Annotated in this window: 50 protein-coding genes, 1 tRNA gene and 2 other RNA genes (1 of these 53 running past the window's edge); 27 read left to right on the top strand and 26 right to left on the bottom strand. The window is 59.0% G+C overall.

Annotated features, from left to right (window positions below; genetic code table 11):
• Window positions 1-2,391, top strand: partial view of an Rne/Rng family ribonuclease gene (locus M3P21_RS12210; RefSeq protein WP_249710300.1) — the 3' portion only. Its footprint begins 507 nt before the window's first position; only the last 2,391 of its 2,898 coding nucleotides appear in the window; its start codon lies off the left edge, out of view; it ends in the stop codon at window positions 2,389-2,391.
• Window positions 2,392-2,428: 37 nt separating this feature from the next.
• Here M3P21_RS12210 and M3P21_RS12205 read toward each other — a convergent pair whose 3' ends face one another.
• On the bottom strand, window positions 2,429-2,662 hold the full coding sequence (locus tag M3P21_RS12205) for a sulfurtransferase TusA family protein (RefSeq protein WP_249710299.1): 234 nt from the start codon (window positions 2,660-2,662) through the stop codon (window positions 2,429-2,431).
• A gap of 104 nt (window positions 2,663-2,766) precedes the next feature.
• Here M3P21_RS12205 and M3P21_RS12200 point away from each other — a divergent pair, with 104 nt between their 5' ends.
• From M3P21_RS12200 to M3P21_RS12185, 4 genes are all read left to right on the top strand, one after another.
• Complete coding sequence (locus M3P21_RS12200; RefSeq protein ID WP_249710297.1) at window positions 2,767-3,519, top strand: cytochrome c biogenesis CcdA family protein; 753 nt, start codon at window positions 2,767-2,769, stop codon at window positions 3,517-3,519.
• A 76-nt stretch (window positions 3,520-3,595) separates the two neighbouring features.
• Window positions 3,596-4,822, top strand: a complete 1,227-nt coding sequence (locus tag M3P21_RS12195) for a hypothetical protein (protein ID WP_249710295.1) — start codon at window positions 3,596-3,598, stop codon at window positions 4,820-4,822.
• Window positions 4,819-6,171 carry a cytochrome P450 gene (locus M3P21_RS12190; protein WP_249710293.1) on the top strand — a complete coding sequence of 451 codons (1,353 nt, stop codon included), beginning with the start codon at window positions 4,819-4,821 and terminating at the stop codon, window positions 6,169-6,171. Before M3P21_RS12195 ends, M3P21_RS12190 begins: the two co-directional genes overlap by 4 nt.
• Before the next feature lie 69 nt (window positions 6,172-6,240).
• A complete protein-coding gene (locus tag M3P21_RS12185) occupies window positions 6,241-7,128 on the top strand; it encodes a fructose bisphosphate aldolase (RefSeq protein WP_249710292.1) in 888 nt (295 codons plus the stop codon).
• An 81-nt stretch (window positions 7,129-7,209) separates the two neighbouring features.
• Here M3P21_RS12185 and M3P21_RS12180 read toward each other — a convergent pair whose 3' ends face one another.
• From M3P21_RS12180 to fumC, 5 genes are all read right to left on the bottom strand, one after another.
• On the bottom strand, window positions 7,210-7,818 hold the full coding sequence (locus M3P21_RS12180; protein ID WP_249710291.1) for a DNA-3-methyladenine glycosylase I: 609 nt from the start codon (window positions 7,816-7,818) through the stop codon (window positions 7,210-7,212).
• Window positions 7,819-7,897: 79 nt separating this feature from the next.
• Complete coding sequence (locus M3P21_RS12175) at window positions 7,898-8,119, bottom strand: ribbon-helix-helix domain-containing protein (RefSeq protein ID WP_249710290.1); 222 nt, start codon at window positions 8,117-8,119, stop codon at window positions 7,898-7,900.
• Window positions 8,116-8,292 carry a DUF4169 family protein gene (locus M3P21_RS12170; protein WP_249710289.1) on the bottom strand — a complete coding sequence of 59 codons (177 nt, stop codon included), beginning with the start codon at window positions 8,290-8,292 and terminating at the stop codon, window positions 8,116-8,118. The genes M3P21_RS12175 and M3P21_RS12170 overlap by 4 nt, the downstream gene beginning before the upstream one ends.
• A 29-nt stretch (window positions 8,293-8,321) precedes the next feature.
• A complete protein-coding gene (locus M3P21_RS12165) occupies window positions 8,322-9,395 on the bottom strand; it encodes a Hint domain-containing protein (RefSeq protein ID WP_249710288.1) in 1,074 nt (357 codons plus the stop codon).
• Window positions 9,396-9,602: 207 nt separating this feature from the next.
• Window positions 9,603-10,997 carry a class II fumarate hydratase gene (gene fumC / locus M3P21_RS12160; RefSeq protein WP_249710287.1) on the bottom strand — a complete coding sequence of 465 codons (1,395 nt, stop codon included), beginning with the start codon at window positions 10,995-10,997 and terminating at the stop codon, window positions 9,603-9,605.
• A 205-nt stretch (window positions 10,998-11,202) separates the two neighbouring features.
• Between fumC and M3P21_RS12155 the strand changes: the two genes are divergently transcribed.
• Window positions 11,203-11,757, top strand: a complete 555-nt coding sequence (locus M3P21_RS12155; protein ID WP_249710286.1) for a hypothetical protein — start codon at window positions 11,203-11,205, stop codon at window positions 11,755-11,757.
• 12 nt (window positions 11,758-11,769) lie between these two features.
• Here M3P21_RS12155 and M3P21_RS12150 read toward each other — a convergent pair whose 3' ends face one another.
• From M3P21_RS12150 to M3P21_RS12075, 16 genes are all read right to left on the bottom strand, one after another.
• Window positions 11,770-12,246: an SspB family protein gene (locus tag M3P21_RS12150; RefSeq protein WP_249710285.1), complete on the bottom strand. Its 477-nt coding sequence runs from the start codon at window positions 12,244-12,246 to the stop codon at window positions 11,770-11,772.
• A 77-nt stretch (window positions 12,247-12,323) separates the two neighbouring features.
• Window positions 12,324-13,574, bottom strand: a complete 1,251-nt coding sequence (gene chrA / locus M3P21_RS12145; RefSeq protein WP_249710283.1) for a chromate efflux transporter — start codon at window positions 13,572-13,574, stop codon at window positions 12,324-12,326.
• Window positions 13,571-14,386: a chromate resistance protein ChrB domain-containing protein gene (locus tag M3P21_RS12140; RefSeq protein WP_249710282.1), complete on the bottom strand. Its 816-nt coding sequence runs from the start codon at window positions 14,384-14,386 to the stop codon at window positions 13,571-13,573. Before M3P21_RS12140 ends, chrA begins: the two co-directional genes overlap by 4 nt.
• 135 nt (window positions 14,387-14,521) lie before the next feature.
• Window positions 14,522-14,953, bottom strand: a complete 432-nt coding sequence (locus tag M3P21_RS12135; protein WP_249710281.1) for an ester cyclase — start codon at window positions 14,951-14,953, stop codon at window positions 14,522-14,524.
• Between the two features lie 96 nt (window positions 14,954-15,049).
• Window positions 15,050-15,392, bottom strand: a transfer-messenger RNA (tmRNA) gene (ssrA, locus tag M3P21_RS12130).
• Between the two features lie 60 nt (window positions 15,393-15,452).
• The gene (locus tag M3P21_RS12125) at window positions 15,453-18,284 is read right to left on the bottom strand and encodes a type I restriction endonuclease subunit R (protein WP_249710280.1); all 2,832 of its coding nucleotides are present in this window, start codon (window positions 18,282-18,284) and stop codon (window positions 15,453-15,455) included.
• A complete protein-coding gene (locus tag M3P21_RS12120) occupies window positions 18,281-18,931 on the bottom strand; it encodes an abortive infection family protein (RefSeq protein WP_249710279.1) in 651 nt (216 codons plus the stop codon). The genes M3P21_RS12125 and M3P21_RS12120 overlap by 4 nt, the downstream gene beginning before the upstream one ends.
• Before the next feature lie 26 nt (window positions 18,932-18,957).
• On the bottom strand, window positions 18,958-21,201 hold the full coding sequence (locus tag M3P21_RS12115; protein ID WP_249710278.1) for a type I restriction-modification system subunit M: 2,244 nt from the start codon (window positions 21,199-21,201) through the stop codon (window positions 18,958-18,960).
• Window positions 21,202-21,444: 243 nt separating this feature from the next.
• Window positions 21,445-21,797: a transfer-messenger RNA gene (gene ssrA, locus M3P21_RS12110) on the bottom strand.
• 4 nt (window positions 21,798-21,801) lie between these two features.
• On the bottom strand, window positions 21,802-22,482 hold the full coding sequence (gene gmtX / locus M3P21_RS12105) for a gamma-mobile-trio protein GmtX (protein WP_249710277.1): 681 nt from the start codon (window positions 22,480-22,482) through the stop codon (window positions 21,802-21,804).
• Window positions 22,475-24,403 (bottom strand): AAA family ATPase, encoded by a 1,929-nt coding sequence (locus M3P21_RS12100; protein WP_249710276.1) that lies wholly within the window; start codon window positions 24,401-24,403, stop codon window positions 22,475-22,477. Before M3P21_RS12100 ends, gmtX begins: the two co-directional genes overlap by 8 nt.
• A 167-nt stretch (window positions 24,404-24,570) precedes the next feature.
• On the bottom strand, window positions 24,571-24,999 hold the full coding sequence (locus M3P21_RS12095) for a VPA1267 family protein (RefSeq protein ID WP_249710275.1): 429 nt from the start codon (window positions 24,997-24,999) through the stop codon (window positions 24,571-24,573).
• Window positions 25,000-25,012: 13 nt separating this feature from the next.
• Window positions 25,013-28,123 carry a VPA1269 family protein gene (locus M3P21_RS12090; protein ID WP_249710274.1) on the bottom strand — a complete coding sequence of 1,037 codons (3,111 nt, stop codon included), beginning with the start codon at window positions 28,121-28,123 and terminating at the stop codon, window positions 25,013-25,015.
• A complete protein-coding gene (locus M3P21_RS12085) occupies window positions 28,116-29,516 on the bottom strand; it encodes a tyrosine-type recombinase/integrase (RefSeq protein ID WP_249710273.1) in 1,401 nt (466 codons plus the stop codon). Before M3P21_RS12085 ends, M3P21_RS12090 begins: the two co-directional genes overlap by 8 nt.
• Window positions 29,517-30,285: 769 nt before the next feature.
• A complete protein-coding gene (locus M3P21_RS12080; protein WP_249710272.1) occupies window positions 30,286-30,924 on the bottom strand; it encodes a TenA family protein in 639 nt (212 codons plus the stop codon).
• Between the two features lie 57 nt (window positions 30,925-30,981).
• Window positions 30,982-31,719, bottom strand: a complete 738-nt coding sequence (locus M3P21_RS12075) for a FadR/GntR family transcriptional regulator (RefSeq protein WP_249710271.1) — start codon at window positions 31,717-31,719, stop codon at window positions 30,982-30,984.
• 79 nt (window positions 31,720-31,798) lie between these two features.
• Here M3P21_RS12075 and M3P21_RS12070 point away from each other — a divergent pair, with 79 nt between their 5' ends.
• The 5 genes from M3P21_RS12070 (at window position 31,799) to acuI (ending at window position 36,005) form a co-directional block, all read left to right on the top strand.
• Window positions 31,799-32,590 carry a DUF2182 domain-containing protein gene (locus M3P21_RS12070; protein ID WP_249710269.1) on the top strand — a complete coding sequence of 264 codons (792 nt, stop codon included), beginning with the start codon at window positions 31,799-31,801 and terminating at the stop codon, window positions 32,588-32,590.
• A 4-nt stretch (window positions 32,591-32,594) separates the two neighbouring features.
• Complete coding sequence (locus M3P21_RS12065; RefSeq protein WP_249710267.1) at window positions 32,595-33,299, top strand: DUF1326 domain-containing protein; 705 nt, start codon at window positions 32,595-32,597, stop codon at window positions 33,297-33,299.
• Window positions 33,299-33,805, top strand: coding sequence for a DinB family protein (locus M3P21_RS12060; RefSeq protein WP_249710265.1), 507 nt, complete (start codon window positions 33,299-33,301; stop codon window positions 33,803-33,805). Before M3P21_RS12065 ends, M3P21_RS12060 begins: the two co-directional genes overlap by 1 nt.
• Window positions 33,806-34,909 carry a dimethylsulfoniopropionate demethylase gene (locus tag M3P21_RS12055; RefSeq protein WP_249710263.1) on the top strand — a complete coding sequence of 368 codons (1,104 nt, stop codon included), beginning with the start codon at window positions 33,806-33,808 and terminating at the stop codon, window positions 34,907-34,909.
• Window positions 34,910-35,009: 100 nt separating this feature from the next.
• Entirely contained in the window at window positions 35,010-36,005 is a 996-nt protein-coding gene (gene acuI / locus M3P21_RS12050) for an acryloyl-CoA reductase (RefSeq protein WP_249710262.1), read from the top strand.
• A 13-nt stretch (window positions 36,006-36,018) separates the two neighbouring features.
• Here the strand turns inward: acuI and M3P21_RS12045 are convergent, their stop codons facing one another.
• A complete protein-coding gene (locus M3P21_RS12045) occupies window positions 36,019-36,402 on the bottom strand; it encodes a VOC family protein (RefSeq protein ID WP_249710261.1) in 384 nt (127 codons plus the stop codon).
• A 132-nt stretch (window positions 36,403-36,534) separates the two neighbouring features.
• On the opposite strand from M3P21_RS12045, the gene M3P21_RS12040 reads away from it, so the two are divergent.
• The 10 genes from M3P21_RS12040 to M3P21_RS11995 all read left to right on the top strand — a co-directional run bounded on the left by M3P21_RS12040 (window position 36,535) and on the right by M3P21_RS11995 (window position 47,295).
• On the top strand, window positions 36,535-37,758 hold the full coding sequence (locus M3P21_RS12040) for an aminotransferase class V-fold PLP-dependent enzyme (protein ID WP_249710260.1): 1,224 nt from the start codon (window positions 36,535-36,537) through the stop codon (window positions 37,756-37,758).
• Window positions 37,759-37,804: 46 nt separating this feature from the next.
• Window positions 37,805-39,232: a cryptochrome/photolyase family protein gene (locus M3P21_RS12035; RefSeq protein WP_249710259.1), complete on the top strand. Its 1,428-nt coding sequence runs from the start codon at window positions 37,805-37,807 to the stop codon at window positions 39,230-39,232.
• 74 nt (window positions 39,233-39,306) lie between these two features.
• Window positions 39,307-40,515, top strand: a complete 1,209-nt coding sequence (locus M3P21_RS12030) for an SAM-dependent methyltransferase (protein ID WP_249710258.1) — start codon at window positions 39,307-39,309, stop codon at window positions 40,513-40,515.
• 17 nt (window positions 40,516-40,532) lie between these two features.
• Complete coding sequence (locus M3P21_RS12025; protein WP_249710257.1) at window positions 40,533-40,973, top strand: TrgA family protein; 441 nt, start codon at window positions 40,533-40,535, stop codon at window positions 40,971-40,973.
• A gap of 25 nt (window positions 40,974-40,998) precedes the next feature.
• Window positions 40,999-42,111: an NUDIX domain-containing protein gene (locus M3P21_RS12020; protein WP_249710256.1), complete on the top strand. Its 1,113-nt coding sequence runs from the start codon at window positions 40,999-41,001 to the stop codon at window positions 42,109-42,111.
• 165 nt (window positions 42,112-42,276) lie between these two features.
• The gene (locus tag M3P21_RS12015; protein ID WP_249710255.1) at window positions 42,277-42,696 is read left to right on the top strand and encodes a GNAT family N-acetyltransferase; all 420 of its coding nucleotides are present in this window, start codon (window positions 42,277-42,279) and stop codon (window positions 42,694-42,696) included.
• 279 nt (window positions 42,697-42,975) lie between these two features.
• Complete coding sequence (locus M3P21_RS12010) at window positions 42,976-44,010, top strand: cysteine synthase A (RefSeq protein WP_249710253.1); 1,035 nt, start codon at window positions 42,976-42,978, stop codon at window positions 44,008-44,010.
• Window position 44,011: 1 nt separating this feature from the next.
• Window positions 44,012-46,438, top strand: a complete 2,427-nt coding sequence (locus tag M3P21_RS12005) for a DUF3772 domain-containing protein (protein ID WP_249710251.1) — start codon at window positions 44,012-44,014, stop codon at window positions 46,436-46,438.
• Window positions 46,428-47,150 carry an alanyl-tRNA editing protein gene (locus M3P21_RS12000; RefSeq protein ID WP_249710250.1) on the top strand — a complete coding sequence of 241 codons (723 nt, stop codon included), beginning with the start codon at window positions 46,428-46,430 and terminating at the stop codon, window positions 47,148-47,150. The genes M3P21_RS12005 and M3P21_RS12000 overlap by 11 nt, the downstream gene beginning before the upstream one ends.
• Before the next feature lie 55 nt (window positions 47,151-47,205).
• A tRNA-Ser gene (locus tag M3P21_RS11995) sits at window positions 47,206-47,295 on the top strand.
• Window positions 47,296-47,362: 67 nt separating this feature from the next.
• Here M3P21_RS11995 and arsJ read toward each other — a convergent pair.
• From arsJ to M3P21_RS11980, 3 genes are read right to left on the bottom strand one after another with little or no spacing between them, the layout of a single operon-like run.
• The gene (arsJ, locus tag M3P21_RS11990; RefSeq protein WP_249710249.1) at window positions 47,363-48,637 is read right to left on the bottom strand and encodes an organoarsenical effux MFS transporter ArsJ; all 1,275 of its coding nucleotides are present in this window, start codon (window positions 48,635-48,637) and stop codon (window positions 47,363-47,365) included.
• Window positions 48,634-49,632, bottom strand: a complete 999-nt coding sequence (locus M3P21_RS11985) for an ArsJ-associated glyceraldehyde-3-phosphate dehydrogenase (RefSeq protein WP_249710248.1) — start codon at window positions 49,630-49,632, stop codon at window positions 48,634-48,636. The genes arsJ and M3P21_RS11985 overlap by 4 nt, the downstream gene beginning before the upstream one ends.
• Complete coding sequence (locus tag M3P21_RS11980) at window positions 49,629-50,468, bottom strand: arsenate reductase/protein-tyrosine-phosphatase family protein (protein ID WP_249710247.1); 840 nt, start codon at window positions 50,466-50,468, stop codon at window positions 49,629-49,631. The genes M3P21_RS11985 and M3P21_RS11980 overlap by 4 nt, the downstream gene beginning before the upstream one ends.
• A gap of 129 nt (window positions 50,469-50,597) precedes the next feature.
• Here M3P21_RS11980 and M3P21_RS11975 point away from each other — a divergent pair, with 129 nt between their 5' ends.
• The 6 genes from M3P21_RS11975 to M3P21_RS11950 all read left to right on the top strand — a co-directional run bounded on the left by M3P21_RS11975 (window position 50,598) and on the right by M3P21_RS11950 (window position 57,374).
• Window positions 50,598-51,944 carry an MFS transporter gene (locus M3P21_RS11975; protein WP_249710246.1) on the top strand — a complete coding sequence of 449 codons (1,347 nt, stop codon included), beginning with the start codon at window positions 50,598-50,600 and terminating at the stop codon, window positions 51,942-51,944.
• A gap of 258 nt (window positions 51,945-52,202) precedes the next feature.
• Window positions 52,203-52,577: a DUF3302 domain-containing protein gene (locus M3P21_RS11970; protein WP_249710245.1), complete on the top strand. Its 375-nt coding sequence runs from the start codon at window positions 52,203-52,205 to the stop codon at window positions 52,575-52,577.
• Between the two features lie 16 nt (window positions 52,578-52,593).
• Window positions 52,594-53,739 carry an HlyD family secretion protein gene (locus tag M3P21_RS11965; protein ID WP_249710244.1) on the top strand — a complete coding sequence of 382 codons (1,146 nt, stop codon included), beginning with the start codon at window positions 52,594-52,596 and terminating at the stop codon, window positions 53,737-53,739.
• Between the two features lie 27 nt (window positions 53,740-53,766).
• The gene (locus M3P21_RS11960) at window positions 53,767-55,335 is read left to right on the top strand and encodes an efflux transporter outer membrane subunit (protein ID WP_249710243.1); all 1,569 of its coding nucleotides are present in this window, start codon (window positions 53,767-53,769) and stop codon (window positions 55,333-55,335) included.
• A 16-nt stretch (window positions 55,336-55,351) separates the two neighbouring features.
• A complete protein-coding gene (locus M3P21_RS11955; protein ID WP_249710242.1) occupies window positions 55,352-56,431 on the top strand; it encodes a class I SAM-dependent methyltransferase in 1,080 nt (359 codons plus the stop codon).
• Window positions 56,432-56,771: 340 nt separating this feature from the next.
• Window positions 56,772-57,374 carry an HAD family hydrolase gene (locus M3P21_RS11950; RefSeq protein WP_249710240.1) on the top strand — a complete coding sequence of 201 codons (603 nt, stop codon included), beginning with the start codon at window positions 56,772-56,774 and terminating at the stop codon, window positions 57,372-57,374.
• The last annotated feature ends 297 nt before the right edge of the window (window positions 57,375-57,671 follow it).

Below are 57,671 nucleotides of genomic sequence, written 5' to 3'. Positions count from 1 at the left end.
GTTTCCGAGACCCCGGTCGAAGAACCTGCCGCCGAAGCTGAAGCTGAAGCTGAGGCTGGCGAAGTCGAAAGCAGCGACGCTGCCGAGTCCGACAGTGCCGAGACCGATGCAGTTGCGACAGCGACAGAAGCGGAAGAGGTCGCAGAGGCTGAGGCAGACACTGGAGACGAGAGCGAAGACGAATCCGAGGACACACCAAAGGCCAAAGGCTCGGACGCGTCCAAGAAGGACGAAAACATCGAATCCGTTGCGGATGACGATGACAGCGAGGATATCCGCCCGCCGCGCAAACCGCGCCCGCGCCGCTACAAGATTCAGGAAGTGGTCAAGGTGCGCCAGGTCATGCTGGTGCAGGTGGTCAAGGAAGAGCGCGGCAACAAGGGTGCCGCCCTGACGACCTATCTGTCTCTGGCGGGCCGCTATTGCGTTCTGATGCCCAACACCGCGCGTGGCGGCGGCATCAGCCGTAAAATCACCAACGCCACGGACCGCAAGAAACTCAAAGACATAGCCGCCGAAATTGATGTGCCGTCGGGCGCCGGTCTGATCGTGCGCACGGCAGGCGCCAAACGCACCAAGGCCGAGATCAAGCGCGACTATGAATATCTGCAGCGCTTGTGGGAACAGATCCGCGAGTTGACCCTGAAATCCATCGCGCCCGCGAAAATCTACGAAGAGGGCGATCTGATCAAACGCTCGATCCGCGACCTCTACAATCGCGATATCGACGAGGTTCTGGTCGAAGGCGAGGCGGGCTATCGCATTGCCAAGGACTTCATGAAGATGATCATGCCGAGCCACGCCAAGAACGTGCAGCGGTATGAGGACACGCTGCCGCTCTTTGCCCGGTATCAGGTGGAAACCTATCTGGGGGGCATGTTCAACCCGGTGGTGCAGCTGAAATCCGGCGGCTACATCGTGATCGGCGTGACCGAGGCTCTGGTGGCGATCGACGTGAACTCTGGCCGGGCCACCAAAGAGGCCTCGATCGAGGAAACCGCGCTCAAGACCAACCTGGAGGCTGCGGAAGAGGTGGCACGCCAGCTGCGTCTGCGCGATCTGGCCGGTCTGATCGTGATCGACTTTATCGACATGGACGAGCGCAAGAACAACTCGGCCGTCGAAAAGCGCATGAAAGATAAGCTGAAGACCGACCGCGCGCGCATTCAGGTGGGCCGCATCTCGGGCTTTGGTCTGATGGAGATGAGCCGTCAGCGCCTGCGCCCCGGTATGCTCGAGGCGACAACCCAGCCATGCCCGTCCTGCCACGGCACCGGTCTGATCCGTTCGGACGACAACATGGCGCTGGCCATACTGCGCCAGGTCGAGGAAGAGGGCACGCGCCGCCGCACCCGCGAGGTTCTGGTGCGCTGCCCGGTCAATATCGCCAACTTCCTGATGAACCAGAAGCGCGAACATATCGCCCAGATTGAGGCTCGCTACGGGCTGTCGGTCCGGGTCGAAGGGGACACGCATCTGGTCAGCCCGGATTTCTCGATCGAGAAATTCAAGACCGCGACGCGGATCGTGGCCGAAGTGGCCGCGCCTGTTGTGTCGGTGGACACCTCGCTGATGGATCAGATCGACGCGGATGAGGCCGAGGCACCGGAGGAAGACGAACTGCCCTCCGAGGTCGAGAGCGTTGATGCCGAGAGCGAGGCCAAGCCCAAGCGCAAGCGTCGGCGTCGGCGCAAGCGGAAGGGCAACCGGTCCGAGGACGGTGCGGAAAACGCCGAGGCGCAGGATTCGGGCGCTGAGTCGGATGCCGAGACGGCAGATGCGGCGCAGGACGCCGAAGCGCCCGCCGAGGCTGCCGATGCCGAGGAAACCGCCAAGCCGAAGCGGACCCGCAGGTCGCGCAGCCGGAAGAAAAAGACTGAGGATGACGTGCAGGAGGCCTCGGAGGCCCCCGAGATCAGCGCGGATACTGATGCGCCTGAGGCTGCTGGCGAAGACCCCGCAGCTGAGGTCGCACCGGCTGAAGCGGCCGAAAGCGACAGCGCTGAAGTCGAGAAGCCCAAGCGCCGGACCCGCAAACGCGCCACCAAGAAAGTCGATGTCGAAGCAGAGGTGACACCGGAAGCGACCGGGGTGGAATCACCTGCGGCAGAGGTTGCTGAAGCACCTGCTGGCGAGACGGTCACCGAAGATGTTGTAGCAGCGCCCGAGGTGGTGTCCGAAGCCGCCACCGAGACTGCGATTGAGACCGTATCTGAACCAGTCGCTGCGCCCGAGCCGGCAGCTGCACCTGCGCCCGTCGCGGAAGAGGTCGCCGAACCGGCACCCGAACCTGAGGCGGAGCCGGTGTTGGAATCGGTGGCGGAAACGCCCGCGCCCGAGCCGAAACCGGCCAAGCCCAAGCGGCGTGGCTGGTGGTCGCTGGGAAGCTGACAAGTGCAAAAGGCGGGTTCCGGGAACCCGCCTTTTTTCATCCGCCCTTGCGGATCACGTAAATCTGATGGTCAGGTGCTTCGCTTTGCGAAATCAGCGCATGCCCGGCCTCGGCGCAGAAATGCGGCACGTCCACCACGGCGGCAGGATCATCCGCCAGCAGGCGCAGCATGGCCCCCTGGGGCAGGGACTTAAGCCGTTTGCGGGCCTTCAGGACGGGCAAAGGGCAGAGCAGCCCCAGCGCGTCCAGCGTATCTGTGTCTTCGCTCATGAGGGGCACTTATTGCGCCGCGCGGCCCGTGTCCAGAATATCACCACAAGGATGTGACCCATTGGCGCCGTGACCTTGCCGCAAAGATCGCCTATGTGACTGCTATGTTCGACTTTTCCATCATAGACGCCAGCCTGATTCCGGCGATGACCATTGCCCTTGTTGCAGGGGTGATCAGCTTTCTGTCGCCCTGCGTGCTGCCCATTGTGCCACCCTATCTGGCTTACATGAGCGGTGTGTCGGTCACCGATTTGAGCGAAGAGAGCGCAGGGCGCAACAAGGTGATGCTGCCGGCATTGTTCTTTGTGCTGGGGCTGTCGACCGTCTTCCTGTTTCTGGGCTTCACGGCCTCGGCGATCGGAACCGTGTTTCTGCAGCATCAGGATACGCTGAACCTGATCGCGGGCCTGATCGTGATGGCCTTTGGCGCGCATTTCGTCGGTGTCTACCGGATCGGGTTTCTTGATCGCGAGGCGCGAATCGATGTGGGTGACCGGGGCGGCAGTTCCTTTGGGGCCTATGTGCTGGGGCTGGCCTTTGCCTTTGGCTGGACGCCCTGCATCGGACCGCAGCTGGGCGCGATCCTGTCCATGGCGGCCTCGGAAGGGTCGCTGACGCGCGGTACGGTGCTGCTGGCGATCTATGCGCTGGGGCTGGGTATTCCGTTTCTGCTGGTGGCGGCCTTCCTGCCGCGGCTGAAAGGCGTGATGGGCTGGATGAAACGGCACATGGACCGGATCGAGCGGATCATGGGGCTGCTTCTGTGGACCATCGGGTTGTTGATGCTGACCGGTGGCTTCTCGGATTTCTCCTATTGGTTGCTCGAGGCGTTCCCGGGACTCGCCCTGCTGGGCTGAACCGCAAAAGCGGGTGCCGTTTCAGGGCCTTACTCTTGCCCGTTCGCTGCGCTAGGTTGATCCCAAGAGGTCAGGAATGAGCAGCAACAGGCCAGATGAGATCTTCCGCCGCCGGGTGTTCTATATCCCCGGCTATGACCCCATTCATCCGCGCCGCTACCGCGAACTGTATCGTAAGGAAGGCGCCGCGCAGGCCGTGATCTCGGGCTATGAGATCGACCTGAGCGCAAAGACCGGGACCGGGCCCTATGGCTGGCATGTGCGCTCGGTGCAGGACGGTCGGCAGGTCGAGACAGAGGTCGAGGTGCTGGTCTGGTCCGATATCGTGCGTGACAGCATGTCGAACTCGATCCCTGCCGCCTATCTGCAGATGCTGCGGACGGCGTGGATCTATATTTCTTCAGGCGCGCTCTGGCGGCTGATGCGGCTGCGCAAGGGACCGGTGATCGCGGCGCTGTACCCGGTGGCGATGTTGCTGGGGCAATTGCTGCTGGCGGTGGGTCTGGGCTGGCTGGTGTTTCGCGCCATGGCATTGCTGCCGCTGGGGGTTGCCTCGCTGGTCGGCGCTGTTGCAGGGCTGCTGGCGGGCGTTGCCCTGTTGCACTGGTTCCGGGCGCGGGATGGCCGGTTCTTTGCCTATTACCTGATGCATGATTATGCCTATTCGGCGCAGCTGCACGGGGCCACCCCGCCAGCGCTGGAGGCGCGGATGGGTGAGTTTCGGGAACGCGTCGGCGCGGCGCTGCGCAGCGATGTGGATGAGGTTCTGGTGGTCGGCCACTCTTCGGGTGCGCATCTGGGCGTGTCGGTTCTGGCCGATCTGATCCGGCAGGATGATCTGCCCAAGAACAGCCCGGCGCTGGGGTTCCTGTCGCTGGGGCAGGTGGTGCCGATGGTGTCCTTTCTGCCGCGCGCGCAGCGGCTGCGCCGTGATCTGCACGCGCTCAGCACCAGCGAGGCTCTGGCCTGGGTCGATGTCTCGGCCCCCGGTGATGGCTGCGCCTTTGCGCTTTGCGATCCGGTGACGGTGAGCGGCGTGGCCCCGGCTGGCAAACGCTGGCCGCTGGTCTTTTCGGCGGCCTTCACCCAGACGCTCAGCCCCGAGCGCTGGCGGGCGCTGCGCTGGCGCTTTTTCCGGTTGCATTTCCAGTATCTCTGCGCCTTCGACCGCCCCGGCGATTACGATTATTTTCGCATCACCGCCGGGCCGCTGACGCTGGCCAACCGCTATGCGACACGCGCGCCCTCAAAGTCGCGCATTGATGTGGCCGTGTCCAAATACACTTCGATGGACGCCGCATGATTCCGCCGAAACCACCCTCACGCCCGGACCGGGTGTCATTGCTGCGCTACCTGCGGCTGTTTCGCCGGGACATCCTGTCGGCGCAGCCGGAGCGGCTTTATCGCGCGTGGATGGCCGAGTTCCGCACGCCATTCTTCCGGTCTTTTCTGATCAACCAGCCCGAACTGGTGAGCCGGGTGCTGAAGGAGTGCCCCGAGGCGTTCCCAAAATCCGACCGTATCGGCGAGGGGCTGCGCCCGCTCTTGGGCAATTCGGTCTTTCTCACCAATGGCGAGACCTGGAAGCGGCAGCGCCGGATCATCGACCCGGCCTTCGAGGGCGGACGCCTGCGCGACACTTTCCCGGCGATGCAGGCGGCGGCGCGGGCGGCGGTGGACCGGTTGGAAGGGCAGGTCGGTCAGGTGAGTGAGATCGAAGCACTGACCAGCCATGCGGCGGCGGATGTCATTTTTCGCACCCTGTTTTCCATCCCCATCGAAAACGAGGTGGCGGCAGAGGTATTCACCCGCTTCCGCGCCTATCAGCGGGCGCAGCCGATATTGAATCTGGCGGCTTTTGTCCCATTGCCGCGCTGGCTGCCCCGGTTCCATTCCCGCGCCACGCGGCGCAACGCAGCACGCATCCGGGCGCTGATCACTCAGCTTACGTCAGAGCGGATGCGCGCGATCGAGGCGGGCAGCGCGCCGGACGATCTGGCCACCAAGATCATGACCACGCGCGACCCGCAGACCGGTGACCGGTTCGATACCGACGAGATGGTGGATCAGGTGGCGATCTTTTTCCTTGCCGGGCACGAGACCAGCGCCTCGGCTTTGGCCTGGGCGCTGTACTTGCTGGCGCTCTACCCGGATTGGCAGGACAAGGTGGCGGACGAGGCGCAGGCGCTGGAGCCCGACGCCGATTTCAGTGCCCTGTCGCGGCTGAAGATCAGTCGGGACGTCTTTCGCGAGGCGCTGCGGCTCTACCCACCTGTGCCCATGATGGTGCGCGAGGCGACATGTCCGCATCAGTTTCGCAACCGCGCCGTGCCAACGGGGGCGCAAGTGGTGATCAGCCCCTGGCATCTGCATCGCCAAAGCCGCCTCTGGGACGATCCCGACGGGTTCGACCCGTCCCGCTGGGTGACCGAGAACGGCAAGGCCTGTCAGCGCACTGCCTATATTCCGTTCTCTGCCGGGCCACGCGTGTGCCCGGGGGCCGGGTTCGCGATGGTCGAGGGGCCGCTGCTGTTGTCGACGCTCCTGCGGGACTACCGGTTTGAATGTGTGGCGGGGCGGGCGCCGGTTCCGGTCGCGCATCTGACCGTGCGGGCAAAAGATGGGATCTGGTTGCGGGTTGTCCGACGCTAACAACCTACCATCGCGGCATATCATCGGGTATGCGGTTTGTAAGTGGAATCAAGTTGACGGGTAAGTGACATGTCCAATCAAGCGCAGCGCGAACAGATGACCAAAGGGGCCGGTTTCATTGCGGCGCTGGACCAGAGCGGGGGATCGACCCCGAAGGCGCTGGCGCTTTATGGTGTGGACGCCGCGCAATACGGTTCGGAAGAAGAGATGTTCGACGAGATTCAGCAGATGCGTGCGCGGATCATCCTCGCCAATGACTTTACCCGCGAAAAGGTGATCGGCGCGATCCTGTTCGAACGCACTCTGGGCGAAGAGATCGATGGCCGCCAGGTTGCGGAATACATGTGGTCCGAACGCGGGGTGGTGCCGTTTCTGAAGATCGACAAGGGGCTGGAGGATCAAATCAACGGCGTTCAGATGATGAAACCGATCCCCGGTCTGGCCGACACACTGGCAAAGGCCGCGCCTCTGGGCGTGTTCGGCACCAAGGAACGCTCGGTGATCCACGAGGCAAATGCCGAGGGTATCGCCGCCGTGGTGGCGCAGCAATTCGAGGTCGGGCGCACGGTGCTGGGTGCCGGGATGGTGCCGATCATCGAGCCCGAGGTGAACATCCACTCTGAGAGCAAGGCCGAGGCCGAGGAAATTCTGAAGGCGGAACTGCTGAAAAACCTCGATGCGCTGGGTGAAGGTCAGGACGTGATGCTCAAGCTGACCCTGCCGAGCAAGGCCAACCTCTTTGCCGAGGTGGCGGCGCATCCCCGCGTGCTGCGGGTGGTGGCGCTGTCGGGCGGGTATTCGACCGACGAAGCCTGTGCGTTGCTGGACCAGAATGACAACATGATCGCGTCCTTTTCGCGCGCGCTGGCCGAAGGCCTGTCCAAGCAGATGTCGGATGACGACTTCAACGCCGCGCTTGGCAGCAATATCGACAAGATCTACCGCGCCTCGGTCTGAGCCGGGGCAAAGGGCTTCGAAACGCCTTAAGCGGATTGCAAACCGCTTTGACCGCGCCCATCAGGCGCGGTTTTTTGGTGCTCAGGTTGGTTTGAGGAAAGACAGCCGTTCCGAGGCGGCTTTTTCGCGCAACACGCAGCCCTCTGCGTGATCGTTGACCAGACCCATCGCCTGCATGAACGCATAGACCGTGGTGGGGCCGACAAATTTCCATCCCCGTTTGCGCAGATCCTTCGACAAGGCATGCGACTCGGGCGAGGTCGAGACGGTTTGCGGCTCGGGCAACGAGGCCGCGTCGGGCTCGAAGCTCCAGACATGGGCAGCGATGGAGCCCTTTTCGGCGACCAATTCCTGCGCGCGGGCGGCATTGTTGATCACCGCCTCGATCTTGCCGCGATGGCGCACGATTCCCTTGTCACCGAGCAGACGCGCGACATCACCCTCATTAAATGCAGCCACCGCATCGAAATCGAACCCGGCAAAAGCGGCGCGAAAATTCTCGCGCTTGGCCAGGATGGTGCGCCAGCTCAGCCCCGACTGGAAGCTTTCAAGGCAGAGCTTTTCAAACAGGCGCTGATCATCTGCCACCGGATAGCCCCATTCGTGATCGTGATAGTCAAAGAATTCCGGTGCGGACTGGCACCATTTGCAGCGGGGCTGGCCATCGGGGCCGGCGATCGTCTGTGTCATATGCGGTGCTCAATTTCTTGAGAAAGGGCAGGCCGTCGACCTTCCGGTGCGGCATGCGCTTGTGGGGGTTTTTTCGGGCTTACTGCCGATCACGGTACCAGGCCAGAATATAAAGGCGGATGGCTGACGCCAGACCGGTTTCAGGGTCTCTACCTGCATCAATTTCAGACGCCAATGCATTGATCGGAATACCTTTTTCTTGTGCGATATCACGAAAATCCCGCCAAAACGCATCCTCCAGCGAGACCGAGGTGCGATGGCCTTGCAGGGTCAGCGACCGCTTGACGGGGCGCGGGTTCATTCCTCGATCTCGTGACCATCCAGATCGCGGCGGGCCTTGTCCTGACGGGCCCGGGCAAGGTCTTTTTCAGCCTTGCTGCGACCGTGACGGGCGGCGTTGACTTCGGCGCGCGACTTTTTCGCCGTACGTTCGGCGGTTTTGCGGGCGCGGCGCAGATTGATCACTTTGGCCATGTTGATACCGGAGGCGGGTCTGGGTTTTCCTAGACCCTATGCGAGGCCGACTGGTCTGTACAGCGTGCGCGAGGCTCCAGAAGAGCGGCCTCGCGGACGCTGATCGCCGGGTAAGCGCTGTAATTGTCCGGTGCGCCATCCAGGCTGAACTGCGGGAAAAGCGCGTTGAATTCTTCTCTTGCGGCTTGCGGCAATACACGCAGCGCCCATGCACCGGGCACGAAACTTTCGGCCTCGAGCCCGTCGGCGAAAATGATCTGGTGGTCATCAAACATCAGATGAATGTATTCGACCTCTTCCGCTGTCTCATCGACGCGAATGGTGGTGCCGTTGGTCAGACCCTTGGCCGGGGCCAGAACCGTTCCGGTCCCGAACAGCAGCTCATTTGCGGCGGTGTTCACCAACACGCGGTGCTGCGGCGACAGGCGCATCTTTCGCTCGGGTTGCAGCGGGCCCAGCGCGTGCGGTTCAAACAGGATCGGGCGCAGCGCGGGGGCTTGTTCGAGGTCGCAGCAATCCAGCTTGCGGCGGGCTATCCAGCGCAGCGGCTGATATCCGTTGTCGCGGGTCCTGATCATCGTGCCAGGCGTCAGGGCACCGGCGCGGCAGGGGCCAGCCTCGGTATCAATCATGCTTTCTGCAGTGAAACAGATCGCGCCATCAATCGTGGGGTAGTCCGGCGCGTTGGTGGCTACCGTATTGGAGGTTGAAAACGTGTAGGTCACGCCCGGCTTGAGCGGCACCGATGGCAGATACCCCACAAGAATCCCGTTGCCGGAAGTCGAAGCGGGGTTCGAGTCGATTTCGATCTGATAGAGTGTGATCGGGTCCTCGCCCGGTGCGGTCAGCGCAAATTGCTGTTCTGAGTAGACGGTGACCGCAGGGCCACCGATCACCGTGCCATCCGCCAGAACAGCCGTACCGAACTGGTTGGTGTCATTGCCGTCCTCGTTGCGGAACCGGTCGCCGTTTAAGACGTCGTCATCGTCATCGACCGTCAGGATCACATCGTTGTCGCCGGTATACCCCCCGACAAGAGCGACGGTGTTTCCGGCGAAGACAAGATCGGTCGGCGTGTAGAGTTCATAGGTCGTTACTGGCATTACGTTTACTCGTTAAACAGAACAGGGTGGTCAAACTGACCTGGATCATCATTTCAGCGTGTCTAGCACCAGATTATCGCCAAATTATGGTGTGGAACGGGGAATTCGGGCAGCTTCTGGGCAGATCGCGAAAGGTTTAACAATCCGTCGCGTGCCCTGCGCCTGCGCGGAAAGGCCCGGTGTGGCCGGGCCCTTCTGCATGTCAGCTTACGCCTCGGGACCGATCATGTGCTCGGGGCGGACAACCGCGTCAAAGGTGGCTTCATCAACAAAGCCAAGCGCGATCGCCTCTTCCTTGAGGGTGGTGCCGTTCTTATGCGCGGTCTTGGCCACTTTGGTGGCGTTGTCATAGCCGATCGTGGGGGCCAGCGCGGTGACCAGCATCAGGCTTTCCTTCATCAGCTTGTCGATGCGCGGCTCGTTGGCCTGGATGCCATTGAGCATCCGTTCGGTGAAGCTGTCGGTCGCGTCGCCCAGAAGCTGGATGGATTGCAACAGATTGTAGGACATCATCGGGTTGTAGACGTTCAGTTCGAAATGTCCCTGACTGCCCGCGAATTTGATGGCCGCGTCATTGCCCATTACATGGGCGGCCACCTGGGTCAGCGCCTCGGCCTGGGTCGGGTTGACCTTGCCGGGCATGATCGACGAACCGGGCTCGTTTTCCGGCAGGATCAGTTCGCCCAGACCCGAACGCGGGCCCGAGCCCAGGAAGCGGATGTCGTTGGCGATCTTGTAGCAGGACCCGGCGATGGTCGCCAACGCGCCCGACAGGAAGACCATGGCGTCATGGGCGGCCAGCGCCTCGAACTTGTTGGGGGCGGTGACAAAGGGCAGGCCGGTGATCTCGGCCATGTTGGCTGCGACCGTCTCGCTCCAGCCGACCTTGGTGTTGAGCCCGGTGCCCACGGCGGTGCCGCCCTGCGCCAGCTCATAGATGCCGGGCATGGCCGCTTCGACCCGCGCGATACCCATACGAATCTGATGGGCATAACCACCAAACTCCTGACCCAGGGTCAGGGGGGTCGCATCCTGCGTATGGGTGCGGCCGATCTTGATGATATCGCGGAATTCTTCCGATTTCTTTTTAAGGCCTTCGGCGAGCTTCTTCAACCCAGGCAGCAGCACGTCGCGCACGCTCATCGCGGTGGCGATATGCATCGCTGTGGGGAAAGTGTCGTTCGAGCTTTGCCCCATGTTGCAGTGATCGTTCGGGTGCACCGGGTCTTTCGAGCCGATCACGCCGCCAAGGATTTCGATGGCGCGGTTGGCGATCACCTCGTTGGAGTTCATGTTCGATTGTGTGCCCGACCCGGTCTGCCAGACCACGAGGGGGAAGTTGTCGTCGAACTTGCCCTCGATCACCTCTCCGGCGGCCTGAATGATGGCATCACCGCGTGTCGCGTCCAGCTTGCCGCTGGCCTTGTTGGCCATGGCGCAGGCTTGTTTGATCACGCCAAGCGCCCGCACGATGGCCACGGGCTGCTTTTCCCAGCCGATGGGGAAATTCATGATCGACCGCTGCGTCTGCGCGCCCCAGTACTTGTCTGCAGGAACCTCCAGCGGGCCAAAACTGTCGGTTTCGGTGCGCGTTTGGGACATCTCGTCACTCCGTCTTGTATGCCGTTGCATGCCGTGTACCCGGCCCGGGGGCCAAAAACAACGGGTCAGTCGCGCGCACCATAGGTGCAAGCCTGACCGAGGTACAGGTGGGTTCGGGCGCGGATTAAGCCAATTTCACGCGGCTTTCGATTGCCGCTGACGCGCAGACCGCTAAGATGATCCGGCGACCGACCGGAGGACCGTCATGCGTGCACCTGCCATTTCCCGAACGATTTCTCTGGCACTGTCGATGCTTGTCGCACTGACCCTGCTGGCGCGCGCCGCCGCTGCGGCGGACGTTGCCGACTTCGTGGGCGATTACACCGGATCGGCCGAAATGCTTCGCTCCGATGGCACGCTTGAGAGCCGCGACATGAGCGTGTCGATCTCGGAAACCCGGAACGGGTTCAACGTGAGCTGGACAACCGTTGCCTTCAAACATGATGGCCGGGTCAAGGAGCAGGCCTTTTCCATCGATTTCATCCCGACCGATCGCAGCGACGTCTTTTCCGCCGCCATGAAACGCAATGTGTTCGGTCATGAGGTGCAGCTTGACCCGATGAAAGGCGAGCCCTTTGTCTGGGGCCGCATCTGGGGCGATACGCTGACGGTCTATTCGCTGTTCATTGATGACGAGGGCGGCTATGAAATGCAGCAATTCGACCGGACGCTGACCAAGGACGGGCTGGACCTGAACTTTTCACGGGTGCGCGACGGGGTGCCCGAGCGATCGATCAACACCATGCTGGAAAAGAGATAGCGCGCCGCGCCGTCACTTGCGGAAACTGTCCAGCGAGACAATCTCGGCGTCCGGCTTTGCCTCGCTCTCTTCCAGGTCTTCGACTGCGTCGGGGGCGATCGTGATTTCTCCATCCGGTTCTTCGTCATCCTCATCAGAGGGCGATTCGAAGCGCAGGCCAAACTCCACCGAGGGATCGACAAAGGTCTTGATGGCGTCATAGGGGATATAAAGCGGCTCGGGCGAGTCGCCGAAATTCAGTGTCACGCCAAACCCGTCATCGCCCACCAGCAGGTTTTCGTACCAATGCTGCATGACCACGGTCATTTCACCGGGGTAGCGGTCGCTCAGCCAGTCGGCCAGCTGCGCGTCGGGATGGGTGGTGTCGAAAGTGATGAAAAAGTGGTGCGCGCCGGGCAGGCCGCGCTCTGCCACGTCCTGCAGCACCGATTTGATGAGGCCGCGCATGGCGGTGTGCATCAGGTTTCCATAGTCAATGGATTGCGACATGTTTCATTCCCGAATGGTGTTACGCCCAACATACGGGATTCGGAGGGAAACAAAAGGGCAGGCGGTCCATTAACGCGTCAAACAAAGTGGCTTGCAGCCCCGGCCAGCGCGAGCATCGCCAACGTGCGTCCCAATCCCTGTTTCAGCGCCCACATCACGACCATCGCCGTGCAGATCATCGCCGCCGCGCGCGGGTTGAAACTGGTCGGATCGGGCAGGGGCAGGCGGAGAACGCCCGACCCTTGCTGCGTGACGGTTCCAAAAAGCACGTGCAGCGCAAACCAGATCGACAGGTTCAGGATCACACCGACCACCGCCGCGCTGATGGCGCGCAACGCCGCCGCCAGCCGGGGCTGTGCGGCGATCCGGTCCAGATAGGGGGCGGCCAGAAAAATCCACAGGAAACACGGCGCGAATGTGGCCCAGAGCGCAACCAGCCCGGCCACCAGCGCCAGCCCGGCACCGCCCTGGATCTGGCCGGTCAGCATGGCCACGAACTGGGTGACCAAGATCAGCGGGCCGGGCGTGGTCTCGGCCAGACCCAGCGCGTCGATCATCTGCGCGGTGGTGATCCAGTTATGTTCCTGCACCACGGCCTGGGTCATATAGGCCAGCACGGCATAGGCCCCGCCAAAGGTGACCACCGCAAGCTTCGCGAAGAACCAGCCGATCTCGGCCAGCAGGGTCTGCCCACCAAGGCTGAGGGCAATCAGCGGCAACAACCAGATCGCCGACCACGTCAGAACGGTCCGAAGCGGGCGCGCCCTTGGCCTGTGCGGCGGCTCGGGCAGGGGGTCGGCTCTGGCGGTCAGCAGCCCCCAGCAGGCGGCAGTGGCGATGATCAGCGGGAAGGGCAGGTTGAGTGCAAAGAGCGCCACGAATCCAAGCCCGGCGATAATGTAATCCGTTTTGCCTGACAGCGCCCTTCGCGCCAGGTTGCGCAGCGCCTGCAGCACGATCACCACCACCGCCGCTTTGACCCCCAGAAAGACCGACTGCACCAGCGGCAGATCGCCATAAGCCGCATAAAGTCCGACAAGACAGGCAATGATAGCTGCCCCCGGCAGCACGAAAAGCAGCCCGGCCAGCAGCCCGCCCGGCACGCCGCGCAACCGCCAGCCGCAATAGGTGGCAAGCTGCATCGCTTCGGGCCCCGGCAACAGCATGCAGAGCGAGAGCGCGCGCAGAAAGCTGCGTTCTTCCAGCCAGGGGCGCTCTTCGACCAACTCGCGCTCCATCAGCGCGATCTGTGCTGCCGGGCCACCAAATGAGAGCAGCCCGATCCAGCCAAAGACACGGGCCATCTCGGCAATTGAGGGTGGTGTCATGACCGGCGATCCGCAGCGTGTTCGTGGCCTTCGCCATGACCATCGCGCGCCCAGCGATAAAGCGCGTCATAAAGCGCCATGCCTGCCTCAAGCTGCTGGTGATCGTCGCGGTACTGGCGCGACAGGCCCACCGACAGGGCCAGCAGCCCGGCCGCCTCGGGTGCGAGGTTGTGTTGGTTGGTGTCGGCCCCGCGCACCACGGTTGCGAGACGGTCCAGCGCCTCGGTGCGCAGCTGAAATTCGTCCAGCATGGTGTCGAAGGTGCAGTTGGGACCGCGATGGCCCCAGAACGCGCCCCCGACGTCAAACGGCGTCGCGTCATAGCGCTCGGCAACGCCGGCGACCTCGGCGGGGGCCACGAACAGGAACCGCGCCTGTGCGTCGACGAAGCGGCGGATAAGCCAAGGGCAGGCAATGCGGTCGATCTTGGGGCGATGACGGGTCACCCAGAGGGTGCTACCCTCCACCGGCAGCGGGAGTTTCCCGGCAGGCAGACGCGGCGCGTCATCGTGATCGCGCCAGGCGAACATGCCCCCCTTGAGGTATTCAGTGGCCAGGCCGTCATTGCGCAGCCAGGCCGCAAGCCCCTGGCTCAGCTTCAGACCCTTCTGGCAAACGATGACGCAAGGGCGCCCGTTCAGGCGGCGCTTCAACCCCTCGATGTCGCTGTGATCGTGGCGGATCGCGCCGGGGATCAGGAACGGATCGGCCTCGAAATCCGGGTCGATACAAATATCCACGATCACCGGCGCTTGCGGTGTGCCGATCAGGCGCAGCAGTTGCGGGACTGTGATCTCATTGGGTGCAGCCATGGCATGAATCCTTGCGGTTCTGGAAACATGCGAAACTTGAGCTGACGCCTCACGGGGCGCTCGCCTGCCCCCTGCGCATAGCAAAGGGTAATCCGGCCGTCCTTGTCAAGCGATCCGACCGCTGCTGCCCCGTCCTCAGGCCCAGTCGAGTTGCTGTCCGGTCATGCAGACCGGCAGCGTATCGGGGGGGAACTGTCCCAATTGTTCGAAGAAAGAGACGAAGTCGAACTGGTTATAGGCTTCGACCACCTTGTCATCCTTGAACCGGGCCATCACCTGACCGGTCACTTCGATCGGGGCACCATTGTCGGCCCGCGAGGTATTTACATGCAGGATCGCCGCCACCCAGTCGCCGTTTTCGATGGTCTTGGGCATGTCCACGCGAATCTCTCCGACATGGAAGCGGAACGCGGTGACCAGATCGCGGAAATCGTCGGCCCCCACCTGCATCTCGGGAATGATCCCCTCGGCCGCGGTTCCGGGGTCGAAGAACCGCTCGATCGCATCCAGATCGCCCTGCACCCAGACCTGATCATACCATTGTTTCAAGATATCTGATTTTGTCATCTTCACCTCCAGCGCGCTGTCACTGTGAAACCAAGTGGTGAACAAAATCTGAATCGGAGCGCAATTTGTGCGCACGGGGGTCAATATGTATGAGGAAATGCAGGTTTCTGTTGCCAGGTACCTGCGAACCCCGCCTTACGCGGCTAGGCGCAAGGGCTTAAGTTTCGGTTTGGTTACTGCTTACGCAGCAACGGCAACCGGAGCACGATTGTCATTTGCAATTGTACTGTTCGGGCCGATACGGTGGCACCCCGCCGAGACAAAGCTAACCCCTTTAGACGTCCGTCGATCCTGTTTCGACCCCATGATCCTCAAATGAAGGATGTTTGGTGGAGTCGCCGGGTACCGCCCCCTTATGACTCCCAAAATGTTTACTGATTGATTGATTGCCGTTAAAAATATAGTAAATGGATACGGTAAAATCTCGTATTTTTACCGCAAATCGGGCGAGTAGTTTACCGCAATGGCTTTAGGTAAATCTATTTGCAACACTGGGTGCTTAGTCCACTCCGTCGATAAAAGTCCCAACGAAGGCCTTGATTTTCTCTATCACCCGATCTGCAACGCCGCGGCGTTCGCGTAGGGAAGGGCGCTTCTCCATGATCCCGATGACATCGTCGCGCATCGGTGTTTTTTCGGTGAAAAGGTAGATTCCAATGACCTTTTCAAGGCCTTCTTTCTTCAAACCCTCGTCTTCACTGAGGCTTGTGATGGCTTCCTGCTTCCTGGCCTGCCAGTAGCTATCAAACTCCTCGCCAACATCGGCGCCGGCCGGGAGGTCAGGGAAGTGCTGCGAGATAAAGCGTTCAATGAGCTCTTTTTTGCTTCGGAGCTGCGCCTCGGTGTCGAGCACATCCATGATGCTCTTGCGAGCCCTCGCCTGATCCGCAGGATTCTTGTTCTGCATGTCGCGAAGCAGATTGATGATGTAACTTACGTTGATCTTGTCACGGCTGATGAGTTCGACCTCGAAGTCAAGGTCGTCAAGGATCGAGACCTTCTCTTTCTCTTTTTCACCACGGACTTTGTCGTAGAGGTCGAGATATTTGCTCCGGAAATCTGCGAAGGTCTGTTCGTCCAAGGATAGGATGGAGAAGTCGAATTGCGTGAAACAATCCAGCACATTCTTCACCCGGATCACTTCACGGAAGGTCTGCACGAACGCCGCTTCGTCTTCTTCAGTGAGAAGGTCGTCAACGCTTTCGACGGTCGGAGTGATAGCAAAGAGTTTTGCCACTGCCTCCTCAAATTTCTTCACATAATCCTCGTATGGTGCGAGTATAATTTCTTCCTGCGCGTCCTTATTAGCGAAGAGCTCAATAGCTTTGTCGGTCGCCGGTTTCAGGTTCCGAAAGACAACCACGTTCCCTTGGGACTTCTTTGCGCCCATGGTTCGGTTGGTGCGGGAATAGGCCTGCAACAGCCCATGATACTTGAGGTTCTTATCGACGTAGATCGTGTTGAGCGGTTTACTATCGAATCCGGTAAGGAACATGTTCACAACAAGCAGAATATCAACCTGACGCGCTTTCACGCGTTTTCCGACATCCTTGTAGTAGTTGTAGAAGAGCTTGCTGTCTTTGGTAGAGTAGTTGGTGCCATACATCGCGTTGTAGTCCGCTATGTACTCGTCCAGCTTCTCCCGACTGTGCTTATTTATTGGACGGCTCTCATCGGGCAAGTCGTCCGCATCACCAAGCCCGTCAGCGTCGGCGTCTTCTTCGTTTGTTTGGTAGGAAAAGATCGTCGCAATCTTGAGGTTGTGCTCTCCATCTTCCTTCTTCGCCTTGAAAAGATCGTAGTAGGCGATGAGGCTTTTCACGTTTGAGACACACATTATGGCAGTGAACTCACGGCCGTGCGTTTTTCGTTCGTGGTTTGCGATGATGTAGTCGGTGATTTTTTCCAAGCGGGCAGGAGCCTCCATGACCTCAGCCGTGTCGATGGCTTCTACCTCGATGTCTTCGACTTCATTCTTCCGTTTCACCGTTCGAATATACTCGACTGAAAACTTCAGAACATTTTCATCTCTGATCGCGTCAGTGATCACGTAACTATGCAGTTTGTCGCCAAAGAGGGTTTTTGTAGTGCGCTTTCCAAACACATTTTTGGATGCATTCTTGTCGAAGATCGGCGTCCCGGTGAAACCGAACATTTGAACGTTATCAAAATAGTCTGTGATCCGCTTGTGGGTCTCTCCGAACTGGCTGCGGTGACATTCATCAAAGATGAACACCATGCGCTTGTCTTTGAGACCTTCCATAACTTTGAGGTGACGCTCTTTACTGATAGCAGTGTTGAGCTTCTGAAGGGTCGTCACAATGAGCGGGGTGTCGTCGGCAAACTGATCCACCAGCTTCCTAGTGTTGTTCGTCGCGTCAACGCTACCTTCTTGGAAGCTGTTGAACTCCTTGATCGTTTGAAAGTCCAAATCCTTGCGGTCAACAACGAATACCACTTTATGCACGTGTTTGCTTTGCGTCAGAATTTGCGCGGCCTTGAAGGATGTGAGTGTCTTCCCGGATCCGGTTGTGTGCCAGATGTAGCCGTTCTTGGTCGTGTTCACGACGCGCTCAACAATCGCTTCAACAGCGTAGAATTGGTAGGGGCGTAGCGCCATAAGCAGCTGATCGCTTTCATGGAGCACGATGTATTTCGTGATCAACTTCGAGAGTTGGCATTTCTCTAAGAAGGCCTCAGCAAACTCGCTGAGCTGCGCGATCTTTTTGTTGTCTTCTCCGGCCCAGAAAAAGGTTTGCTTGAAATCGCGCCGGTGCACCGGGTTGTTGGCGTAGTACTTCGTATTGACCCCATTACTGATGACAAAAAGCTGGATGAAATCAAAGAGTCGGTATCCAGCTGAGAAGCTGTGCCGATGGTAGCGGTTGGTTTGATTGAAAGCCTCTTTCATCTCGAGGCCTCGGCGCTTGAGCTCGATCTGTACGAGGGGCAGACCGTTAACTAGCAAAGTTACATCATAGCGGTTCGTATACTTGCCGGTCATCGTGACTTGATGCGTTACCTGGTACTGGTTTTTGCACCATTGGATTTGGTTGATGAGCTGGATGTGACCGGTGGTTCCATCGTCGCGGGTATAGTCCACCATATCGCGAAGGGTTTTTGCTTTCTCGTAGATGTTTCCGCGTGAAAGTTTGTTGAGTATCTGCCGAAACTCAAGATCAGAAAGCAACACTCTGTTGTGCTTCTCCAGCTGACGCTTCAGGTTCTCCAACAAGTCCTGCTCGCCGGCAATGGTCACCTTGTCCCAGCCCAAGATTTCAAGCTGAGCGATTAATGCGTCTTCTAGCTGTTGTTCTGATTGAGGTGTCATTCGTCATCCGGATTAAGTTCTAAATTGTAGTCACTCAGTAAAATCTCATAGGTCTCAAACTCTTGGTTGAAGAGCGCATGGCTGTAGCGCACCTTGCCAGGAAGGGCGTGCTGGTCGTCAAGGTACTCATTGAATTCAGGATTGTCCTCGTATTCGAGAACAGGCTCAGCAAGTGTATCCAGCCGCCGCAGCATGTAGGTGCAAATATTGTCGGTGATCCCGATTATTAGTTCGGCAAAATCCGCGTCGTTTACCTGTTCTTTGAGCGAAGCGCGGCCATGTCCGATATCACCGTGATCGTTTCGCAGCTCACCGATATACTGGATTGCTGTGCCGAAGCGGTTGCACAGGGCTGCATCGGAAAACCCGCGCCCCTTCTGGAGCTCTTGAAGTGCTCGCTTGAAGACGGTTTGAAACGGCTCGGATTTGTTCCCGCCGTTCCTGTCCTGCTTTACCAAACCGTTCAATGGTTCTTGGTTGAGGAGGTGCAGGGAAAGTTTGGAAATGCCTTCTATGAGAGCCTTACAGGTCTCAATCGAGATATCAGGCTTCTCGTCGATATAGCCTTCCACAAGGTCGAGGTGACTGTGGTAATATTCCAGCCGGTGACGCTTGATCCGGTGGATTTCATGTTTCAATTTATCCATAGGGTAGGGTGCAACTACTATTCTTGTCAGAGATTTTTGCTGACCAAATCGATTTTTGTGTCAATACAACTGAGGAATTCAGCAATCCGCTTTTGTTCGTCAACATGCGGGAGCAGCAGGGAAATTTTCTCAAGGTTTCCCTTAGAAATACCTAGAACAGAAATGCCTTGCGCGACACGCATAATTTGTCGCCTGGCTTCAGCACTGCGAAGCAGATAGCCCGGAAAACCTACAACTAACTCTGTGGTATTCGGCCGCGCAATATAGGTGTGCAGGCCTGCGACCAAAGGAGTCTCGTCAGGTTCTATTATCTCAATCGCCTTTCCTATGTCGGCGTGGTCTTCTGATGCGTCTGCTATGACCACATCGCCTTTTAGACAGAAATCCTCGGGCCGAAAGTCCTCAGTGCTTGATCCGATGATAAAAGGAACTTCCTCGTCGCCTTGCTTAAAATTCGCTCGGAACTTTGTGTGGATATCGCCATAGTGAATGTTTTGAACCTCTCCCTCTGGATCGGCACTCAACTTTTCGCGGGGAAGGCTATTTGTTCTCACCCACGTAAAAAGGCTACCAAATAACACAGGTTTCCAATCGGGGTAGGGGGCACCGGCACCCGTTTTGAAACGGATCTCCTGGGAGAATATCCCTTGCATGCAAGCCTTCTTGTAAGCCTCGAGAAGTGGAACATTGACACCGCTCGGAGGGTCAATTTCCAATTCGCTGGAATGTTCTTCAAGAGATCGATTAACCGTCTCAAGCTCGGACGATGACCGTCGAAGCTCGCGAGTTACATCAGAAACGTCGATGATTCTTTCTTCTTCGAACGGATATACGTATCTAGAAATATTTAGATTATAGCCGTTCTCTGCGACTTCTGAGAGAGGTGCAACATAAGCATATTTCTCAGAAGTTTCACGCTTCTCGTAGGCCTGAACAATATTTTCGACGAGCCTGTCTGTCAGGAAATTTTGGTTCCCACGCTTGTCAAATTCTGCACTTGCGTCGATGAACAATATGTCTTCGTCGTGTATTCTGCACTTCTTCAGAACCAAGATGCATGCGGGAATGGATGTTCCATAGAAAAGGTTTGATGGGAGTCCGATGACTGCATCAAGGTAGTTTTGTTCTTTAATGATGTACTCGCGGATGATACCTTCAGCGGCTCCACGATAGAGAGCACCGTGGGGAAGAACGACCGCTGCCGTGCCATTGTCTGCGAGCTGGTGGATCATATGTTGAACAAAAGCAAAGTCGGCTTTCGAGCTGGGGGCTAAACGCCCGTACTGACTGAAGCGGTCGTCCGTTTCGTGAAGAGGATTATCTCCGCTTTTCCATTTGGCTGAAAAGGGTGGGTTGGCAACCACTGCTTCGAATCGCTCTTCGAGATGCATGGGCTCTTCAAGTGTGTCCTCTTGGCGGATGTCGAATTGAGAAAAATGCACACCGTGCAGGATCATGTTCATACGTGCGAGGTTGTAGGTGGTGCGGTTGAGTTCTTGCCCTGCAAATTCTCCAACCTCGGCTTCCTTGGCGATCCTGAGAAGCAAGGAGCCCGACCCACATGCCGGGTCGTATGCGTTCTTGATACGGCTTTTCCCCAAGGTAACGATCTTTGCCAAGACACGAGAAACTTGTTGTGGGGTATAGAACTCGCCGGCTTTTTTCCCAGCTCCGGACGCAAACTGTCCGATAAGGTATTCATAAGCGTCCCCGAGAACGTCTGCGTCCACCTGTCCAAGTTGGAAGTCAATTTTTTCCAGGTGAGCAAGAACCTTGGCAATCAGTTTGTTCCGAGCTGAAGGGCTGCGACCAAGTTTAGTGCTGGCAAGGTCGATGTCTTCGAAGAGCTTGTTGAAGTCGTCTTCGCTCTCGTTACCCATCGTGCTTTGCTCAATGGCGTTGAGAATTTCCTGAAGATCATCGAGGATAAAGTTCCCAACTTCCTCCTCATCCTCCTCATCAATTTTAATGTTCCCTTTCGCTGTGATCGCGGTGAACAGCTCTCCAGGGTGAAGAAAATACCCTAGCTTCTCAAGGGATTCCTCTTTGATCGCCTCGAGGTCTTCCTCGTAGGTTACATCTTGATAGTTTTTGACGTCTTCGGTCTCGAGGAGCTTGTTCGCAAACAGGAGCTGTTTCTCGGAGAGGTACTTGTAGAAGATGAAACCAAGGATGTAGTCACGGAACTCGTCCGCATCCATCTTCCCGCGAAGCTCGTTCGCGATCTTCCAGAGCTGGCTTTCAAGGCGCTGTTTTTGGGCTTCGGTCATTGTTGTTCATGTTACATCTTAATGGGGAGTGTCCGTTAAGATGTTATTCAGCAAAGTGATTTTCGCATCAAAATGTGCTGAAGGTCTCGCGCGAATCTGCCCGGTTGCTCGTTAAGCTCGACGCTAAACAATAGCTCCTTCTTTGGCTATACCATTCGAGCGAGATATTTTGGGCCTGCCTAAATACAAGTCCACCGGGGTCAGACAAACAGTCTTCAACGTACGGTGTGATAGGTGGCTGAAAGTGCAGGCTTCTGTTGCCAGGTGCCTACGAACCCCGCCTTACGCGGCTAGGCGCAAGGGCTTAAGTTTCGGTCTTGCTACTGCTTACGCAGCAACTGCAACCGGAGCACGATTGTCATTTGCAATTGTACTGTTTTCGCCGATAACGGTGGCAGACAGCCGAGACAAAGCTAACTTCTTTAGACGTCCGTCGACCCTAATTCAGCCCCTCAATGCCCTTCAAATGAAAGGGTTTTTGGTGGAGCTGGGGGGAATCGCACCCCCGTCCGGCCCGCTTATTACAAGCGCCTTTATGTCCATAGTCCCGAGGGACGCTACAGATATAGGCTGTATACACTGCCAATTTCAAGTGCCATATCAGTCTTCGAGCACATTCATGATCGCGGCAACGAAACCAGTTGCCTGAAGTGGGCGGCGGCCCTTGAAAATTTCCCCATCCCGAAGGTCGTAGCCTTCGTTGTAGAGTGTAGTTTCAAGAAACTCTCGGATGGACGCTCTTTCCTCCTGTGTAAGTCCAAGCTTCGCCTGATCTGCAATCTGTGCACTCGTGACTTGGGACTTACTCGCTGCAAAATCGGCGGCTTTGAATTCCTTCAGGAAGGCATCAAGGATACGAATGTCTGATTTAAGCTGTTGGTTTTCTAGAAAAATATCGCGGATCGTGGAGCGGTGCTTGGGGCTGGTGACAGCGTCGAGGACAGTATTCATTGCCTGGTCGGCTGTTGAATTACCTGATGTCTTTTTCCGCTTTCCCGGTGACGCCGTGTGAGCTGCTTTCAATTTTTTGACGAGCAGCTTTAGCCCTGAACTATTGTTGTAGATTGTCTGTGCGCTTGGTTCTCCAAATTGGTCTAAGCATCGACGAGCTAATCCAGAAGTTGTGATTGTGTCGCCGTGCTCCAGCATTTTGTTACCAACCGTCCAGACATTCTCTAAGCATCTGAGACTTCTTGGGTCAGTAGTCTCTTCTTTTATGGTCGTGTAGTAAGCAAGTGCGGTCCTGTACTCGGCTGTTTCAGCGTTTAATTTGTCAGTCATCGAGACACCTTCCGATGTGATAGTCCATTGCTGTTTGCCGGCGGTTAGCAGCTGTTTGACCCTCAATGGCAACCCTTAGCACCTCGAAATCGCCAATCAGAACAACCTGCTCAGTTGCACGAGTTATTGCGGTGTAAATCATTGATCTATCAACGAATTTACTTTTGCTAAGATTGAAGATAGGCACGATGACACGGCGCCATTGAGAACCTTGAGATTTGTGGACCGTTAGGCAGTAGGCGAGGTCGATATTGTCAGCATCCGACCAGGTCAGATCAACCTCTTCACCATCAAACTCCGCCAACTCAGGTTCTAGTAGGCGGCCAAGAGAGCCATTACGAAGACCTCTTTCGAGATCTGTTTTGAGGTAAACTATAGGATCTCCGACCCTGATATCCGGCCTGTTCAACATGGTTGGGCGACCCGGCTTCAGATCTGAGAAATAGTTGTTGAGCTCGATAACACCGCCTGCATGCTTTTTGACCGGACAGATGATCTGAATATCGTCCCGCTCAGTTCCAGCCTGAACAAATTGACGCCCGATATTCTTGATGATTTCCGGGGCGTCTTCTGGTGCTGCATCAAAGAAGGTAACACCTTCGCCTGTACCAGTAAAACCAAGAAGGTTTGGGGTGATGCCGTCCCGCACGCCCTCCGCAATAGTTGGAATGCCTGAACTTGCTGACTGTCTGTGAACACGATCAAGGGTGACCGAGCGGATCTCATCGTCTCGCATTAAGTCATTGAAGGGGGTGCCAAAACCGATAGGTGGTAATTGTGCGGGGTCTCCCGTAAGGACTATCTGTGCATCGCCCGAAGCCCGGATAACACGATACATGTCGGACAGATCAACCATACTGGCCTCATCGATAACGATCATATGCGAAGAATTCAGTTCGGTTCCCTGATGGTCTTTGATGAACTTATAGATGGTGGAGGCTGGGAACCCTGTGGCCTCTGTAATCCTCTTTGCCGCCCTGCCTGCTAATGCCATCAGGTGAACCGTTCGGCCATTCGCTACGGCCACATTGCATACACCTTTCAAGACGCTTGTCTTGCCACTGCCGGCATAGCCACCCAACTGGCAAAATGGGTGATTGATTGCGGTTTCGATTGCTCTTCGTTGCGGGGATGTGAAGGGGAACCCCTGTGCCCGCTCTATTGGCTTGAGAATGCCGTCAACAACGTTAGACCCAACCTCGGCCCTAAAAAGGTCTCCCTGCGCCTGAGAGAGCCTGAGAGCGCGTCTAGCGAGCACTCTTTCCATGACGCCAGCACCGATTGGCTGGTATCCTCCCGCAATCAGGATTGCCCCCATGTGTTCGACCGATGCGTCTAGCGCCTCTTCTATTAACTCATCAGAGCGAAGAAGAGTCCTCAAACGCGCCTTCAGGGTGTTCTCCGGTGTCCAAGTGTGCCCACGCTCTAGCCGAGTGTACAACACGGCTTCTACAGCCGCTGTGAGCCTCCTCGTGTCATTACCTTTGACACCCATTGCCAAGCCGAGTTCGTCAACTTTTGGCCAGCTAAGCCAGGAGACCAGAAGGTATGGGTTTTCCCTAAGAGCCTCAACGCCGCGGGATCCCCAGGCACGAACAATTATTCGACCAACCCACCTACTAATTCCGATTTCGTCTAGGTAGAGTGCTAGACTGGCTTGTTCGAGCTTCTGCGGATAAATTGAGCAAAGGACCGCGGCGACTTCAAGCGGTAATAAACCATTGAGGCGTTTGTCTTTGCTGATGATCGCAGCGTGAAGATCCAATCCAAATGCTTTGACCAGTTTTCCAGCGCGAGCGCTACCTATTCCGACAAAGTCAGGATCTTCACGGAGGAAGGTAGCGTAGTTCAGGTTTCTGATTTGCTCAGATGACGACCCTCCAAACCCAAAGCCACGCTTTGTTTCCGTATCCGCATCCACACTCTCGCATTTAGACGTATCAGACCCCGTTCTCGCATCAACTGGGCCGTGTCCTCGCTCCTTCGTCGCTGCGGGCCGCGCCAACCCAGTTGACACTCCCCCGGCGCCAGATAAGTCACTTGCTGCGAGGGTGGCGCGGCTCCGAAACCAAAGCTCATAACCTGGCTTCATGGCTGTTCTCCAAGGTTCACTCGGCGACCCCTTGGAATTATTTCATCGAGAATTGTGTTTCGAGACTTCAGTTGCGCTTTGAGTTCAGCGTTCTCAGCGGCAAGCGTGGACACACGTTCTCTCAGTCGCTTGATTTCCTGATCTCTGGGGTCTGGGCCAACAGGCGCTCGTTTCTCTTGTTGATCGCTGGATCCAGTTGAAGCAGATACTGGCGCAAGAATGTCCTCCGCGATCAATTTCTTCTCCGCTTTAGCTAAGGCAGATTTTAAAAGATCGTTGGTTGAGAAGGCCGACCTGGCAAACCCACATTCCGTTGAGATCTCGCTTCGATTCAGCTGGCCTCTTCGGATGTATTCAGACCAGTCTTCCTTTGCTTTTCGTTCTGCGATCCACGCGTTGAAACGATCAACGCTTTCCTGCTTCATCTGCGCTGTACTCTTAGTCACCGCTAGCGACCTCCAATAGACTTATGGTTCTAGTCAGTAGTGATGGCGTAGGGATCGCGTCACCGACTGCTATTTCAAAATCACCAATCAGTCCTAATTCGAGGAGAGATTGCTCACCAGACATCAGGCTGTTTAGAGCTTCTCGTCCGACAGATTTGGTCAAAAGGTCGGTGAGCTTGTTAGCTGCTGTCTGGGCCTCGTCGTCTGAGAGATGTAGGAAGAGGGGCTTCAACCCGTTCCGCTGAGCCATTTGCTCCAAAAGCAACTGCTTCCTGAAGCGAGCTGAAGAAACTGGAATGTGCGGAAAGAACTCGAAGGACTGTGCCGCGAACTCTACCAGCTCCCAAGACTTGGTTTCTTCAAGTACAATCTGTAGCTCGTCTGCACTCATTGAAGTCAGCATTGCGTGAGAAGATTGCTCGGAACTAGCTCTGTTTTTGTTATCACTTTTGAGCTGCTTGGATGCGTAAAACCTTTCAAGGCGCGTTCCGAGAGATGTGACCTTGTCGGTCAGCTCATCCTCAATCTTCTTTAACTGCTCACCAAGTATTTTGGCTTTTCGGGTATTTCCTGAGTTGCGCTGCTCATCAACCTTCTCGAGAATTTTTTCGCGTTCAGCAGATCGCTCTCGAATGACATATAAAAGGTTGTTGAACATGGTCGCCTGCCCAACCAAAAAATCTGGCCCGGTCAGCCAAAACCTACATTGAGAGCAGTTAAAACCATCAGGAACAATAGCTCCGAAGACCGGCTTTCCATTCTCAGAATGCCCATTCAAACGGCCCGAACTACAATTGGAACGACCAACCGGGCACACCCCATCAATATCAAAGCTCCAGAAACCCGGCTCTGACTCAAGCAGAGTTCTCTTTCCTGGCGATCCCTCAGACTGGTTTTCGAGAAAGCGGTCTGACATTTCTTCGAGTTTATCGAAGAAGTCTTCTTCGGAAACAGATCTCATATTTTCATAGGCTAAGTCTAACTTGTCGCGAATAGCGCCTGGATTCAGCTTAGTGTAGTACAGCGTCATGATAAGCTGGGCATGGCCGGAAACAAACTCCGAGATCACATGAATTGGAACGCCATGCTCAATAAAGTTTGTGATTCCGGAGACTCTCAGGCTGTGCAGTGTATACAGAGGGTGGGGTTCTGCTCTGCGACCCTTCTTCCCTGTCCAACGAACCAATTGCACCGACTGACCTAGCTTTTCGAGGCGGTTTTGAACTTCCAGACAAACATGCCCCCAAAATGCTGTTATTTTTGCGCTGGTTATAGGCAGAAGTTTGTTCGTCGCACTTGTCGCATCACGGAACAAGAAGGTGTACTTGGGCTGGTTAGGAAGGGTTGAGTTAACCCTCTGACTTTTGTCTTTGAGCTCAGATCGAGCAAGCATTGCGGGAACAGGATTATTATTGATCTGCCAATCCCGCAGTCGATGAAGTTGCTTAATCAATCGCTCTTCACACCATGGGATTTCATACCCAGTTTCTAGCTCTCCAGACTGTTTCACAGCTGTTTTGTTGGTGTTGATAAAGAACCCGACAAAGCTATCGGAACCCAGACGGCCAGGGAATGTTCGAAGACAACCAACTTCGCGACCCTTTTGAGCAAGCGGATGCCTGTTTTTCACAAGTTCTCCGTCAGTATCAACGAGGAACTCGTCGGCCTCCCCAGAATCCAGTAAGCAGGCCTGGAGTGTTCGAATAGGAAGGGTCAAAAGCGTCAGAAGTGCAGTTGCAACGACGGGGCACCAGACATCTTCTCGTTCGCCGCGGCCTGTATATATGCTTCTGATGTGCTGATTTTTGAATGATTTCGGAAAGGCAAAATCATCCTCTGTGATGACCTCGATTGCCATTTGGATGATTTCTGAGGGGAGGGGATTTTTGTTGCTCTTCCCACGATTTGTGGAGCTCGAAAAGAAACGTTGCGAGTCGGATTCATGCACTGGGTTCAGAAAGGCAGCGTCTGGCTCTTCGTATCTGTATTCCTTTTCTACGTGGGCAAAGAACTGATGCAGGGCGGTCGTCGTTTTGTACGAGGGCTCTTGCGCTACGTTGTCCTCCAGCCAACTAATAAAGTTTGGCTCTTCTGAGTAATTAACTTCCGCAATATCCTGCCGATGCACCAAGCGGGGGTTCAGTATCTCCTTTGAGTTTTCGCGGAGAAAACTGACAAAATGAGTGATGGCGTTGACCTTTCCATCGAGTTTTTTGTCAGAAACATTAGCAAGCCATTGCGTTGCCATTTCCTGCCAAGTCGCCCACTCCGGAGCGCCGCCTTTGGATGCGTCTGTCAGCCACCAAAAATCAGTATCAGTAAGCTTCCTTTTCACAACATAGGCGTCTCGGGTAAGTGCTGGAGCAAAGTAGTTGGGGTCTTGCTCCCTAGCAACGCTGGCAATCGCCTCTAACGTTTTGTTGTACAAAGACGTTCTATTTGTCGGTAAGGCCTTTACGAAAGGGGTGTGATAGTATGATTTGCAGAACTCTTCGGTCAGTTGAGAGGCTTGCTTCATATCTGTGTAGTTGAAAAAAGACGCTGCTACAGAATTAAGCCTCCCATCAGTCCAGCCAGAGAACGCTTGGTCGACGCTATCCGCAAGTTGAGTGTCCCGCCTAATTGTTGGATTGTATGGATGCCATTTGAGCTGACCGCGGCGTGTCATAGGAAGCAACACCAGTGTTTTGCCTAACGCCTCATCCAAAAATTTCCGAATAGATTGGTTTGATCTATACAACGCTGCCTTGGTTTTGGAATTGGCCTGTTCTTCCACAATTGCTTCGAAAAACGCTTGAACCTCCTTGATTGACAATAGCTCGCAGAGTTCAGCGATACTCTCCCACTTCCAGCCCGTGTAAAGATCATGTTGTCGGGTTTTAGCTGATGAATTGACTTGTTTATTTTCTTTTCCTGCTCTGAGGTTAGCATTGTAAAGTGCCGTTTCGGCTCTCTCATTTTCACCTTCCTTGCTCCATTTAAGGAATAGCGACCTCCAGCGACCGAGATCTTCCTTCACCCAAACTTGGGTTTCGGATGTGTTCACCCTCACTCCGTCGAAGACTTCCACCTTCAGGGTCGAGTACTTGTACTGCTCAGTCATTAAGGTGATCCTTCCCAAACCCTAGATTTTGTTCAGTGAACACACCAGATGGATCACTTTTATACTGGGCCATCAGCAGTTTGCCTTCCATGCCGACTTCCTGATCGGTCCTTTCCGGATTAGTCTTGGACATCATCGCGGTATGGGCTTGCCGCAACGCGTCATTGATCTTTAGGGGGGTGGGCCGCGTGTAGACCAGTTGAGACGTGATGCTCATATGGTGCATGCACTGCTGAATGATTACGGGTGATAACTTCATGTCCATGAGGCTCTGGCCGTAGTAGTGGCGGCAGCCATGGGGATTTGTCCCAAAGTCCATTCTAGGCTCTAAGCCTATGGTCTTTACAGATTCGGTGAATTGCTTTGACAGGGCTGCCGGCGTCCATGGCTGCCCGTAATTGTCGCGGTCAAGTGATATGAACAGATACGGGTGGTCGAGATCGTCTGGTAGAACCAAGCTTCTATATTCGTTGAACAATCTAAAAAACAGATCCTCCCACTTTGGAAGAAAGTGGCACTCGCTCCTTTCGTTAGAAGCGTCGGTAATCAGCAGGTTCTTCCATCCTACTTTTTGGTTTCCTCGCATCTTGCGGCGTGAAACACGGCCGAATTCCTTCATGAGGTATTCCTGCCGCGTCAGATTGGGGCCTGAGTGCTTTTTGTGAACGCCATCCTCAGGGTGGTATAGGTAAACCGTCTTCTTAGTCGGCCAGACATCCTCCACAAAGAGGTGAAACAACTCTGACTTTCTGAGGCCCGCGCCCGCCATCAGTGCAATCGCCATCATGAGATTGATGTTGTACTGACTGGCCAGTGTTCTCCGACCGTTTTGGTCATAGAACTCCGGTACTGACCTTTTTCTTTTGCAACCAGTCCAGATCAGCTCATTGAGCTTATCCTCGGGAAACTCAACTGCACGCTGTGATTTTCGTAGGACGAGTGAAGAATTCGGCCGAGTTCCCTGATTTTTCTGGGTGGGCGCCGCAGTGTGATAAAGCAGCGACCGGCTTTGTCGCTGTTCAGTTTTTCGTGCCTGCCTTGCCGCGTTGTAGAAAGATGTCGCCCTAAGAGCGCTATCAGAGTGGAAATCTTCAAGCTTTTCGACAAAGCTTTTCAAATATGTCCGTGACTGGCTATACACTTGCTTCGACACTGGTTTCCAATACAGGCCAAAAGGGTCAGAACCATCCTGCTGGATCGTTCCGTAGCGAAGCGAAGTTAAGTACCCATTGATCAGCCGATTAGCTTGGGTTGGATCCGTAGGCGCCAGATATTGCTGCGCCTTATAGTAGTCGAAGAATTTGCCGATGGTTCGAGCCGCAGCACTTTTCCAAGAGGAGCTTTTGTCCTCATAGGGATATTCTGTAAGGAAGCGCCATGCATCTGCCAGCACTAGCCCGTCCTCCGGAGGAATTAGAATCGCCGGAGTTGGCCTTCCCGCCAACTGGCGAGAAGGTATGTTTCTAATAAGATGAAACCTGAATCCGCCACTCAAACCCTAACCGCCCCCTCAATGTTAGGTAAATGGTAAGTGGGTAGTAAATACGTGTCAAGAACGTAGGAAGGACCAAAAGCATTTTTGGCTTTTCGGGGGAAAAGCGATCAGCAGGCCGTTTTGGGTAACTTTCTCCGGGTAGCTATAAGCCCCCGGGTCCGATCCGTTTATTACGAGCGCGTTTATGTCCATAGTTCCCGAGGGAACAGAGTGAATATAAGCGTATGTCCTGGGGATGCAAACCCCTGAGATGGCAGAGCGCGCAGGAAAATTCAGGTATGCCGTGACAGGGCTCTCAGCTTTGTGATCCCTGCACTTGTAAGGCGAATCGGGGCCATTTATGGTGTTGCCAGGAACAATAAGGTCAACTCAGGATAGATTGTTGCCCAGATGTCATCAAATTGCGACCAAACCCTGATGCTCAACCTATGCGCTCTTTTTCCAGGGCGTATTTGCGGTTACTGTCTTGTGGCCGGTAAGTCTTAGGGGGACGAGGTCCATGGTCTTGCCGCGCCGCGAACCGGTGCGGCGGCACAGTCCTAACCGGCAATCGAAGTAAAGACCTGACCTGCGTCGGCTTTGCCGCGCAGGTCGTTCTTATTTACGCCTATCGGGTGTCAGGACCGCCTGGCGCCCGGATGTTGCGATCCTCCATACCTGCGCCGGGCTAAGCCGCATAGGCGCTGTCAAAAAAAGCGCGCTCCAGCGCGACGGCGCGGGTGAAAAGCCGGGTGACTTCAGCCTGCGCTTCGGGTGACAGGCCGGGCCAGACCTGATCCAGTTGATCGCGCAGATAGGCCACGACCGCCTCGAACCCATCGCCCGCATGCAGGGTAATCCATTCTGCGAACCAGAAGGGCAGGTCAGCGGCGGGCGGGTTCACCGGCGTCGCCCAGTCCAGATAGATCCACTCCGCGACGATCAGAACCGCCAGCATGTTCTCATACCGCCCCGAGGCGGCGGCCTCGGCCATCAGGTTCTGGAACTCGTGGGTGACCGGGGCCAGATCATCGGTGGGGTCGACGCCCAGTGCGTCCAGGCTGCGCAGGAAATAGGTGTTCTCGGGGCCGGTGATGATCGCCAGAAACTGCGCTGCCGGTACGGAATCAGCCAGGCTGGGGGCATGGGCGATGGCGCTGGCCAGCAGGCGCACGAAGCCGTCCACGAACTGATAATCCTGCTGCAGATACCAGCGCATCTTGTCCAGCGGCAGCGTGCCGTCGGACAGCTCGCGGCAAAAGGCGTGGGTTGTGGCGGCCTGCCAATCCCCGGCCACGCTCTGTTTCAACTGCTCGGTGGGGCGCATGTCCTGTCTCCGCTGCTGGATCGCTCGGGCGAGACAATGCGGATTTTCAGCCCGTGTTCAAGTGTTTGCCTTGGCCGCGCGCGCCGCCATGACATCGCGGGCAAGGGTACGGGTATAATCCTCGAGCCGGTCAAGCGCGCTGTCGGCTACAGATGCGTCGCCCGCTTCGATCGCATCGGCCAATTCGGTGTGAAACGCCACGATGGCCCCGCGCGAGCGGGCGGTGAAGGTGATCATGTTCATCAGCGGCTGCATCGCCTCGACCGCACCGGCCAGTTGATAAGACAGCACCGGATTGCTCGCGCCATCCACCAGCGCCCGGTGAAAAGCCACATCCGAGGCGCAGAAGGCCTCGTCAGTCAGGCCCGGCTGCTGCTGGCGGTGAATCTCGGCGCGCATGGTGGCCAGATGGTCGGCGGTGCGGCGCAGCGCCGACAGCGGCGCACAGGCCCGTTCCAGCGCAAACCGCGCCTCGCAGGCGGTGTCGAAACTGACCGCATTCATGCTCAGCAGCAGGGTCGAGGTGGTGATCTGCTGGGCATAGGCATTCTCAAAGCTCAGCCGGTTGACGAAGGCGCCACCGCTGGCCCCGCGCTGGGTACGGATCAACGATTGCGCGGCCAGTCGTTTCAGCGCCTCGCGCACGGTGGGACGCGACACGTTGAAATGATCGGCCAGCTCCGCCTCCGACGGCAAGCGCTCATCCACGATCAGATCACCGCCGATGATGGCATCGCGGATTGCGCCCGCGATCTGGGCTGAAAGGTCGGCGGGGCTGCTGGGATCAATTTTCATCGCTTTGACTCAGATTTTAATTGTCTGACATTTAAAAGTCTGACATTTGAATTGCAAGGACCGAGTCAGGGAGGCGCAGGTGCCTGTCGGATCATTTCGCACCGTTTTGTGGCTGGGCTTTTATGGCCTGATCCTGTGGGCCTGGTGGTTTCTGTACGCCATGAGCCAGTCGATGGATCTGGATCTGATCGGGCGCCCCGGGGTGATGGGGCAGGCCATGGCCGCGATGGACCCGCGCATGGATATGGTTATGCCCATGGCCGAGTTCGGGCCGCTGTTCTGGATGTGGGCGGTGATGATGGCGGCGATGATGCTGCCGACGCTGGTGCCGACCCTGCGCAGTTACGAGGACCTGATGGTCAGCGCCGATGGCACGCGGGCCGGATGGCTGGGCGTTGTGGCGGGGTATCTGCTGGTCTGGGTTGGCTTTGCCGCGTTGATAACGGCCGTGCAGTTGGTGCTGCTCTTTGGCGGCGTTGTCGACATGCTGGGCATCGCGAAATCGCCACTGCTGGCGGGCGGTCTGCTGATCGCGGTCGGTGCCTTTCAGTTCACCCGCGCCAAAGAGGTCTGCCATGGCGTCTGCCACGCGCCGATGATGTATTTCCTGGGCCACTGGCGGCGCGGCTTTGCGGGCGGTTTGCGCATGGGGCTGGGCCTTGGCGCGTTTTGCGTCGGCTGTTGCTGGGGCTTCATGGCGCTCGGCTTTGTCGGTGGGGTCATGAGCCTGTTGTGGATGGGGCTCGCCACGCTGTTCATGGTTTTGGAAAAACTGCCGCAGATCGGTCATGTGGTGACGCGCCAGATGGGTGTGGCGCTGATCGCGGGTGGCCTCGCATTTCTCATCTATCCCGTCATGTTCGGAGGATAACGTTATGGCAAAGAACAGAAAACCAGATGCTGACCGGTTGCCGATCAGCCAGCGCATCGACAGTCGGATGCCGAACCCGAAACGGCGCGAGATGTCGCCGACTGAGTGGGCGATCAAGGGTGAGCTGATCCTGAACTGCTCCTGCGACGTGTTCTGCCCCTGCGTGGTCTCGCTGGGCGCGCATCCTCCGACCGAGGGGCATTGCCATGCGTGGATGGGGATCATCATCGACGAGGGTCATTATGAGGGCGAGGACCTGTCGGGGCTGAATGTGGGCCTGCTGGTCGATATTCCGGGCCGCATGGGCGAAGGCCAGTGGAAGGTCGCGGCTTATGTGGATGAGCGCGCCAGCGGCAAGGCTTACAACGGGCTGCTGCAAATCTTCAGCGGGCAGGCGGGCGGCACCACGGGCCTCTTCACCATGCTGGTCAGCGAGATCATCGGGGCCGAACGCGCGCCCGTCGAGATCGAGCGCGACGGCACCAGGCGCCGGATCATGATCGGGCGCAAGATTCAGGGCGAGATCGAGATGCTGGCGGGCAAGGACGAGGATCACCCGGTGATGGTGAGCAACTCCAAATACTGGATGGGGCCGGATATCATTGTTGCCAGGGGCACCAAATCGCGCGTGCGCGATTACGGGCGGATCTGGGATTTCGGCGGTAAATCGGCCGAGATCTGCCCGATCGACTGGCACGGGCCAAAGTGATGATCACCGGTGATTATGCCCGCCAGATGGCGCGGTACGGTCATTGGCAGAACACCCAACTGTCGGGATTTCTGCAAGCCTTGCCGCAAGACGAGTTGACGCGGGAACGCGGGGCGTTCTTTGGCTCGATCCTGGGCACGGCGAACCATCTGCTCTGGGGCGACTGGATCTGGATCTCGCGCTTCGACAAAGGGCAGGGGCCGGGCGGAGGTATTCCCGAAAGCGTTTCGCTCTGTGCCGATCTGGCGGCGTGGCTGGCGCTGCGCGAGCGGATCGACGCGCGCATTGCCGACTGGGCAGAGGGCCTGCCGGAGGGGCTGCTGAGCGGGCCGTTCTCGTGGTTTTCGGCGGCGAAAGAGGCCGAGGTGGTCAGGCCTTATGCGCAATGCGTCATCCACATGTTCAACCACCAGACCCATCATCGCGGCCAGTTGCACCAGATGCTGACCGAAACCGGCTCGGACGCCCCGGTGAGCGATCTGGTATTTCTGCCGGAGGATGTCTGAATGACCCTTCTGTCGATGTCGCGGCGCTTGCGCAGAACGCCTTTCTCGGACGGTGTCGAGGCTGCAGGGGTCAAGGCGTATACGGTTTATAACCGGATGCTGCTGCCCACGCTCTTTGAAAGCGTCGAGGCCGATTGTCACCACCTGAAGACCCATGTGCAGGTCTGGGATGTGTCCTGCGAAAGGCAGGTCGAACTGCGCGGACCCGATGCCGCGCGGCTGATGCAGATGCTGACCCCGCGCGACCTGCGCCGTATGCTGCCGGGGCAGTGCTATTATGTGCCCATTGTCGATGAAACCGGTGGCATGCTGAATGACCCGGTGGCGGTGAAATTGTCCGAAGACCGCTGGTGGGTGTCCATTGCAGACAGCGATCTGCTATTGTGGGTCAAGGGCCTGGCCAATGGCTACCGGCTGGATGTGCTGGTGGACGAGCCCGATGTCTCACCCCTGGCGGTGCAGGGCCCCAAGGCCGAGGAGTTGATGGCGCGGGTCTTCGGGGACCGGGTGCGCGATATCCGGTTCTTTCGCTTCGACATGTTCCAGTTCGAAGGCCGCGATCTGGCGGTGGCGCGCTCGGGGTATTCCAAGCAGGGCGGGTTCGAGATCTATGTCGAAGGGGGCGATATCGGAATGCCGCTCTGGAACGCTCTGTTCGCCGCAGGCGAGGATCTGCACGTCCGGGCCGGATGCCCGAACCTGATTGAGCGGATCGAGAGCGGGCTGTTGTCCTATGGCAATGACATGACCGATGACAACACGCCGCATGAATGCGGGTTGGGCCGGTTCTGCAACACCCATACCGCGATCGGATGTGTTGGCCGCGATGCGCTGTTGCGGGTGGCCAAGGAAGGACCGGTGCAGCAGATCCGACCCATTGCCATCGCCGGCGATCCGGTGCCGCCCTGCGACCGCCCGTGGCCTGCTTATGCGGGGGATACCCGGGTCGGTCAGGTGACATCCTCGGTCTGGTCGCCCGAGTTCGAAACCAATGTCTCGATCGGCATGCTGCGGTTGAGCCATTGGGATGCGGGCACCGTGCTGGAGGTTGAAACGCCAGACGGGATGCGCCGGGCCGAAGTGCAGGCGGGGTTCTGGCGCTGAGCGGGTGGGGGCGCTGCCCCCGTCGCTGCGCGACTCCCCCGAGGTATTTGGAAACAGAAGAATGATCTGGGACAGGAGCGTCCCGAAAAGGAGTGAAGAGATGTTCAACGCATTGGTGATGGAAAAGGATGAGGCGACCGGCAAGGCCGCACCGGTTGTGAAGCAGATCTCGGAAAGCGATCTGCCCGAGGGCGAGGTCACGGTGGCGGTGGACTATTCCACGGTCAATTACAAGGACGGGCTGTGCCTGTCCTCGCATGGCGGCGGGCTGGTGCGGACATACCCGCATGTGCCGGGGATCGATTTTGCCGGTACGGTCGAGGCGTCCTCGGATGCGCGTTACACGCCGGGTGACAAGGTCGTGCTGACCGGCTGGCGCGTGGGCGAGGCCCATTGGGGCGGCTATGCCCAGAAGGCCCATGTGCGGGCCGACTGGCTGGTCCCCTTGCCCGACGGGCTGAGCACGCGGCAGGCGATGGCGGTGGGCACCGCCGGGCTGACCGCGATGCTGTCGGTGATGGCGCTGGAGGATCACGGGCTGGCATCGGGTCATGGCCCGGTGTTGGTAACCGGGGCAGCGGGCGGTGTCGGTTCGGTGGCCACCGCTATACTGGCGCAACTGGGCCATCAGGTGGCGGCGGTGACCGGGCGGCCCGAGAGCGCGGACTACCTGACCGGGCTTGGCGCGACGCAGATCGTCGCCCGGGAAGAGTTGAACGAGACCGTCAAGCGCCCGCTGGAAAGCGAGAACTGGGCGGGCTGCGTTGACGCGGTCGGTGGCGCGATGCTGGCCCGCGTTCTGGGGCAGATGAAATACGGCGCCTCGGTTGCGGCTGTCGGGCTGGCGGGCGGGGCGAACCTGCCTGCGACGGTCATTCCCTTCCTGCTGCGCGGGGTGAACCTGCTGGGCATCGATTCAGTCATGCAGCCCTATGACAACCGGTTGCGGGCCTGGCAGCGCATCGCCACCGACCTGCCCATGGACAAGTTGGAGGCGATGGTGCGGCCCGCGACCCTTGGCGATCTGCCGCAGCTGGGGGCGGATATCCTGGCCGGGCAGGTTCAGGGCCGGGTTGTGGTGGACGTGAACGCCTGACGGGCCGATTGGCTTAGTCGGAATTGGCCTTGAAGAAGCCCAACGAGTTGCCGTCTGGATCGGTGGCGTAAAAGAAGCGACCAGGCGGGATCTCGATGATTTCGGATGTCACGCGGCCTCCGGCTTGGAAGACGCGGTCCATGACCTCTGCCAATGTGCCCTCGGCGGCCAGGTGCAGCGTCGGGCCGCGCCCGTCGCTGGCCGGGGTGCCGGGATAGAGGTGCAAGGCGATACCGGTTTTGGGGTCTTTGGGCTGGAACATGGCCACCGGATTGGGGCCGCTCTCATCCATCGTAAGCTCAGCGCCGGTCACCCGGCTGTAAAAGGCAATGGCCTTGTCGAGGTCGCTGACCGGTACCTCGCCCCAGACCAGAAAGTCCTTGGGTTGAAAGCTCATCTCATTTGCTCCTGTGTTTGAAGGGATAGGGGCAGAGTGGCATGGCCCGATGTCAGAAACTGTCATCAGCATTTCTATTGACCCCGCTGCCTGCGATCTGCATCCATTCCCGAAACCAAGCCCGGAGCAGACATGGCCCTAGATATCGATTTCGTGCGCACGCAGTTTCCCGCCTTTGCCGAGCCCTCGTTGCAGGGACGTGCGTTTTTTGAGAGCGCGGCCGGGTCTTATACCTGCCGTCAGGTGATCGACCGGCTGACGCGGTTTTATACCCAGCGCAAGGTTCAGCCCTATGCCGCCTATGATACCAGCCGACTGGCGGGCGAGGAGATGGACGAGGCGCGGACGCGTATGGCGGCGCTGCTGGGGGTCGAGACGGATGAGTTGAGCTTCGGCCCGTCGACCACCCAGAATACCTATGTTTTGGCGCAGGCGGTGCGCAAATGGATGCAGCCGGGCGAGGCCATCGTGGTCACCGATCAGGATCACGAGGCCAATAGCGGGCCGTGGCGGCGGCTGGCCGAGGATGGGATCGAGATTCGCGAATGGCGGATCGACCCCGAGACCGGCCATCTCGATCCGGCGCAGTTGGAAAACCTGCTGGACGAAAAGGTACGGCTGGTCTGTTTCCCGCATTGCTCGAACGTGGTGGGCGAGATCAACCCGGTGACCGAGATCACCGCGATTGCCCATGCCGCAGGGGCGTTTGTCTGCGTCGACGGGGTTTCCTACGCGCCACATGGCTTTCCCGATGTGGGGGGGCTGGGGCCTGATATCTATCTGTTTTCCAGCTACAAGACCTATGGGCCGCATCAGGGCTGCATGGTGATCCGCCGCGCCCTGGGCGAGATGCTGCCCAATCAGGCGCATTATTTCAACGCTGACGTGCTGTACAAACGCTTCACCCCTGCCGGGCCGGATCACGCCCAGATCGCCGCCTCTGCCGGGATGGCCGATTATGTGGATGCGCTGTGCGATCATCACGGCGGACCGGCTGAGGGCGCGGTCGCGCGCGGCGGCTTCGTGCATGACCTGATGCGCGATCACGAGGTTGCGCTGCTGCAACCTCTGCTGGATGCGGTAAAGGATCGCAACGCGGTGCGCTTGCTGGGGCCGGACCGGGCCGATCTGCGCGCGCCAACTGTGGCGCTGTCGCTTGGCCGACCCGCCCAGCCGGTTGCGGCGGAACTGGCAACGCACGGGGTCATGACCGATGGCGGTGATTTCTACGCAGTGCGCCCGCTGGCCGGAATGGGCATCGACCCGGCGCAGGGCGTGTTGCGGCTGAGTTTCACGCATTACACCTCGAAACAGGAGATTGACCAATTGATCGAAGCGCTTGACCGCGTTTTGTGATCCACTCGCAGACCTCCGCCGTATGAGTTTGTAAACAGGCGGGGGCATGATGGACGGGCCGGGATCACCGATCATATTCTGGTTCAGGCGTGACCTGCGGCTGGCAGATCATCCGGGGTTTTTTGACGCCTGCCGCAGCGGGCGGCCGGTTCTGCCGGTCTTCATTGCCGATGAATCCGTTTCCGGGCTGGGCGCTGCGCCGAAATGGCGGCTCGGGCTGGGTCTTGAGGTGTTTTCGCGGGCCCTGATGGCGCGCGGTAGCCGGTTGATCCTGCGCCGGGGGCCTGCGGCGCAGGTGCTGCGCGATCTGCTGCAAGAAACCGGTGCGGATGCTGTCTGGTGGTCGCGGCTCTATGATCCGCAGGCGCAGGCGCGCGACAGCGCGATCAAGTCGGACCTCAAGACGCAGGGGGTCGACGCGCGCTCATTCGCGGGGCATCTGCTGTTCGAACCGTGGAGCGTCAGCACCGGATCGGGCGGGTATTACAAGGTATATTCGGCCATGTGGCGCGCGGTGCAAGGCCGCGAGATCGCCGCCGCCCTGCCACCGCCGGCGCAGATACCGCCCCCCGCGGCCTGGCCACGCTCGGACGATTTGCAGACGTGGCGGCTTGGTGCGGCGATGAACCGGGGCGCGGCGGTGGTGCAGGCGCATGTGGCCCCGGGCGAGGATGCGGCGCGGGCGCGGCTGGATGCATTCGTCGAAACCGCCATTGCCGATTACAAGGAACTCCGCGATGTCCCGGCACTTGATGCCACGTCCAGACTGTCGGACTATCTGAGCCTCGGCGAAATCAGCCCCCGGCTGCTCTGGCATGCAGGTCAGCGCGCACGGGACGCGCGCAAGACCGGCGCCGAGCACTTCCTGAAAGAGGTCGTCTGGCGTGAATTCGCCTATCACCTGATGTACCACGCGCCGCATATGCTGAGCGGCAACTGGAAAGAGGGCTGGGACAGATTTCCGTGGCAGACCGAGGCGGATGCGCCCGAGGTACAGGCGTGGAAACAGGGGCGCACCGGCATTCCCTTTGTCGACGCGGCCATGCGCGAGCTTTATGTGACCGGGCGCATGCACAACCGCGCCCGGATGATCGTTGCAAGTTACCTGACCAAGCATCTGATGACACACTGGAAAGTCGGCATGGACTGGTTCGCCGACTGTCTGGTGGACTGGGACCCCGCCGCCAATGCGATGGGCTGGCAATGGGTCGCGGGCTCTGGCCCGGATGCCACGCCCTATTTCCGGGTGTTCAACCCTGATCTTCAGCAGAAAAAGTTCGACCCTGACGGGGTTTACGTGGCGCGCTGGCTTGCCGAAACCCAGGCCGACCCACCCGAGACCGCGCTCAGTTATTTTCGGGCGGTGCCGCGTGCCTGGGGCGTTGCCGCCGATGATCCCTATCCCGACCCGGTGATGGCGTTGGACGAAGGGCGCAAGCGGGCGCTTGCCGCCTATCAACTCAGAAGTGTGTAATCGTGTTAAAACAAATGCTTGCCTGAAAAAGGAACTCGATTTAGCCTTGTAACGCACCGCGATAAGGAGAGCGGATGATCCTGACCTCGACCCACGGGCAAAAGAACCTGCCCAGATATTTTACGCATGTCTTAAAGATGCTCGAGCAGATGAATGCCGGGCGCCTTGATATCGTTTTGCCCGACGGGCGGGTCTTCCGATCCGAGGGCAAGCGGCCCGGTCCGGTGGCGCAGATCGACGTACATGACCCCGATATCTTTGCCCGGCTTGTCCGCGAGGGTGATCTGGGTTTTTCCGATGGCTATCTGGAAGGGGATTGGAGCACACCCGACCTGCGCGCCTTCATGGACCTGGTCCATCTGGACAACGAGGCGGTCTATGACGGGTTTACCGGGCAGATTCTGGCCCGTGCCTATGAACGGCTTCGCTTCTGGCTGCATCGCAACCATCGCGAACAGGCCAAGAAGAACATCTCGTACCACTATGATCTGGGCAACGACTTCTACGCGGCCTGGCTGGATGACACGATGACCTATTCCAGCGCGATATTCGAGACCGGGCAGGAAAGTCTGGAAAAGGCGCAGATCGCGAAATATGCCAGCCTGATCGACGAAATGGGTGCCAAACCCGGCGATCATATCCTTGAGATCGGCTGTGGCTGGGGCGGGTTTGCCGAATATGCCGCAAAAGAGCGTGGCTTGCAGGTCACGGGCCTGACTCTCAGTCAGGAGCAGTTGAACTTTGCCTCGCATCGTATTGAAAAGGCTGGCCTGTCAGGTCATGTAAAATTCAAGCTGCAGGATTACCGGGACGAGCGTGGCAGCTATGATGGCATCGCCTCGATCGAGATGTTCGAAGCGGTGGGCGAGAAATACTGGCCGGTCTATTTCGAGACGGTGCGTGACCGGCTCAAGCCAGGTGCGCAGGCGACGCTCCAGATCATCACCGTGGCCGACAAACGCTGGGAGATTTATCGAAACGGTGTTGATTTCATTCAGAAATACATCTTTCCCGGTGGCATGCTGCCAGCCCCGAAAATCCTGCGTCAACAGGTGGATCTGGCCGGGTTGACATTCGTGCGTTCGAAAGAATTCGGCAAAAGCTATGATCTGACCCTGCGGCGCTGGCACGAGACCTTCAACGAGAAATGGGAACAGATCGCCGCCATGGGCTTTGACGAACGGTTCCGCCGGATGTGGAACTATTACCTGACCTCCTGCGGGGCGGCCTTTGACACCGGCACCTGCGATGTGACACAGATTACGCTAGCAAGACCAAGCTGAGCAGGACCCAGAACACCATGCCCGACGCCGCCCGTCTCGTCGCCGCCACATGCATGGCGTTGATCGCCTTCATCGTGTCCGGGCAGATCATTCCGCTGATGCCCGAGGGGCTGGACTTCGGCTATTTCACCTATGTCAATATCGGTCTCGGCCTGCTTGTCGGGTGGATCGTGATGGGCAAGCGCGCCGGCAGGGGGATCACCAACGCGATCAATAACGGCATCACCGGGGTGGTGGTGCTGTTGTTCTGGGGCCTGTTCGTTCAGGGTTGTTACGAGATGTTTCGCCAGGCGATGCGCAATCGCTATGACGGCCCGTTCGAGGCCATTGGGGCGATTTTTCGAATCGGTATCGATTATGGCTATACGATCGCGGTTCCCGGTATTATCTGGACCCTGCTGATCGGCGGCATCCTCGCCGGTCTGGCCACCGAGTTTGCATGGCGCAGATGGCGATAACCTTTCACCCGACGGTCACATTGTTTTGAAAAACCTGTTCTTTTATGGCTCGCTGCGGCATCACGCGCTGTTGGAAATCGTGCTGGACCGTCCGGCGGGCGAGATCGATTTGGTTCCGGCCCGATTGCCGGACCATGCCGTTTTTGCAGTAGAGGGCCAGCCCTTTCCGATGATCCTCGCGACCCCCGGCCAATACGCGCCCGGCCTGCTGGTACGGGGGCTGTCGGCGGATGATCTCGCCCGGATCGAGTTCTACGAGGGTGGGTTCGATTATGCGCTGGCGGTCAAGCAGATCGCGTGCGAGGACGGCACCAGTGCCCAGGCAGAACTGTTCTTTCCCGATCCCGATCGTTGGCAGCCCGGCGCGCTCTGGTCGCTGGCGGACTGGGTCTCGGACTGGGGCAGGTTGTCGGAATATGCCGCGCAGGAGGTGATGGCGTTTTACGGTCGCCGCAGCGCCGCCGACATGGCGCGCAGCTTTCCCGCGATCCGGATGCGCGCAGCGGCCCGGATCGCTGCCGAGGCGCGCGCGGTCCTGCAATCCCGCGATGTGATCGTGCAGTCCCATACCCGCGCCTATCAGGATTACTTTGCTCTGGACGAGATGCAGATTCAGCACCGCCGCAATGATGGTGAGTTGACACCGGTGCTGAACCGTGGGGCCCTGATGCATGGGCAGGCGGCGGTTGTGCTGCCTTATGATCCGCAGCGCGATTGCGTGTTGTTGATCGAACAATTCCGCGCGCCGGTCTACATGGGTGGTGACCCGGCGCCCTGGATGTGGGAGCCGGTGGCAGGCATGGTCGATCCCGGCGAAAGCCCCGAACAGACCGCCCATCGCGAGGCGATGGAAGAGGCGCATGTTCCCCTGCAATCGCTGGAATGTGCCGGGCGGGCCTATTCCTCGAGCGGGTCCTCGACCGAGTTCCTGCATCTCTATGTGGGGATCGCGGAACTGACCGAGACCACCGAAAATGGCGGGCTGGACAGCGAGGGCGAGGACATCCGCAGCGCGATCCTACCCTTCGACGCGCTGATGGCCCAGGTGGATGCCCATGAGATCAAGGATCTGCCGCTGCTGTCGATCGCCCACTGGCTGGCCCGCCACCGCGCCCGGCTGCGCGCCGGGGTGGTCTGATTTTGGTGATGGTAAATGACGTGCATCTGTGGTCCGAACCTGTTTCTCAAAAGCTGACCAGGGATAAATTCGTTAAAGTCGTCAAGGTCCACTCAGAGCCCAAAGTGACAGCGTCACCTGATGCGGCTAAAGTCTGCCAAAATAAATCGCATTGAAGTCAATGTTATGACGGAAGGCAACCTCAGAGAATTCGAATGCATTGAACCTGACGAAGATGCTTATGCGGACTATTCGGCTCGGTTCGGGCAATACAACCAAGACGGAAGCGGGTGGCGCGTGCAGACCTTCAGCCTGATCTTGCGCGATGGCGAACGGATCATAGCTGGCGGACGAGGGCACGTATACCTCGGCGCCTTGGAAGTTCGAGGCCTATGGGTCGATGACTTACTTCGTGGTCAGGGTGTCGGTTCGGACCTATTTCGAGCGATCGAACAAGAAGCTAAGCGGCGCGGCGCGACCAAGGCGATGCTCTATACCTACTCCTGGCAAGCAGAAGCCTTCTATGAAGCGTATGGCTACAAGGAATTCGCTCGTTTCGACTTTCCAAAAGGGCACTACAGGGTGGACATGCAAAAGGCGCTCTGACGATGAAACGGACCTCTGATTGACTGACGGAACTGGCAAAAAAGTCTGCACGCCAGACCTTCCGTTGGCTCTCAATACGGTGTCAGTGTATCGGTGTCATTGAACTCCTAACCGGGCTCTGAGCGTCACTGTCATCAGATTCGGTTGATTCCAGTTTGCGGGTCTGAACAGCCCTGTGTGATCATTTACCCTTCCAAGTCCCCTCCTGCGCAACACCGCTTGAGGTCGGCGGGGGGCGAGGGTACACCACGTGGGTGAAACCGAAGAATTGAGGGCACCATGCGCACCGCACGCGATCTGGCTGATGCTGTAGGACATACTCCCCTGATCCGGCTGCGCCGTGTCAGCGAGGAAACCGGATGTGAGATTCTCGGCAAGGCCGAGTTCCTGAACCCCGGCCAGTCGGTCAAGGACCGCGCCGCGCTTTATATCATCCGCGACGCCATCGCGCGCGGCGATCTGAAACCCGGTGGCACCATTGTCGAAGGGACCGCTGGCAATACCGGCATCGGTCTGGCGCTGGTGGGGGCCTCAATGGGCTTCAAGACGGTGATCGTGATCCCGGAAACCCAGTCCGAGGAAAAGAAGGACATGCTGCGGCTGGCCGGGGCGGAACTGGTTCAGGTGCCGGCGGCCCCCTACAAGAACCCCAACAACTATGTGCGTTATTCCGAACGTCTGGCCGCCGAACTGGCCCGGACCGAACCCAATGGTGCGATCTGGGCAAACCAGTTCGACAATGTGGCCAACCGGCAGGCGCATCTGGAAACCACCGGCCCCGAGATCTGGGAGCAGACCGGCGGCAAGGTGGACGGGTTCGTTTGTTCGGTCGGCTCGGGCGGCACTCTGGCGGGTGTGGGCCTCGCGCTGCAGCCCAAGGGCGTGAAAATCGCGTTGGCCGACCCCGAGGGCTCGGCGATCCACAATTTCTACACCACCGGCGAATTCGCGGCCGAGGGCAGTTCGATCACCGAAGGCATCGGGCAGGGGCGTGAAACCGCGAACCTGCAGGGGTTCACGCCGGATATGTCCTACAATATCCCCGATGCCGAAGCTCTGCCGCTGGTTTTCGATCTTCTCGAACACGAAGGGCTCTGCCTGGGCGGTTCGACCGGCATCAATGTCGCGGGCGCGGTGCGCATGGCACGCGAGATGGGGCCTGGGCATACCATCGTCACGGTTCTGTGCGACTATGGCACACGCTACCAGTCGAAACTGTTCAACCCCGATTTCCTGCGCGAAAAAGGCCTGCCGGTGCCGGGCTGGATGACTGAGGCACCGCGCTCGATCCCGGGCGTGTTCGAGGACGTCTGACATGGCAGCCCTGCGGTGGCTCCTGGCGGCGGGGCTTGCGGTGTTCCTGCTGGCGGTGGCCGGAACGGCCTCGGCCCAGCTTTCCGAGCAGCAGAAAGACTATTACCAGGACTGGCTCAAGACCGCCGACCGGGCTGAGGATGCCGTCAAGGCGGGCCGGGCCTCGGATGCCGCGCTTGAAAAGCTGCGCTCCCAGGTGGATACCTACCGGACCCGGTTCGACACGGTCCGCAGTGGCAACTCTGAACGTATCAAGACGCTGAAAAGCCAGCTGGATGCGCTAGGAGCAAAGCCCGATGACGGCAGCGAGGAGCCCGAGGATATCGCCACGCTGCGCGACCATCTGCAAACGCAGCTTGATGCGTTGCGGGTGCCCCGGATCATCTCGGAAGAGGCCTATAACCGGGCCAACGGCCTGATCAACGAAATCGACCGGATCATCCGCCTGCGACAGACCAGAGAGTTTACATCGCGCGGGCCGTCCCCGCTCAACCCCGATCTCTGGCCGGCGGCGGGCGCGGATGTGAAACAGGCCCTGGGCGGGCTCTGGAACGAGATTGCGGCCAATCTCAAGACCGATGTGGTACATGTCCAGTTTCGCGATCATTACCCCGCGATCATCTTTCTGACCGCATTCGGGCTTTTGCTGATTGCCCGCGGGCGCGTCTGGTCTGAACGGATGGGCGCCTATCTGCGCACGCTCAAGGGCGGCGGTCGGCGGGTCTGGGCCTTTGTGGTGTCGCTGTCGCGGATCTTTCTGCCCTGGCTGGGCGTGGTTCTGCTGGCCTCGGCGGTTTCGACCACCAATGTCGTGGGGTTGCGGGGGCAGTTCCTGCTGGATCAGGTTCCCAACTGGGCGGCAATCTTTTTTGTGTTCGACTGGATCGGGCGGCAGCTTCTGGTGCTGCGCGATGAGGACCAGCGGCCGCTCTTGAGCCGGGTGCGCATGGCCGAGCTGCGGGTGGTGATCGATCTGCTGGCGGTCATGCTGATCCTGAACGACCTGCTGGCGGCTTTCAATCAGATCGAGAATGTGTCCGATGCGACGCGCGCGGTTGTCGGCTTTCCGGTGATCTTTCTGTCCGCGCTGGTGCTGCTGCGGCTGCAGCGGCTCGGCCCGATGCGCGACATGGGCGTGGCAACCGAATCCGACGAGGTCGTGCAGCACTCGGGGTTGTCGCGATTCTTCCTTCAGGTGCGGCGGTTGCTGATCGTGCTTGGCCTGCTGTCGGTGGTGGCTGCGGCGCTGGGATATATGCACGCCGCCGAAGGGGTCATCTTCCCGGCGATCAAGACGCTGGCGCTGATCTCGATCATCCTGATCGTGCAGCGGTTTCTGGGCAATCTCTATGGCTGGCTTGCCGGTACCGGCGATGCGGGCCGGGAATCGCTGTTCTCGGTGATCGCGGGTTTTGTTCTGGCGATCGGATCGCTGCCGATCCTCGCGCTGATCTGGGGCGCGCGCAGCACCGATCTGCTGGAGGCCCTGAGCCGGGCGCGGCAGGGTGTGACGCTGGGCGGGGTTCAGATCTCGCCGGGCAGCTTCGTTACCTTTGCCGCCGTTTTCGCGATCGGCTACATGGTCACGCGGCTGCTGCAGGGAGGCTTGCGCACGTCGCTGCTGCCCAAGACCAAGCTGGATGCGGGTGGCCAGAACGCCATTGTTGCGGGCACCGGTTATGTCGGTATCGCGCTGGCAGCGGTGGTGGCGGTGACCAGCGCCGGGATCAACCTGTCGTCGCTTGCCATCGTTGCCGGCGCCCTGTCGGTCGGGATCGGCTTTGGTCTGCAGACCATCGTGTCGAATTTCGTCTCGGGCATCATTCTGCTGATCGAACGCCCGATCAGCAAGGGCGACTGGATCGATGTGAACGGACAGATGGGTTACGTGCGCGACATCTCGGTTCGCTCGACCCGGATCGAGACCTTTGACCGCACCGATGTGATCGTGCCGAATTCGGACCTGATCAGCCAGTCGGTCACCAACTACACGCGCGGTAATACGGTGGGCCGGGTCATCGTGCCGGTGGGCGTGGCCTATGGCACCGATACCCGCAAGGTCGAGACCATTCTGGACGAGATCGCCAATGCCCATCCGATGGTTCTGGCCAATCCCGCGCCCAGCATCGTGTTCCAGGGCTTTGGCGCGGATTCGCTGGATTTCGAGATCCGGGCGATCCTGCGGGACGTGAACTGGGTCCTGTCGGTGAAATCCGACATGAACCACGAGATCAACCGCCGCTTTATCGAGGAAAGCATCGAGATTCCGTTTGCCCAGCGCGACCTCTGGCTGCGCAATCCCGAGGCGCTGTCGCAGCAAAAGGGCAGCGCGTCTCAGTCTGCGCCGACCGTTCCGCAACCCGTCTCGGCCAAACCGATGGATTTGACCGAAGCCGACATGGACGGGGATGGCGACGGTGACTACTGAGCCGCTTTTCCGCACCGACGCCTATCTGCGCGAGGCACCCGCAGAGGTGATCGGCCACACCGCGCAGGGTGGCATCCTGCTCGATCGGTCGCTGTTCTACGCCACCGGCGGCGGACAGCCGGGCGATGGCGGGGGTCTGGGCTGGGACGGCGGGCGTATTGCCATCTCGACCGCCGTGAAGGCCGAAGGCGGTGCCATCGCGCTGGTGCCGGAAGCGGGCAGCGCCCTGCCGCCGGTGGGTGCGCAGGTCACGCAAGAGATCGACTGGACGCGCCGCTATGGCCATATGCGGGTGCACACCGCGCTGCATCTGCTGTCGGTGGTGATCCCGCTTGAGGTGACGGGCGGTTCGGTCGGTGCCATCAAGGGGCGACTGGATTTCAACATGCCCGAGGCACCACAGGACAAGGAGGCGCTGCAGGTCCGGCTGCAGGCGCTGATCGACCGCGACCTGCTGGTCAGCGAGGACTGGATCACCGAGGTGGAACTTGATGCCAACCCCGGTTTGGTCAAGATCATGTCAGTGCAACCTCCGCGCGGCGCGGGCCGGATCAGGCTGGTCCGGATCGGGCAGGGCGCGGATCAGGTCGATCTGCAACCCTGCGGCGGAACCCATGTTGCGCGCACCGGCGAGATCGGCAAAATCCGCCTCGGCAAGGTCGAGAAAAAGGGCAAACAGAACCGCCGTGTCTATCTGCATCTGGACGGCTGAGAGGGCGAATTCCCCTCTTGCAAATCCCTGCGTGATCGGCCAAACAGCGCGGCACGGAGAGGTGGCCGAGTGGTCGAAGGCGCACGCCTGGAAAGTGTGTAGGCGGGAAACCGTCTCCAGGGTTCGAATCCCTGTCTCTCCGCCACAATTCATTGCCAATCGAAGCTGGACCACCGCGAATTGCCGCGTGAATTGATCCCCGTCGCCGGGGGTCACTGGTTGGACGCCAACCGCGCGGATGTGTCCTGCACCCTCAGCTTGCCGATGCTCAGCCAGCTCAGCGCGATCATCAGCGCGGCGATGCCCAGGCACAGGGGCAATCCGCCGAACTGGTAGCTTAGCCCGGACAGGATCGTGCCCAGCAGTCGGCCGGCGGCGTTGGCCATGTAGTAGAACCCCACATCCATCGTCACGCGCTCGGAACTGGTGAAGGCAAGGATCAGGTAGGAATGCAGCGATGAGTTCAGCGCGAAAAGCGCGCCGAAGACCAGCAGGCCGAGGATGATGCAGACCGTCAGCCAGAGCGCGGGCGTCGGGGCGAGCCAGACGAGACCGGCCAGCACCAGCGGCACGAAGAACAGCAGTCCCACCCAGAACCGGGCCCCGGCCACGATCTGCGCCTCGCTGCGGTCCCGCGCGCGCAGGAGCTTTGGCGCGCTGGCCTGTACCGCGCCATAGAGGATGATCCAGAGCGCCATGAAGGTGCCGACCATGAAAAACGCCGCGCGGTTGCCCTCGGGGGTGCCGTCCGACAGGACCGCGTAGAAATAGATCGGGATGCCCACGACAAACCAGACATCGCGCGCCCCGAACAGGAAAACGCGCGCAAGGCTCAGCCAGTTCACGTTGCGGTTCTTCGAAAAGACCTCTTTGAACTTGGTGCCTTTCCTGCCGGTGGGCAGGCCCGAGGGCATCCGGAACAGCAGCACCACAAGGATCGCCGCCAGGATTGCGGCCATGCCCAGCACGGAGGGGACAAAGCCGATCACGCCAAGGGCTGCCGCCCCAAGCAGGAAGCCCAGACCCTTGACCGCGTTTTTTGATCCGGTCAGCAGGGCCACCCAGCGGAACAGGCCTGCGCCCTCGGTTGGGGCAAGCAGTTTCACCGCGCTTTTCGAACTCATCTTGGCGAGGTCCTTGGCGACCCCCGACAGCCCCTGCACCAGCATCACAAACACCACCGAGGCGGCGACGGTCCAACCCGGGTCCAGCATCGACAGCGCCAGCAGCGCCAGAACCTGCAGCGCCAGACCGGCATAGAGCGTGCTGGTCAGCCCGAACCGCGCGGCGATCCAGCCAGCCGACAGGTTGGTGACCACGCCTGCGACCTCGTAAAGCACGAACAGATAGGCCAGCTGAACGGGCGAGAACCCCAGCGTGTTGAAATGCAGCAGCACCAGCATCCGCAGCGCGCCATCGGTCAGCATGAAAGCCCAATAGGCCGCCGTCACCGCGATATAGGCGGCCAGACCTTCAGGCTTGCTCATAAGGAATTGCCCACCATGAACGCCACATCCACCAGCCGGTGCGCATAGCCCCATTCATTGTCATACCAGGCATAGATCTTTACCTGCGTGCCGTTCACCACCATGGTCGAGGGCGCGTCGACGATCGAAGAACGCGGATCATTGGTGTAATCGGTCGAGACCAGCGGGCGGGTCTCATAGCCCAGAATGCCGTTCAGCGGCCCGTCGGCGGCGGATTTGAACAGCGCGTTGACCTCTTCGGCGCTGGTCTCGCGGGCCACCTCGAACACGCAATCGGTGAGCGAAGCGTTGAGCAATGGCACCCGCACCGCATGGCCGTTCAGCTTGCCGGTCAGTTCGGGATAGATCAGCGTGATCGCCGTGGCCGATCCGGTCGTCGTCGGGATCAGCGCGTTCAGGGCGGATCGGGCGCGGCGCAGGTCCTTGGCGGGGCGGTCCACGATGGTCTGGGTGTTGGTCACGTCATGGATCGTGGTGATCGACCCATGTTTGATGCCAAGCCCTTCGTGGATGACCTTCACCACCGGCGCGAGGCAATTGGTGGTACAACTTGCCGCCGTGACGATCCGGTGCGCTGCAGGATCGTAAATGTCGTGGTTCACACCATAGACGATGTTTGCGACGCCCTCGTCCTTGACCGGGGCGGATACGACAACCTTTTTCACGCCCGCCGCAAAATAGGGGGCGAGCGCGGCCTCACTCTTGAATGCGCCAGTGCAGTCGATCATCACATCGACGCCCTCCAGCGGCAGATCCTCCAGTTTGCGGGTGGAGAGCGCGGGAATACGCGTACCGTCGATCGTGATACTGTCATCACGCGCGGAAAACGCCGCAGGCCAGCGGCCATGGACGGTGTCGAACTCCAGCAGATGCGCGTGCATATGCGGATCGCCCACCGCATCATTCACGAAAGCGATCTTTGCACCACGTTCCAGCAAAGGGCGCAGCGCCAGCTTGCCGATCCGGCCCAGGCCGTTGAGAGCATAAGTTGTCATAGGGTTTCCGACGTCCTTCCGATGTCATCGATATGTTTTTGTAGCGAGGCCCGGTCCAGCGTGCTGAAGGGCAGGGCGGCAAAGGCTTTGATCCGGTTGCGCATCGCCCCATAGGTCTGCTGGAACGCCAGACGCTTTTCGGCCTCTGTTCCTTGCGCCTTGACCGGGTCGGGCAGACCCCAATGGGCCGAGATCGGCTGACCGGTCCAGGCCGGGCAGTCTTCGTTTGCGGCCAGATCGCAGACCGTGAAGACAAAATCGAGCGGCGGCGCATCGGGCCCCTGAAACTCGGTGATGGTCTTGGCGCGCAGGGCCGATGTGTCGATGCCCCGGCTTTCCAGCATCTCGATGGCATTGGGGTTCAGCTCTGAACGGGGTTGCGTACCGGCAGAATAGGCGGTGAACCGGTCACTGGCCTCATGCCGCAGGATCGCTTCGGCAAAGACCGATCTGGCCGAGTTCCCGGTGCAGATGAAAAGGACATTGAAGGTCTTGTCAGGCATGGTCTGACTCCGCGCAATCGTGTCGGGGAAGCTGGGCGGGCAGAGGTCCGGGCGACCTCTGCAGCAATCCAGAAAGAGGTCGGACACTACGCTTTGCGCCGCATCGAGATTCATCTGATAGAGGACCGAGGTGCCCCGGCGGCTCTGCCGGATCAACCCGGATTGGTTGAGCGCCGAAAGGTAGACCGAAGCCGTGCTGGCCTTCAGCCCCAGCACACGCGCGATCTCTCCGGCTGGGACCGCATCAGGACAGCGCCGGACCAGCAGGCGAAAGATGGCCATCCGCTGCGGATGGCTCAGGACGGACAGGCGGTCGAGAAATGTTGATTCCATAATTCATGAATAAATGAAATATAGCGAAGAGCAAGTCCCGGAATGCGGTTGGGGACGGAAAGCCGCTCAAACACTCTCACTGTGCCCATCGGGCTGAATTTACGTTGCTCTTGGCGGGAACGTGTTTTTATGCTCGTCACACCTCGCCCCGAAAGCCATGCGCAGCCGATGACCACTCAACAGGACAAGCCTCAGGCAGACAGCACGGCGGTCGCGCGTCGGAACCTGCCGATCCTTGCGGGGCAGGGTGCGTTCAACATGATGGCGTGGTCGATGGCCAGCCCCTCGATCGTGCTGACCTTTCTGGCGGTCTCGCTCGACCTGCCGATTTTCCTGGCCGGGCTTCTGGTGTCGATCCGGCACGGGGCCGGTACGCTGGGTGATATCTTTGTCTCGGCCAGCATTGCGCGGCTGCCCCGAAAAAAAGGCGCCATCATTTGCATGGATATCGCGGTGGCCGTCTGTTTCCTGCTGGTCATCGTCGTCACCCTGCAGGGTGACCGCACGGCAACGATAGCTGCCTTTGTCATCGCGATTTTCCTGATCGGGGTGTTGGAGGAAATCAAAGCGATGCTGATCATCGATTTCGTCAGCGACAATGTCGACAGCCGCAGCCGAATGCATGTCAGCTATCTTCAAAAGGCCATCGGCGGGGCAGGCACCATCGCGCTGGTGCTGCTTGTCCATCAACTGATGCAGGACGCAGGCCCGCTGTCACGGCATTCCACCGTGGTGATGATCGGGGTGCTGTGTTTTCTCCTGTCAGCGCTCTCGATGCTGGCCTTTCGCGAAATCGCCATCACCGAGGCTGCGGCGCCTGAACCGGGCGCGCGCAAGCCTCGGGCGCTGACCGGCTTTTTCAGCCGCGCCCGAGACCTGTTTGCCGAACCCTGGTTCCGACGGTTCATGGTCATTCGCATGTCTTTTGTGGTGGTTGGCCTGTCGGTCCCGTTTTTTGCCTTGATCGCCGCCGAGGCGCATCACACGTCGGCCAAGGGGCTGACCGCCCTGATCATCTCGTCATCAGCGGCGGTGCTTGTGGCAACCCCACTCTGGCGGGTGCTGAACGGCTATTCGCTGAAGCTGGTGATGGCGGTGGCGGCCCTGATGGTTGCACTGACCGGGTGCGCACTGGTGGGCCTGCACTACACAGGCGTTGATCACGACATTCACCTGCATGCGGCTTCGCTGTTTCTGGTGACGATCGCGGTGACGGGGCTGGGTGGTGCCCGCTCGCTCTACTTCATGGAAGTGGCCCCGAAAGAGCAACGCATCGCCGCCAAGGCGGTGTCCACCAGCCTGGCCCGGATCGCCATCGTCGCCATTTCCGCTGCGCTGGCCGCGGTGGCCCATTCGGCCGAGGTCGCCTGGGCAATTGTCTTTATCACGGTGGTCAGCTTTCTGGCCGCAATCCTCAGCTTTTGGGTGCTGCCTCCGCGCATGGCTGAAGAGGCGCGACAGCATCCCAACAGGTGATGAACAGGCACAACGCAAATCGCCGGGGCAAAGTCGTGGTGCTTGCCAAGACTCATCTCGGGTGACACAGTTCTACAAAAGACGATGGCGACAAGCCACGCAGGAGGTTGATCGAGGGCATGATAGCGTCTTTGTTGGTCATTTTGCCGGGTGTGATGGCGCAGGGAAACCTGTGTCGGTCAACCGCCGCAGCGCGCATTACGGAACGAAGTCAAGAGCGGTGCCTGATGCCTGCCGCCGCAACACCGGAGGGATGCCATGGGACTGCTTGGCGCACCGCTTGAGCATTATGATTACCTGACCTTTCTGGCGCTGATCCTGATCCTGGCGGCGGTGATGGGGTTGTTTCTGTTCCTGATGGGCCTGCCGGGCCGGATCGCGATCAAGCGCAACCATCCCCATGCCGAGGCGGTCAAGATCATGGGCTGGATGGGGTTTCTGGCGGTGGTGCCCTGGGTCCATGCCTTCATGTGGGCCTTCCATGATGGCGTGACGGTCGATCTGCGCCGGATGCCCGAAGATGAAAAGAAGAATATCCGTAAGGAAATCAAGCGATTGGGCGGTGACGTGAATGAAGAATACCGCGAAGCGGGCGACAGCGATGCGCCCCCTGATGACAGTGCAAAGAGCTAGGGAAAGCTAACCGGATATGTTTGTCGCGCTCTGCATCACACTGTTCTATATCGTCTTTGTCTGGTTCGTCTTCTTCAAGGCGCAGTGGCTTAAATTCAATATCGCCTGGGGCATTGTCTCGTTCTGGGTGGGAGCGCACCTGCTGCTGATTTTCCTCGTGGCGTTGCGGTTCTTTCAGCCGATGTCCATCGACAGCCATGTGGTACGCTCGACCATCCAGATCGTGCCACGCCTGTCCCAGCCGACGCTGTTGAAAGAGGTGCTGGTCACCCCGAACCAGCCGGTCAAGAAAGGCGAGCCGCTTTACAAATTCGATGACACGGTGTTCTCGCAGCAACTGGCCTCGGCCAAGGCGCAGCTGGTGGCGGCCGAGCAGAACGCCAAGATCCTCGAACAGGATGTGATTGCCGCCGGCGAGGCGGTCGAGCGCGCCAAGGCGCAGCTCAGCTATGCGCAGACCCAGCAGGCGCGCTATCAGAATCTGGTGCCCCAGGGCGGCGCCCGACAGGAAGAACTGGATCGCTGGAACGAACAGGTCGTTGAAGACACCGCCGCCGTGCATGAGGCCGACGCCAATCTGGCCAAGGCCAATCTGGCGCAGCAATCGCAGATCGACGGGGTGAATACCGGTGTGGCACAGGCCCGTGCGCAGCTGGCCGAGGCGCAGTATTTCATGGACAACACCACGATCCACGCGCCCGAGGACGGCATGATCGTCTCGCAACAGGCCCGCCCCGGTCTGGTTGTGGGTGAAATCCGGCTGGGTGCCATCGCCAGCTTCGTGACCGATGACAACCCCTACATCCTCGCCTCCTACCGCCAGCAGAACCTGAAATTCGTCGAACCGGGCCAGCCGGTCGAAGTGGCGCTGGATCTTTATCCGGGCGAGATCCTGACCGGCGAGGTCGAGGCGATCTGGTGGGCCACCCGGCAAGGGCAATACCTGCCCTCGGGCCGGTTGCCGGGCTTTGTGCTGCCCAAGGCGCCGGGCCATATCGCGGTGCAGATCAAGGTCGATGTGCCCGAAGGGCATACCTTTCCGGCGGGCGGTCACGCGGCGGTGGCGATCTATACCGGCAAGGGCCAGAGTTTCGAGTTTCTGCGGCGTATCAACATACGTCTTTATTCCTTCGCGAACTTCATCAGGCCGCTCGATATCTGAGGCCAAAAAAGAAAAGGCGGGCAGGGCATGACAGGCAAGGGACAAACGACACGCGCCAGGCTGATGATGCTATGCGCCGCCGGGGCGCTGACCGCCTGCGCGCCGCTGGGTCCCGATTTCGTCCGTCCAAGCTCGCCCGTGATGAAACAATGGATCGAGGCCAACAGCCCCAGCGTCAGCCAGGGCTCGGGCCTGACCGCGCGCAGTGAGCCGGTCGTGGAATGGTGGAAAAACTTCAACGATCCGGTTCTGAACAAGCTGATCCGGCAGGCCTATGCCCAGAACCTGTCGCTGCAGATCGCGGGTGCGCGGGTCTTGCAGGCGCGCGCCCAACTGGGCATCGCCTATGGCGAGTTGTTTCCGCAATCGCAGGCGGTTGGCGGCTCGGCCCAGAGGCGGGTGATCAGCGAGAACCTCGATCCGATCCGGGAAATTCGCGAAGTGGTGCCTTTTGACACCGATTTCACCACCAATCAGATCGGCTTTGATGCCAAATGGGAGGCAGATGTCTGGGGCGCCCAACGCCGTGGCGTACAATCGGGCAAGGCCAATCTGGCGGCGCAGGTGGCCAATTATGACGATGCGCTGGTCACTCTGACCGGCGATGTGGCGGCGGTCTATATCAATATCCGCGCGTTGCAGGAAACGCTGCGGATCGCGCAGGTCAACATCAAGCTGCAGCAGCAAGCGGCTGATATCGCACAGATCCGCTTCAATAACGGGGTGACGACCGAACTGGACGTGCAGGAATCGCTGACCCTGCTCAATAACACCAAGGCGCTGGTGCCGCAGGTGGAAAGCGATCTGCAGCAGGCCAGGAACGCGCTGGCCGTGTTGCTGGGCACCACGCCCTCGAAAATGACCTCGCTTCTGGGCACCGGCCGCATCCCGGCGGCGCGCTCCAGCATCGTGTCCGTGGGCGTTCCAGCCGAATTGCTGCGCCGCCGCCCCGACATTCGCGCCGCCGAGCTTGAAGCCGCCGCACAATCGGCGCAGGTCGGGATCGCCATGGCGGACCTTTATCCGCAATTCATCCTGTCAGGCTCGATCGGGTTGCAGGCCTCGGCCAATCAGAACCTGTTCAACAGTTCGGGGACAACCAGTCTGGCCAGTGCGGGCGTGGTCTGGAACGTGCTGAACTATGGTCGGATCAAGGACAACGTGCGCGTTCAGGACGCCGCCTATCAGGAGTTGATCGCGAATTACCAGAACACCGTGGTGACCGCCTATTCCGAGGTCGAGAACGCCATGGTCGGCTATACGCAGGCCCGCAAGCAGGTCGGGTTCTACCAGCAAAGCACCAAAGCCTCGGATCGCTCGGTCGAGATCGCCATCGACCAGTATCAGGGCGGCACGCAGGACTATTCCCGCGTGATCGACGCGCTGAAGGCAGCCTTGAATGCCGATGCCGACCTGATCCAGGCGCGGGCGTCGGTGTCGAACAATCTGGTGGCGATCTACAAGGGACTCGGCGGCGGCTGGCAGATCCGGCAGGGGCGCGAATTCCTGCCCTCGGACGTGCTGGCCGAGATGTCCTATCGCACCGATTGGGGCGATCTGCTGAGCCAGGACCCTGAAGGGGCCAGCATCCGCTGAGTCTGGGAGCGCGCGCATGCAGGTCACCAAGGGGATGGTCGGGCACGGCTTTTACGACGACAATTCCGCCCCGCAATGGGAGGCCACGGCGCATGTGCTGCCCTGGCTTGAAGAGGCCGCTACCACGCTTGACCTGTCCGGTCCCGGCGCGATCACGCTGGCCGATTTCGGCTGCTCCGAGGGGCGCAATTCTGTCGCGGTGATGCAGCGCGTCGTGGCGGCGTTGCGGGCGCGCAGCGACAGACCGATCCGCACCATTCACAGCGATCTGCCGACCAACGACTTCTCGGGCCTGTTCCAGCGGTTGAACCCTGAGACCGGGCGCGTCTTTGAAGCTGACAACGTCTATTCCTCAGCCGTGGGCGGCACCATGTTCCGGCAAGTGCTGCCGCCGGGCTCGGTACAGATCGCGATGACCTTCAATGCGATCGGCTTTCTCAGCCGCAGACCGCTGGACAGCCTGCCGGGTTACATCTTTCCCAACGGACCCAGCGCGCTGAACCCTGTCGGCCATGTCAGTGCCGCAGAACAGTCGGCGTTCGCGCAACAGGCCGATGCTGATCTGCGCAGCTTCGCGCTGGCCCGCGCCGCCGAGCTTGCGCCGGGCGGCAAGCTGCTGATCGAGGTCTTTGGCGCCGGAGATCGCCTGCGCACTTGCGACGGCATCTATGACGTGCTCAACGACGCGGTGCTGGACGCGCTGAAGGCCGGGATGCTCACGCAGGAAGCCTATGCGCGCTATTACCAGCCGGTCTATATGCGCCGGCTGGAGGAGGTCGTGGCCCCGTTTCAGGACCCGAGTTCGGAGCTGAGCGCGTTGTTCTCGCAAGAGCGATCCGAGCTCTATGAGATCCCGGTCTCCTTTGTCGAAGCTTTCAAACAGAACGGGAATGTCGCGGATTATGCCAAGGCCTATACCGACTTCTTCCGCGCCTTCACCGAGACTTCGCTGCGGCTGAACCTTTCCGACTGCGACAATCTGGAGGCGCTGGTGCACTATATCTACACCCGCGCCGAACAGCGCCTCCGTGAGACCCCCGAGCGCTACCCGTTCAATTATATCGCCATGGCGGTGATGCTGACGCGGAAAGGCTAGGAGCTTCGCTGTCGTATTTTTTGGACAAAATCCGTCAGATGACCGGTTTGGGCCCATCCTGAAAGCTTGAATTTCTCGCTGCGTACACTCGTAACACGAAGATCACCGCAACAGCATCATCTTCAAGGCCGCCGCGTGGCGCGAAAATCAGCTGTTCATGTACGCCTCAGCGAGATTCAGTGCCCGAATTCACAGGTCGCGAACAAAACGGGCACTCCCCACCGAAATTCCAGTGGCTTCATGTTCCGAGTGTGATAATGGTAAGGATTACAGATACTTGGGTTTGACTCTGGTAGCATGTTTCTAAGCCGGATTGTCATATCTGCCAAAGGAGAATTGAGTGAGTAACATTGTTTTCGACATTGGCAATGTACTGATTGCTTGGGACGAACGTGCTGCTTTCAGGAGCGCTTTTCCAGATGATGCGAGCATTGATCAGTTCTTTGCCAAGGTTGGATTTTATGAATGGAACTTGGAGCAAGATCGTGGCCGGTCACGTTCGGAAGCCGTAGCAGTAGCGAACGCGGAATGGCCCGATTGTGCACCACTGCTCGATCAATATTTTGACCGATTTCCCGATACCATCCAGAACAAAATCAATGGTAGTTGGAGTACCCTACATGATCTGAAATCTTCAGGGCACCGGATATTTGGGCTGACCAACTGGGGGGCGGAGACTTGGCCCATGGCCAAAGAGCTGCACCCTGAATTGACTACCGCCTTTGAGGATGTCGTCGTGTCATCTCATGAAAAACTGATTAAGCCTGACCGGCAGATATACGAGGTGCTTACCGACAGGAACAATCTACGTCCTGATGAGTGTACATTTGTGGATGATAGCCCAAAGAACGTCGAAGGTGCGCGGTTAGCGGGCTGGCAAGCACTACAGTTTGTTGGTCCGGACGAGTTACGAAAGTCATTAAAGGAACTTGAACTTTTGTGAGCTGGGCGTGATTTTGCGCCACGGCTTGTTGGTAAGCGGCCATTCCAAAAAAGACGCTGCAGTTTACATATTGGGCTCTCTGCTGACAAATGCTGCTGAGGCGCGCCCTAAGGTTCGGACCGCGTGGAACCAGTCGTACGCCACAAAGGCCAAACTGTTGAATTTTCGCTGACCCGGTCGAAGTCGTGACATCCGAGTTTCAGCAACTGACGTTCATGTCGCACGCCGCGAAACCGCGCCCGGGGGCCTTCTTGTATTTATTCTGTCTCGCGGCGAACGTGGGTTACAGCGTCAATG

Source organism: Ruegeria spongiae, from assembly GCF_023502395.1.
Lineage (GTDB): Bacteria > Pseudomonadota > Alphaproteobacteria > Rhodobacterales > Rhodobacteraceae > Ruegeria_C > Ruegeria_C spongiae.
The sequence above is the reverse complement of the archived record's forward strand: the minus strand, read 5'-3'. Positions and strand labels throughout refer to the sequence as shown.

Coding starts and splice junctions, on each gene's coding strand:
- M3P21_RS12025 (WP_249710257.1), top strand. CDS start 40,533: ATGCCCGACGCCGCCCGTCTCGTCGCCGCCACATGCATGGCGTTGATC.
- M3P21_RS11980 (WP_249710247.1), bottom strand. CDS start 50,468: ATGGAATCAACATTTCTCGACCGCCTGTCCGTCCTGAGCCATCCGCAG.
- M3P21_RS12180 (WP_249710291.1), bottom strand. CDS start 7,818: ATGACACAGACGATCGCCGGCCCCGATGGCCAGCCCCGCTGCAAATGG.
- M3P21_RS12200 (WP_249710297.1), top strand. CDS start 2,767: ATGTTCGACTTTTCCATCATAGACGCCAGCCTGATTCCGGCGATGACC.
- gmtX (WP_249710277.1), bottom strand. CDS start 22,482: ATGACTGACAAATTAAACGCTGAAACAGCCGAGTACAGGACCGCACTT.
- M3P21_RS12005 (WP_249710251.1), top strand. CDS start 44,012: ATGGCAGCCCTGCGGTGGCTCCTGGCGGCGGGGCTTGCGGTGTTCCTG.
- M3P21_RS12125 (WP_249710280.1), bottom strand. CDS start 18,284: ATGACACCTCAATCAGAACAACAGCTAGAAGACGCATTAATCGCTCAG.
- M3P21_RS12140 (WP_249710282.1), bottom strand. CDS start 14,386: ATGGCTGCACCCAATGAGATCACAGTCCCGCAACTGCTGCGCCTGATC.
- M3P21_RS12165 (WP_249710288.1), bottom strand. CDS start 9,395: ATGCCAGTAACGACCTATGAACTCTACACGCCGACCGATCTTGTCTTC.
- M3P21_RS12185 (WP_249710292.1), top strand. CDS start 6,241: ATGTCCAATCAAGCGCAGCGCGAACAGATGACCAAAGGGGCCGGTTTC.
- M3P21_RS12010 (WP_249710253.1), top strand. CDS start 42,976: ATGCGCACCGCACGCGATCTGGCTGATGCTGTAGGACATACTCCCCTG.
- M3P21_RS12150 (WP_249710285.1), bottom strand. CDS start 12,246: ATGTCGCAATCCATTGACTATGGAAACCTGATGCACACCGCCATGCGC.
- M3P21_RS11965 (WP_249710244.1), top strand. CDS start 52,594: ATGTTTGTCGCGCTCTGCATCACACTGTTCTATATCGTCTTTGTCTGG.
- arsJ (WP_249710249.1), bottom strand. CDS start 48,637: ATGAGCAAGCCTGAAGGTCTGGCCGCCTATATCGCGGTGACGGCGGCC.
- M3P21_RS12080 (WP_249710272.1), bottom strand. CDS start 30,924: ATGCGCCCCACCGAGCAGTTGAAACAGAGCGTGGCCGGGGATTGGCAG.
- M3P21_RS12015 (WP_249710255.1), top strand. CDS start 42,277: ATGACGGAAGGCAACCTCAGAGAATTCGAATGCATTGAACCTGACGAA.
- chrA (WP_249710283.1), bottom strand. CDS start 13,574: ATGACACCACCCTCAATTGCCGAGATGGCCCGTGTCTTTGGCTGGATC.
- M3P21_RS12075 (WP_249710271.1), bottom strand. CDS start 31,719: ATGAAAATTGATCCCAGCAGCCCCGCCGACCTTTCAGCCCAGATCGCG.
- acuI (WP_249710262.1), top strand. CDS start 35,010: ATGTTCAACGCATTGGTGATGGAAAAGGATGAGGCGACCGGCAAGGCC.
- M3P21_RS12065 (WP_249710267.1), top strand. CDS start 32,595: ATGGCAAAGAACAGAAAACCAGATGCTGACCGGTTGCCGATCAGCCAG.
- M3P21_RS12045 (WP_249710261.1), bottom strand. CDS start 36,402: ATGAGCTTTCAACCCAAGGACTTTCTGGTCTGGGGCGAGGTACCGGTC.
- fumC (WP_249710287.1), bottom strand. CDS start 10,997: ATGTCCCAAACGCGCACCGAAACCGACAGTTTTGGCCCGCTGGAGGTT.
- M3P21_RS12115 (WP_249710278.1), bottom strand. CDS start 21,201: ATGACCGAAGCCCAAAAACAGCGCCTTGAAAGCCAGCTCTGGAAGATC.
- M3P21_RS12195 (WP_249710295.1), top strand. CDS start 3,596: ATGAGCAGCAACAGGCCAGATGAGATCTTCCGCCGCCGGGTGTTCTAT.
- M3P21_RS11975 (WP_249710246.1), top strand. CDS start 50,598: ATGCTCGTCACACCTCGCCCCGAAAGCCATGCGCAGCCGATGACCACT.
- M3P21_RS11985 (WP_249710248.1), bottom strand. CDS start 49,632: ATGACAACTTATGCTCTCAACGGCCTGGGCCGGATCGGCAAGCTGGCG.
- M3P21_RS12035 (WP_249710259.1), top strand. CDS start 37,805: ATGATGGACGGGCCGGGATCACCGATCATATTCTGGTTCAGGCGTGAC.
- M3P21_RS12135 (WP_249710281.1), bottom strand. CDS start 14,953: ATGACAAAATCAGATATCTTGAAACAATGGTATGATCAGGTCTGGGTG.
- M3P21_RS12095 (WP_249710275.1), bottom strand. CDS start 24,999: ATGAAGCAGGAAAGCGTTGATCGTTTCAACGCGTGGATCGCAGAACGA.
- M3P21_RS12175 (WP_249710290.1), bottom strand. CDS start 8,119: ATGAACCCGCGCCCCGTCAAGCGGTCGCTGACCCTGCAAGGCCATCGC.
- M3P21_RS12205 (WP_249710299.1), bottom strand. CDS start 2,662: ATGAGCGAAGACACAGATACGCTGGACGCGCTGGGGCTGCTCTGCCCT.
- M3P21_RS11970 (WP_249710245.1), top strand. CDS start 52,203: ATGGGACTGCTTGGCGCACCGCTTGAGCATTATGATTACCTGACCTTT.
- M3P21_RS11960 (WP_249710243.1), top strand. CDS start 53,767: ATGACAGGCAAGGGACAAACGACACGCGCCAGGCTGATGATGCTATGC.
- M3P21_RS12170 (WP_249710289.1), bottom strand. CDS start 8,292: ATGGCCAAAGTGATCAATCTGCGCCGCGCCCGCAAAACCGCCGAACGT.
- M3P21_RS11955 (WP_249710242.1), top strand. CDS start 55,352: ATGCAGGTCACCAAGGGGATGGTCGGGCACGGCTTTTACGACGACAAT.
- M3P21_RS12120 (WP_249710279.1), bottom strand. CDS start 18,931: ATGGATAAATTGAAACATGAAATCCACCGGATCAAGCGTCACCGGCTG.
- M3P21_RS12190 (WP_249710293.1), top strand. CDS start 4,819: ATGATTCCGCCGAAACCACCCTCACGCCCGGACCGGGTGTCATTGCTG.
- M3P21_RS12155 (WP_249710286.1), top strand. CDS start 11,203: ATGCGTGCACCTGCCATTTCCCGAACGATTTCTCTGGCACTGTCGATG.
- M3P21_RS12090 (WP_249710274.1), bottom strand. CDS start 28,123: ATGACTGAGCAGTACAAGTACTCGACCCTGAAGGTGGAAGTCTTCGAC.
- M3P21_RS12060 (WP_249710265.1), top strand. CDS start 33,299: ATGATCACCGGTGATTATGCCCGCCAGATGGCGCGGTACGGTCATTGG.
- M3P21_RS12030 (WP_249710258.1), top strand. CDS start 39,307: ATGATCCTGACCTCGACCCACGGGCAAAAGAACCTGCCCAGATATTTT.
- M3P21_RS12040 (WP_249710260.1), top strand. CDS start 36,535: ATGGCCCTAGATATCGATTTCGTGCGCACGCAGTTTCCCGCCTTTGCC.
- M3P21_RS12055 (WP_249710263.1), top strand. CDS start 33,806: ATGACCCTTCTGTCGATGTCGCGGCGCTTGCGCAGAACGCCTTTCTCG.